General features: G+C 41.5%; 48 protein-coding genes (1 of these 48 running past the window's edge). 24 read left to right on the forward strand and 24 right to left on the reverse strand.

What is annotated here, in order from left to right:
• Positions 1-131 precede the first annotated feature (131 nt).
• Positions 132-578 carry a molybdopterin-binding protein gene (locus tag RMZ41_RS26120; protein ID WP_322639661.1) on the reverse strand — a complete coding sequence of 149 codons (447 nt, stop codon included), beginning with the start codon at positions 576-578 and terminating at the stop codon, positions 132-134.
• 367 nt (positions 579-945) lie between these two features.
• Between RMZ41_RS26120 and RMZ41_RS26125 the strand changes: the two genes are divergently transcribed.
• Positions 946-1,743 carry a hypothetical protein gene (locus tag RMZ41_RS26125; protein ID WP_322639660.1) on the forward strand — a complete coding sequence of 266 codons (798 nt, stop codon included), beginning with the start codon at positions 946-948 and terminating at the stop codon, positions 1,741-1,743.
• 5 nt (positions 1,744-1,748) lie between these two features.
• Here RMZ41_RS26125 and RMZ41_RS26130 read toward each other — a convergent pair whose 3' ends face one another.
• Together RMZ41_RS26130 and RMZ41_RS26135 are read right to left on the reverse strand one after the other, a co-directional pair.
• Positions 1,749-2,588, reverse strand: coding sequence for a DUF4351 domain-containing protein (locus tag RMZ41_RS26130; RefSeq protein ID WP_322639659.1), 840 nt, complete (start codon positions 2,586-2,588; stop codon positions 1,749-1,751).
• 79 nt (positions 2,589-2,667) lie between these two features.
• Positions 2,668-3,222 (reverse strand): acireductone dioxygenase, encoded by a 555-nt coding sequence (locus RMZ41_RS26135; RefSeq protein ID WP_322639658.1) that lies wholly within the window; start codon positions 3,220-3,222, stop codon positions 2,668-2,670.
• 293 nt (positions 3,223-3,515) lie between these two features.
• On the opposite strand from RMZ41_RS26135, the gene RMZ41_RS26140 reads away from it, so the two are divergent.
• From RMZ41_RS26140 to RMZ41_RS26150, 3 genes are all read left to right on the forward strand, one after another.
• On the forward strand, positions 3,516-4,961 hold the full coding sequence (locus RMZ41_RS26140) for a deoxyribodipyrimidine photo-lyase, 8-HDF type (RefSeq protein WP_322639657.1): 1,446 nt from the start codon (positions 3,516-3,518) through the stop codon (positions 4,959-4,961).
• 377 nt (positions 4,962-5,338) lie between these two features.
• A complete protein-coding gene (locus RMZ41_RS26145; RefSeq protein ID WP_322639656.1) occupies positions 5,339-5,584 on the forward strand; it encodes a hypothetical protein in 246 nt (81 codons plus the stop codon).
• Complete coding sequence (locus RMZ41_RS26150) at positions 5,565-5,855, forward strand: hypothetical protein (protein ID WP_322639655.1); 291 nt, start codon at positions 5,565-5,567, stop codon at positions 5,853-5,855. The genes RMZ41_RS26145 and RMZ41_RS26150 overlap by 20 nt, the downstream gene beginning before the upstream one ends.
• Before the next feature lie 331 nt (positions 5,856-6,186).
• Here the strand turns inward: RMZ41_RS26150 and RMZ41_RS26155 are convergent, their stop codons facing one another.
• From RMZ41_RS26155 to RMZ41_RS26165, 3 genes are all read right to left on the reverse strand, one after another.
• A complete protein-coding gene (locus RMZ41_RS26155; RefSeq protein WP_322639654.1) occupies positions 6,187-7,404 on the reverse strand; it encodes a glycosyltransferase family 4 protein in 1,218 nt (405 codons plus the stop codon).
• A 109-nt stretch (positions 7,405-7,513) separates the two neighbouring features.
• Positions 7,514-8,146 (reverse strand): response regulator transcription factor, encoded by a 633-nt coding sequence (locus RMZ41_RS26160; RefSeq protein ID WP_322639653.1) that lies wholly within the window; start codon positions 8,144-8,146, stop codon positions 7,514-7,516.
• Entirely contained in the window at positions 8,143-8,979 is an 837-nt protein-coding gene (locus RMZ41_RS26165; protein ID WP_322639652.1) for a S1C family serine protease, read from the reverse strand. Before RMZ41_RS26165 ends, RMZ41_RS26160 begins: the two co-directional genes overlap by 4 nt.
• 85 nt (positions 8,980-9,064) lie before the next feature.
• On the opposite strand from RMZ41_RS26165, the gene RMZ41_RS26170 reads away from it, so the two are divergent.
• Positions 9,065-9,394: a hypothetical protein gene (locus RMZ41_RS26170; protein ID WP_322734434.1), complete on the forward strand. Its 330-nt coding sequence runs from the start codon at positions 9,065-9,067 to the stop codon at positions 9,392-9,394.
• Between the two features lie 118 nt (positions 9,395-9,512).
• On the opposite strand, the gene RMZ41_RS26175 is transcribed toward RMZ41_RS26170, so the two are convergent.
• Positions 9,513-10,424, reverse strand: coding sequence for a S1C family serine protease (locus RMZ41_RS26175; protein ID WP_322639651.1), 912 nt, complete (start codon positions 10,422-10,424; stop codon positions 9,513-9,515).
• Positions 10,425-10,480: 56 nt separating this feature from the next.
• Between RMZ41_RS26175 and RMZ41_RS26180 the strand changes: the two genes are divergently transcribed.
• From RMZ41_RS26180 to RMZ41_RS26190, 3 genes are all read left to right on the forward strand, one after another.
• Positions 10,481-10,645 (forward strand): hypothetical protein, encoded by a 165-nt coding sequence (locus RMZ41_RS26180; protein WP_322639650.1) that lies wholly within the window; start codon positions 10,481-10,483, stop codon positions 10,643-10,645.
• Positions 10,646-10,672: 27 nt separating this feature from the next.
• Positions 10,673-11,527, forward strand: coding sequence for a uroporphyrinogen-III synthase (locus RMZ41_RS26185; RefSeq protein ID WP_322639649.1), 855 nt, complete (start codon positions 10,673-10,675; stop codon positions 11,525-11,527).
• Positions 11,528-11,630: 103 nt separating this feature from the next.
• Positions 11,631-11,927, forward strand: a complete 297-nt coding sequence (locus RMZ41_RS26190) for a ferredoxin (RefSeq protein WP_322639648.1) — start codon at positions 11,631-11,633, stop codon at positions 11,925-11,927.
• A gap of 387 nt (positions 11,928-12,314) precedes the next feature.
• Here RMZ41_RS26190 and RMZ41_RS26195 read toward each other — a convergent pair whose 3' ends face one another.
• Positions 12,315-12,761 (reverse strand): Hsp20/alpha crystallin family protein, encoded by a 447-nt coding sequence (locus RMZ41_RS26195; RefSeq protein ID WP_322639647.1) that lies wholly within the window; start codon positions 12,759-12,761, stop codon positions 12,315-12,317.
• A 418-nt stretch (positions 12,762-13,179) separates the two neighbouring features.
• Between RMZ41_RS26195 and RMZ41_RS26200 the strand changes: the two genes are divergently transcribed.
• The gene (locus tag RMZ41_RS26200; RefSeq protein WP_322639646.1) at positions 13,180-13,500 is read left to right on the forward strand and encodes a multidrug efflux SMR transporter; all 321 of its coding nucleotides are present in this window, start codon (positions 13,180-13,182) and stop codon (positions 13,498-13,500) included.
• Between the two features lie 91 nt (positions 13,501-13,591).
• Here RMZ41_RS26200 and RMZ41_RS26205 read toward each other — a convergent pair whose 3' ends face one another.
• Positions 13,592-14,629, reverse strand: a complete 1,038-nt coding sequence (locus tag RMZ41_RS26205; RefSeq protein WP_322639645.1) for an iron ABC transporter permease — start codon at positions 14,627-14,629, stop codon at positions 13,592-13,594.
• Positions 14,630-14,790: 161 nt separating this feature from the next.
• Complete coding sequence (locus RMZ41_RS26210; protein ID WP_322639644.1) at positions 14,791-15,414, reverse strand: 4Fe-4S single cluster domain-containing protein; 624 nt, start codon at positions 15,412-15,414, stop codon at positions 14,791-14,793.
• Positions 15,415-15,723: 309 nt separating this feature from the next.
• Here RMZ41_RS26210 and RMZ41_RS26215 point away from each other — a divergent pair, with 309 nt between their 5' ends.
• The 3 genes from RMZ41_RS26215 to RMZ41_RS26225 all read left to right on the forward strand — a co-directional run bounded on the left by RMZ41_RS26215 (position 15,724) and on the right by RMZ41_RS26225 (position 18,634).
• Entirely contained in the window at positions 15,724-16,917 is a 1,194-nt protein-coding gene (locus tag RMZ41_RS26215; protein ID WP_322639643.1) for an NAD(P)/FAD-dependent oxidoreductase, read from the forward strand.
• A 169-nt stretch (positions 16,918-17,086) separates the two neighbouring features.
• Complete coding sequence (locus RMZ41_RS26220) at positions 17,087-17,731, forward strand: HAD family hydrolase (RefSeq protein WP_322639642.1); 645 nt, start codon at positions 17,087-17,089, stop codon at positions 17,729-17,731.
• Positions 17,732-17,896: 165 nt separating this feature from the next.
• A complete protein-coding gene (locus tag RMZ41_RS26225; RefSeq protein WP_322639641.1) occupies positions 17,897-18,634 on the forward strand; it encodes an SDR family oxidoreductase in 738 nt (245 codons plus the stop codon).
• Positions 18,635-18,868: 234 nt separating this feature from the next.
• On the opposite strand, the gene RMZ41_RS26230 is transcribed toward RMZ41_RS26225, so the two are convergent.
• The gene (locus tag RMZ41_RS26230) at positions 18,869-19,300 is read right to left on the reverse strand and encodes a hypothetical protein (RefSeq protein ID WP_322639640.1); all 432 of its coding nucleotides are present in this window, start codon (positions 19,298-19,300) and stop codon (positions 18,869-18,871) included.
• A gap of 808 nt (positions 19,301-20,108) precedes the next feature.
• Here RMZ41_RS26230 and RMZ41_RS26235 point away from each other — a divergent pair.
• The 3 genes from RMZ41_RS26235 (at position 20,109) to RMZ41_RS26245 (ending at position 21,086) form a co-directional block, all read left to right on the forward strand.
• On the forward strand, positions 20,109-20,522 hold the full coding sequence (locus tag RMZ41_RS26235; RefSeq protein ID WP_322639639.1) for a XisH family protein: 414 nt from the start codon (positions 20,109-20,111) through the stop codon (positions 20,520-20,522).
• Positions 20,510-20,851 carry a XisI protein gene (locus tag RMZ41_RS26240; protein ID WP_322639638.1) on the forward strand — a complete coding sequence of 114 codons (342 nt, stop codon included), beginning with the start codon at positions 20,510-20,512 and terminating at the stop codon, positions 20,849-20,851. The genes RMZ41_RS26235 and RMZ41_RS26240 overlap by 13 nt, the downstream gene beginning before the upstream one ends.
• An 88-nt stretch (positions 20,852-20,939) precedes the next feature.
• The gene (locus tag RMZ41_RS26245) at positions 20,940-21,086 is read left to right on the forward strand and encodes a hypothetical protein (protein WP_322716977.1); all 147 of its coding nucleotides are present in this window, start codon (positions 20,940-20,942) and stop codon (positions 21,084-21,086) included.
• A gap of 104 nt (positions 21,087-21,190) precedes the next feature.
• Here the strand turns inward: RMZ41_RS26245 and RMZ41_RS26250 are convergent, their stop codons facing one another.
• Complete coding sequence (locus tag RMZ41_RS26250) at positions 21,191-24,676, reverse strand: leucine-rich repeat domain-containing protein (protein ID WP_409875997.1); 3,486 nt, start codon at positions 24,674-24,676, stop codon at positions 21,191-21,193.
• Between the two features lie 179 nt (positions 24,677-24,855).
• Between RMZ41_RS26250 and RMZ41_RS26255 the strand changes: the two genes are divergently transcribed.
• The 3 genes from RMZ41_RS26255 (at position 24,856) to RMZ41_RS26265 (ending at position 30,070) form a co-directional block, all read left to right on the forward strand.
• Positions 24,856-25,716: a Tab2/Atab2 family RNA-binding protein gene (locus tag RMZ41_RS26255; RefSeq protein WP_322644836.1), complete on the forward strand. Its 861-nt coding sequence runs from the start codon at positions 24,856-24,858 to the stop codon at positions 25,714-25,716.
• Between the two features lie 290 nt (positions 25,717-26,006).
• On the forward strand, positions 26,007-27,320 hold the full coding sequence (locus tag RMZ41_RS26260) for a TldD/PmbA family protein (RefSeq protein WP_322644845.1): 1,314 nt from the start codon (positions 26,007-26,009) through the stop codon (positions 27,318-27,320).
• Between the two features lie 122 nt (positions 27,321-27,442).
• Complete coding sequence (locus RMZ41_RS26265; RefSeq protein ID WP_322644835.1) at positions 27,443-30,070, forward strand: chloride channel protein; 2,628 nt, start codon at positions 27,443-27,445, stop codon at positions 30,068-30,070.
• 13 nt (positions 30,071-30,083) lie between these two features.
• Here the strand turns inward: RMZ41_RS26265 and RMZ41_RS26270 are convergent, their stop codons facing one another.
• From RMZ41_RS26270 to RMZ41_RS26290, 5 genes are all read right to left on the reverse strand, one after another.
• Positions 30,084-30,278: a hypothetical protein gene (locus RMZ41_RS26270; protein ID WP_322644834.1), complete on the reverse strand. Its 195-nt coding sequence runs from the start codon at positions 30,276-30,278 to the stop codon at positions 30,084-30,086.
• Positions 30,279-30,294: 16 nt separating this feature from the next.
• Entirely contained in the window at positions 30,295-31,455 is a 1,161-nt protein-coding gene (locus tag RMZ41_RS26275) for a glycosyltransferase family 4 protein (RefSeq protein ID WP_322644833.1), read from the reverse strand.
• 19 nt (positions 31,456-31,474) lie between these two features.
• Positions 31,475-32,686, reverse strand: coding sequence for an O-antigen ligase family protein (locus RMZ41_RS26280; RefSeq protein ID WP_322644832.1), 1,212 nt, complete (start codon positions 32,684-32,686; stop codon positions 31,475-31,477).
• A gap of 553 nt (positions 32,687-33,239) precedes the next feature.
• On the reverse strand, positions 33,240-33,536 hold the full coding sequence (locus RMZ41_RS26285) for a WGxxGxxG family protein (protein WP_322644831.1): 297 nt from the start codon (positions 33,534-33,536) through the stop codon (positions 33,240-33,242).
• A gap of 325 nt (positions 33,537-33,861) precedes the next feature.
• On the reverse strand, positions 33,862-35,922 hold the full coding sequence (locus RMZ41_RS26290; protein WP_322644844.1) for a serine/threonine-protein kinase: 2,061 nt from the start codon (positions 35,920-35,922) through the stop codon (positions 33,862-33,864).
• A gap of 674 nt (positions 35,923-36,596) precedes the next feature.
• Here RMZ41_RS26290 and RMZ41_RS26295 point away from each other — a divergent pair.
• A complete protein-coding gene (locus RMZ41_RS26295; RefSeq protein WP_322644830.1) occupies positions 36,597-37,832 on the forward strand; it encodes a pre-peptidase C-terminal domain-containing protein in 1,236 nt (411 codons plus the stop codon).
• A 103-nt stretch (positions 37,833-37,935) separates the two neighbouring features.
• Here the strand turns inward: RMZ41_RS26295 and RMZ41_RS26300 are convergent, their stop codons facing one another.
• From RMZ41_RS26300 to RMZ41_RS26325, 6 genes are all read right to left on the reverse strand, one after another.
• A complete protein-coding gene (locus RMZ41_RS26300; RefSeq protein WP_322644829.1) occupies positions 37,936-39,993 on the reverse strand; it encodes a serine/threonine-protein kinase in 2,058 nt (685 codons plus the stop codon).
• A 442-nt stretch (positions 39,994-40,435) separates the two neighbouring features.
• Complete coding sequence (locus tag RMZ41_RS26305) at positions 40,436-41,479, reverse strand: serine/threonine-protein kinase (RefSeq protein WP_322644828.1); 1,044 nt, start codon at positions 41,477-41,479, stop codon at positions 40,436-40,438.
• Between the two features lie 399 nt (positions 41,480-41,878).
• A complete protein-coding gene (locus RMZ41_RS26310; RefSeq protein WP_322644827.1) occupies positions 41,879-44,113 on the reverse strand; it encodes a glycoside hydrolase in 2,235 nt (744 codons plus the stop codon).
• Positions 44,114-44,191: 78 nt separating this feature from the next.
• Positions 44,192-44,422: a NifU family protein gene (locus RMZ41_RS26315; RefSeq protein WP_069069965.1), complete on the reverse strand. Its 231-nt coding sequence runs from the start codon at positions 44,420-44,422 to the stop codon at positions 44,192-44,194.
• Between the two features lie 447 nt (positions 44,423-44,869).
• Positions 44,870-46,639 (reverse strand): sensor histidine kinase, encoded by a 1,770-nt coding sequence (locus RMZ41_RS26320; protein ID WP_322644826.1) that lies wholly within the window; start codon positions 46,637-46,639, stop codon positions 44,870-44,872.
• Between the two features lie 170 nt (positions 46,640-46,809).
• Positions 46,810-47,046, reverse strand: a complete 237-nt coding sequence (locus tag RMZ41_RS26325; protein ID WP_322644825.1) for a hypothetical protein — start codon at positions 47,044-47,046, stop codon at positions 46,810-46,812.
• 578 nt (positions 47,047-47,624) lie between these two features.
• Between RMZ41_RS26325 and lepA the strand changes: the two genes are divergently transcribed.
• On the forward strand, positions 47,625-49,436 hold the full coding sequence (lepA, locus tag RMZ41_RS26330) for a translation elongation factor 4 (protein WP_322644824.1): 1,812 nt from the start codon (positions 47,625-47,627) through the stop codon (positions 49,434-49,436).
• A 200-nt stretch (positions 49,437-49,636) separates the two neighbouring features.
• Here lepA and RMZ41_RS26335 read toward each other — a convergent pair whose 3' ends face one another.
• Positions 49,637-50,728, reverse strand: a complete 1,092-nt coding sequence (locus RMZ41_RS26335) for a 2-aminoethylphosphonate aminotransferase (RefSeq protein ID WP_322644823.1) — start codon at positions 50,726-50,728, stop codon at positions 49,637-49,639.
• Positions 50,729-50,820: 92 nt separating this feature from the next.
• On the opposite strand from RMZ41_RS26335, the gene RMZ41_RS26340 reads away from it, so the two are divergent.
• From RMZ41_RS26340 to RMZ41_RS26355, 4 genes are all read left to right on the forward strand, one after another.
• Entirely contained in the window at positions 50,821-52,170 is a 1,350-nt protein-coding gene (locus RMZ41_RS26340) for an AAA family ATPase (RefSeq protein ID WP_322644822.1), read from the forward strand.
• Positions 52,171-52,295: 125 nt separating this feature from the next.
• Positions 52,296-52,496 (forward strand): hypothetical protein, encoded by a 201-nt coding sequence (locus RMZ41_RS26345; protein WP_229485385.1) that lies wholly within the window; start codon positions 52,296-52,298, stop codon positions 52,494-52,496.
• The gene (locus RMZ41_RS26350) at positions 52,493-52,681 is read left to right on the forward strand and encodes a hypothetical protein (RefSeq protein ID WP_322644821.1); all 189 of its coding nucleotides are present in this window, start codon (positions 52,493-52,495) and stop codon (positions 52,679-52,681) included. Before RMZ41_RS26345 ends, RMZ41_RS26350 begins: the two co-directional genes overlap by 4 nt.
• A gap of 31 nt (positions 52,682-52,712) precedes the next feature.
• On the forward strand, positions 52,713-57,671 hold the 5' portion of the coding sequence (locus RMZ41_RS26355; RefSeq protein WP_409876005.1) for a ribosome assembly protein 4. It continues 102 nt past the right edge of the window; only the first 4,959 of its 5,061 coding nucleotides appear in the window; it begins with the start codon at positions 52,713-52,715; the stop codon falls past the right edge of the window.

Below are 57,671 nucleotides of genomic sequence, written 5' to 3' on the forward strand. Positions count from 1 at the left end.
ACATCTTTATCCAGTTTTTGAGGAGGAGGAATCTGTTAGTTCTAATGCAACATTTTAGCTGTGTCAGTCCACTACAATACCTAATTTCGTTCAAAAATCAAATAGTAATCCTATAGCTAAATTAAGTATTTCTATTCTCTAGCAATGACAATATCGTTAGACTTAATGACTGCATAAGCTTCTTTTCCTTCAGATAACTCTAATTCTTCTGCGGAAGCTCTGGTAATAATCGAGGTTAATTCTACTTTATGAATAATTTCCAAAGTTACCTCACTATTAACTGCTCCATATACAACTCGTTTAACAACACCTTTAAGAATATTACGAGAGCTAACTTTTAGTGGTTTCTTTGGAATAGTACTTTCTATGTCAGGCTTTTGAGTGTAGTAGATATCTTCCTGTTTTTCCTGCTGAGGTGTTGCTGATACTGTTGCTGGTGAGTGCTGATTGAGACTACGCACGAGTTCTCGCAAAATCTCAGTCTTAGTGCGTTGAGACTGTTCGCAGAACTCTTCTAGAATCTTCCGCTCGTCCTCTGAAGTCTGAAATGTAACCCATCCTTGTTCTTTTCTTGGCATAATAATATTATTTATCAATTTTGGTTATCTTGGTAAAATTCTATCAAGTATCAATTTGATATGCCGTTTTAGTAATAACATGTTTTTACGATATTTTTCTGCATTTTTAGTAAAATTAATCAACTAATCTGACACAAATAACTACATAAATATTTATTTTTTTAGTAGCAAAATATTTTGTTGCTTGAAAATGTCTAACCATCACTGTCTTTATAGCAAGTAAGAAGTATGATATTAGTCTATGGTATTTGTCGAGATAGCGATGCCTACGGCGGGCTACGCCTACGCAAGGTTAATGTGGCAGAAAATTCGACTAGCGATCGCATGAGTGCCGTAGGATGATTTAACGAGAGTTCACAGCCAGGGGATGAAACATCTAAAATCGCGTTCTCAAGACCTGCGGAGTTTATTTGAGAACAATATCACTATTGAATACGTGGCAGAACCCCTCAAAGCTATGCCAGCCGATGCAGAGGTGACAGAAGTTCTAGATTGGATGCAAGCACAAAATTTTGATGTTATCGGTGTTGAGACGGGAGATATTATCAGTGGTTATGTAGAACGCTCTAGTTTGATTCAAGATAAAGAAGGCAAATGTGGCGACTATCAACGAGTCTTCCATCCCAAAGAACTAATAGCCATATCCACCCCATTGATGAAGTTGCTACCCATTTTGCAACAAACTCCGCGATTGTTTGTCTTGGATTGCAATCAAGTAAGTGGTATTGTTACCTGTGGCGACTTGCAGAAAGCACCCGCACGAATGCTGCTGTTTGGCTTGGTAACGCTGCTAGAAATGAATTTGCTGCGGCTGGTGCGAATTCACTATCCCCAAGATTCTTGGAAAAAAGTCCTCAAACCTGAACGCTTAGAAGTTGCTCAACGCCTATGGCGAGAGAGTCAAGAAAGAAACGAAGCTACAGATTTATTAGATTATTTGCAATTCTGTGATAAACGCGAGTTGATTTTAAATCAGCCAGAACTTCTCCAGCAACTGGGATTAAAATCCAAACGGTTTGGCGAACGCTTCCTTAAGTCTGCTGAACAGTTGCGAAACCGATTAGCTCACGCCCAAAATTTAGTTAGTGGCTCCTCTTGGACAGAGTTGATTTCTCTAGCAAAAGAGATGGAAACGCTGTTAATTCTCTGTGAAGAAGTTGAGTGAAGTTGTTAGCTTGCTATGACATTATTTAACCAGTTTGTCAAATCGACTGCTGTTGAGAAATCTAATAACGCCTCGCTTAAATCCTCTAATTGAGTTAGGGATAATGCTTCAATTTGCGATCGCAATTCTGGAGTAACTATACCAATTCGTCGATAAAGTTGTCGCATGACTACTGACAACGCTTCTTCTCGTCTCCCTTGCTCAATTCCTTGTCTAATAATTCTTTGATAGACCACAGATTCTTGCATAAGCTCCTCTCGCAAAAGACTGGTAATGAGATTGTTGTCATATTTTAACCCGGCAAGCAACTGAGTACAGGCTGAGATATTTCGCTGCTGGCTGGGTTCTTCAATCATATCTACCTGAGCAGCAACTTGAGAGAGTAAAGATTCAGGGGAATCTGTTCGCGCTAAAACCGCCAAAGGTAAAAGACCAACAGACGCTAACAAAGAAGTGGGGTCTTGTTCCCAAATCCGAATCGCTCGGAAGCGATGAACTGTATTCGTATCGGTAAATTGTTCGATAAAAACTGTATTTGAACTGGTTTCTTTGAGGTAGATGACCACCTGTTCGATAGGATAAAAACTGTATTGCCGCCGCAGCCTTGCGTAGTAGTCTAGCATCCGAATCGGCATTGGCGGGACTGAGACAGGTGTAACTTGGAACTCTAGGTGGAGAATCTCTTCTTGGGGATTTAGCAGAATAATGCAGTCTGCTCTAACTGGCTCAACGCTCAACTCAGTTTTGAGGTCTTTAACGTCTGCTGGGGTTTTGCCTAACAACCAGGTGGCAAAGTTTTCGGGATACTGTTCTGAAAGATAGCGGCAAACATTATCGATGGACATTGAGTTTACGGTTAAAGCATTAACGAAGAAATATCATATTCAATACCTACGGTAGGCTACGCCAATATAAAATTAAGCTTTAACGGGGCTTATTGAGCGAATCACTAACTTGAGTACCTGTATAATTTGGAACCCAACCTTCTGCGATCGCAAAATAGCGTATTCCTTTAAAATTCAACGACGCAGTTGGACTGCACCAATGCTCAACATCGGCGGGAATGTAAAGATAGTCTTGTGCCTGAACTAAAAGCTGTACCTGAGTGCCATCAGGTCGCACGAAGCCATAAATCATTTCTCCTGCTAACACGTAGAGGGGTTCAGCCGCAGGATGAGTATGATAACGTCCGTAGGTTGCGATCAGGTGGTGAAGATTGAAAGAACCTGGATGCACATTCAGCAAATCACACCAAATAGCGCCATTTTCGTGCTGAATAAATTCAAAGACGCTGTTATGGAGTTCTACATAGTAACGTTTCTCAGCCTCAGTTAAAACGTCCTGGTCTGACAAATTAGGGAAGAGTAGCGATGTTCCCGGATCGTAGTGTCTGAGTTGAATGCCAAGAGGCGCAAGTTCACGAGCTATTTCGCCTAAATCGCTCTCAATCGTACCGTCGTCAAGTAGTAGGTTAGCCATGACAAAAAGACTAATTAACTGTTAAGAAGAGTATACTCTATCCTTGAAGCAAAAAGCCACTATTCCGACTGACAAACCGGAGAATTGGGAATTGGGAATGGAAAGTTAAAACTTGAAAGTTGAGCCTCAGAAGCTCAATGTTCGTCCTCAGAAGCTCAACTTCTAAGTTTTAACTCGCTCTCCTTCCTTTCCAATTCCCAATTCCCATTAACAGAATAAATTTATCGTCAGAATGATGTTCATTAGTACCACTAGCATTTAAGCTAGTACGGGTGAACTATATGCAGTATAGAATGTCTGACTTAATTTTGTTTTGGCATCGGCGCGATTTACGCATTTCTGATAATACGGGACTGGCTGCGGCAAAACGGCAGAGTCCGAAGGTGGTAGGTGTATTTTGCCTCGATCCGAATATTTTGGAACGGGATGATGTTGCTCCTGTGAAAATAACTTATATGATTGGATGTTTGCAGAAACTCCAAGAGCGATATGCTGAAGCTGGTAGCCAGTTATTAATACTCCACGCCAATCCTGTACAAGCGATACCAGCTTTGGCAGAGGCAATAAATGCCAAAGCTGTTTTTTGGAATTGGGATGTAGAACCTTATTCGCAAGAACGCGATCGCACCGTTATAGATACACTCAAAGAAAAAGGTATTGAGTTTCTTAATCAAAACTGGGATCAAATCCTCAACTCCCCAGATGAGATCCGCACGGGTAGTAATAGTCCCTATACAGTTTACACCCCCTTCTGGAAAAATTGGATTATCAAACCCAAAGCGAAGCCAGTAGAAACACTGCAAAATGTTGAAGGGTTAACAGAAACAGAACAAGAAAATGCAAAACTTATAGGAGCGATAGCATTACCTTCAGCAAAAGATTTAGGGTTTATTTGGGATGGAGAATTGATTATTGCACCGGGAGAGGCGGCGGCGCAAGAACGATTAGAAGAATTTACTTATAAAGCTATTACTGAATACCAAGAACAGAGAAATTATCCAGCAATTAATGGTACATCACAATTGAGTGCAGCTTTGAAATTTGGCGTAATTGGTATTCGTACTGTTTGGCAAGCCACTATAGAAGCACTAGAAAATAGTCGTAGTGAAGAAACAGCAGTTAATATTCGCACGTGGCAACAAGAATTAGCTTGGCGGGAGTTTTATCAACATGCAATGTATAACTTCCCCGAATTAGCTGATGGTGCTTTCCGCGATACCTTTAAGAACTTCCCCTGGGAAACAAACGAAGAACATTTCCAAGCTTGGTGTGAAGGAAGAACTGGCTACCCCATTGTAGATGCAGCCATGCGCCAGATGAATGAAAGCGGCTGGATGCACAACCGTTGTCGAATGATTGTTGCAAGTTTCCTCACTAAAGACTTGCTAATTAATCCCCAATTGGGAGAAAAATACTTTATGCAGCACCTTATTGATGGTGATTTATCTGCTAATAATGGCGGTTGGCAATGGAGTGCTTCTAGTGGAATGGACCCTAAACCTGTACGGATTTTTAATCCAGCTAGTCAAACACAAAAATTCGATCCAGATGGGGAATATATTCGGCAATGGGTATCAGAATTGCGGTCTGTAGATACAGAATATTTAGTTACTGGTAAAATTCCATCTTTAGAACGCCATGCTGTTGGCTATCCCGATCCAATTGTGGATCATAAAATCCAACAAAACCAGTTCAAACAGCGTTATCAACAGCAAAAAAGCATTAGTAGTGATGAGTAAAAATATGAGTTTTTTAATGTTTTTTTAACAGGCTCACTGCCTGTTCATCTTACAGGTACAATGGTAAATTCTTCATAGGATCGGCAATTCATTGCGTATAGCTTGTGATTTTTTAAGTATTTGTACTTGGTTTTGGCAGGCGATCGCTTGTCTCTAACACTTGCTTTACCCCAAGGGTACGCTAACATCCTCTAGTACAGCGATCGCACCTGGGTCGAAATTGCCAAATTTTCAGCCTTCTTTGCAGAATTTCGGATACATTACCGCAAATGCGCTGATACTTTATCTTTCTCTCTTCATAAATTCCGCAAAAACACCGTTACGCTATTTGTACTTGTGATCAAAACTTAGAGCATCCAGTTTATTAGGGCGTATTTATGACCAACCCTGTAACGACGGTTATCCAAGTCAATCTGGAGATGGCTCTAGAGGTAGCTCAAGAATTGGAGCAAGCTCCATACACTCAACTCAGTGCTTATTGTTTAGAGATTTTACGGGAAATAGGATGTCCTGGCACTGAACTCCCTATTAACTTACAAACTCGCGATCAGCAACTCAACTTCATCACAGGCTTTGCATCTTATGCATTTGGGGAGGTACAAAGTGTACAGAGCATTAATTGAAGATATCTTCTCCGATCCAGAAGAGACAGAAGAGACAGAAGAAATTACTTTTCCTGCAACAGATAAAGATTTGTTGATTTTAACAGAAAAATTTTTAGCGTTTGAAATTCCTTCAAAGATTTTCTTACAAGCTATAGCCATTGCAGATTACGACGGTGCAGCCGCTTTCCGCTACGTTGATAATTATTTGACTACTCTCAAAAATAAGAATAAACGTAAGCATAAGAAACTACTTGTATTAGGTGCTTCGACTAGGTTTGATCATAATTGATGTGTTTTTTTTACAAGCTAATTAACAACCAATCTGATTTAGATAACATAATTTGCACTACCAATGTAGAGATGTTGCATTGCAACCTCTCTACACACATTTGTCCCATACCGACAAAAAATAACAATTATTAATTGAGCTATAAGCTAGCGTTGCGAGTTTTATTAAAGGTACTTATTGATCTTCTATAACTATCCTTAAAATAGGTAAACAAGAATCAAAGCCCCCTTTTTAAGGGGAGCCACTGCGGTCTTTTATTGGAGACGATGACGAATTACGAATTACGTTAGCGTAGCGTTAGCGAGGAACGAGCGTCATTACGAATTACGAATTACGAATTACTAAGACAAACTTGTTCATAGCTTTTACCAGCGATATCCCAAGTAAATTGCGTTTCTACTAGTTGCCTGCCGTTGTGAGACAATTCTGAACGCAGATTTGGGCGATCAAATAGTTGACTAATAGCGGTGATGTACTCTGTCGGTTTATTTGCTCGTAATGCCCGTAATGGATGACTAGCAACATCTACGGATAATCCTTCTAAACCGCGATCGCTAGCTACTATCGGTACACCAGCTGCCATTGCTTCTAAAGTCTTATTTTTAATCCCAAACCCAGTCCGCATAGGGACAACGCAGATGGTAGATTTATGTAAATATTCAACCATCGAAGGCACACGCCCAATTACATTAACTCCTGGTTTGTTATCAAGTGCTAAAACTTCTGGAACCGGATGAGAACCAACAATATCGAAAGTTGTATCAGGATAAAGTTTTTGGATTTCTGGCAAAACTTCGTTGCTGAAAAAGCAGACAGCATCAATGTTTGCCAAATTATCCATTGCACCGATAAAAATTAAACGGTGTCCACCTGGATCGGTGGTACGGTTGGGGAAAGAAACTAAATCTACGCCATTAGGAATAACAGTAATTTCACTATTGGGGTTAAATTCTTGTAGTTGAATTTGATCTTCTTCTGTTGTCGCTACAATTGCCGAAAATTTAGCACAGTAGTTTTGCTCATAACGACGCAAAAGTGGCAGATTAATTTTGTCTCTAAGAGAATTTTCCGAAATGCCTGTGGCTAATTGGTTTCGACAAGTAGCGTAAACAGAACTGTGAACATTAACTATAGTTTTTAGCTGTTTCTGAAAATGCGATCGCACATAAATCTCATTGACACTATGTTCGCAGGTGATTACATCGCATTTCCCCGCTTCCACCCAGTTATCAATCCATGTTTGCATCTCAACTGAATAACGATTAAGTACGCTTGGTGGTGTCCCCCGTTGCAAAAATCTACCAAATCGCTGTATTTTCTTCAATACTCCGGTGTTTCCCGAATCTGGCGGGCGTTCAAAAATAGCGAGATGATCTACACAATCGCGTAAGCCTGCTACTTCTGCGTCTATCACATCGCCTTCGCGTTGAGTCACAAGGGTAACACTATGGCGTTGACTCAAGTATTTAAGTAAATTAAATGTCCTGACTTGGGTTCCTCCGCGTGTTGGTGGGTAAGGAAAGGTGGAAGAGAGCATTAAAATGTTCATATAAGTAATGAATCAAATGTGATACATACACCATGACCTCATTGAAGGCTGTATGTCATCATTATTTAATTTATACAAAAGGTCTATTGCCCCCTGCTCCCTGCCATCCTTAAAGCATAATCAAACCCAGCCTGACACCCACAGCAACAGCCTCGGTGCGGCTGGAGACACTGAGCTTTTGAAAAATGGATGAGAGATGAAATTTGACGGTATGCTCAGAAATGTGCAGGTTTTTAGCGATCGCTTTATTCCCCAACCCCGATCCCAGCATTCCTAAAACCTCTATCTCTCGTGGTGTCAAGGTTTGTACGGGATTCGTTACTACTTTTTCTCGGATAGACAGTAATTCTACAGCATCCGGGTGCAGTACTAGTAAACCAAAAGCGATCGCTTCTACAGCAGCGACAATTTCTGACTCTGTGCTATTACTGGGCAATATTCCCCGAATCCCAGAACGTAACGCCGTCTCTAAATCGATGCTGTCGAGTTCCTCAACAATGACAATTATTCCTAATGGGTATTGCTTTTCTTGAATAATCAGCAACTTTTCCCACACCGATTGTTGAAGATTGCTACTCAAATCTACCAGGACTACATCTGGTTGTAATTGCTCAATTTCCCTTACCAATACATCCAAATCGGATGCACTTCCCACAACCGTCAGCCGAGGATTGGTTGTCACCACAGCTGATAACCCTGCCCGCACTACAGGAGAAGTGGCAACTACCATTACCCGAATCATGTCGCCTCCACAGCAGTTTCCTCAGACTGCACCTCAACGTAAATCACGAATTGCTGCCTACCGCGTAGGAGTTGTAGCGGCACAGATCCTTTAGTGTTATTGAGATATTTGCTTAAATCATTCACACTAGTGAATAATCGCCCCGATACTCCAATTAAAATATCGCCAATTTGCACACCAGCAGTTTCCGCCGCACTGTCAGGTAAAATTGACAATACTAATAAACCCAAGCTACGCCTACTTAAAAGCACGGGTTGTAGCGTGACTCCCAATTGCGGACGATTATTTCTCTGTAAAAAACGCTCAACGGTGTTACTGGGAACTGCCACAGCTAAACCATTAACAATCATAGTGTTAATTCCGACGACTCGACCTTGACAGTCGGCAAGCGGCCCCCCAGAATTTCCAGGATACAATTGCAAATCAGCCATGACAGCCTGCGAATTATTTCCATAAATAATTCCAGTTGTGACAGCACCACTCTCAGCAAAGGGATTACCCACCGCTAAAACTAATTCACCCACTCTTAGCGCTTCCGAATTGCCGATAGTTGCAGCAGTTAAATCAGTGGCGACAATTTTCAGGGCTGCTAAATCCTGCTGCGGATCGAATTGTGTACGCACCGCATCAAACACCCTTCCGTCTGCCAATTCCACAGTTGCGCGGTTGCTAGTTGCGACATGGGCATTAGTGATAATTAGTCCGTCAGGTTGCCAAATTACACCGGAACCGACTCCCAGAGAGCCACTTTTTATTTTGACAGTGCGATCGCGTAGTTTAGCAGCTACCTCTGTTAATTCAGCAGCGATGTTAGTTAATGTTGTGTTTGCCATGTTATACAATTTTTCCCCATGTCAAAATAGAATCTACTGATGTCATTTGTCCTTTGTCCTTTGTCGTTACAAACACAAATGACTAATGACTAATGACAATTCGAGCAAAAAGGTCGGAGTTTCGAGTTCAGAAGCTCAATGTTTGAGTAAAAAGGTGGAAGTTCCGAGTTCAGAAGCTCAACATTCGAGCAAAAAGGTGCAACTTCCGAGTTCAATAGCTCAACGTTCGAGTAAAAAGGTCGGACTTCCGGGTTCAGAAGCTCAACGTTCGAGTAAAAAGGTGGAAATTCCGAGTTCAGAAGCTCAACGTTCGAGTAAAAAGGTCGGGGTTCCGAGTTCAAAAGCTCAACATTCGAGTAAAAAGGTCGAAGTTCTGAGTTCAGAGGCTCAACGTCCGAGTAATAAGGTGGAATGAATCAAAACATTTAGATAAATCTTGACAAAGCTAGTAGGCTGTCAATAAATAATTAATGGATAAACTACTTGTAGAGACGGCGATTTATCGCGTCTCTCTAACCCATCCCAAATTGACATTATTCTTCCTTAGTAGGTCGTTCGCCAACTGCGATCGCTAACTCAATTAACACTCCACCCCGCACAACTTGCACGTTGACAGCTTTACCAATGCGATCGCTATTATTAAGCAGCGCCAGCACATCACCTGTATCACCTACAGTTACGCCATCGAACGTTACTAAAACATCGCCAAGTAGCACACCTGCATTGTCAGCAGGCCCAGTTGGCTCAACATTGACAACAATTACCCCAGTTGCAGAAGTTAAATTCAGAGCAGTTTTTAGATTCTTTGGTAAACGTACTGGTTGCATTCCCACACCCAAGTATCCTTTTGAAATGCGTCCTTTTGCTACTAATTGATCGACTACGCGATCGACTGTAGCAGTGGGGATAGTTAAAGCAGTACCACGCCGCCCCGATGTATTCATGCCTACTACAAAACCAGCAGCATCTACAAGTGGCCCGCCTGCAAAACCAGAGTAAAGGGTGATGTCTGGGCGGATGAATTGGTCAATATTCCCGCCACTCATACTCCGCCAAGCACCACTTATCACACTGACTGCACCCATCGCCGCCCTTAAATCACCTTCGCTACCTCTTGCCAACCCTAGTACCAAATGACCGACTTTAAGCGTTTTGGCATCGCCAACTTTTGCCACAGGTACTTCTACATTTTCTAGTTTAAAAACAGCGATATCAGTGCTAGAGTCATGACCGATGAGTGTTACTGGTGCAGTGCTACCATTTGATAGGGTAACAGTAATATCGTCGTAACGCTGGATCGATTCATCAGAGGTAACAATAATACCATTACGCCAGTGAATGCCACTTGAAGAAACACGAGTACCCGCATTAACTGCAACCACAGCACTCCCAGCTTGTTCTACGGTGTCAGCTAAACTATTAGATAAAGCCAGTAATGAAGACATAAAATTTTTCTGCCAAGGTTCTTAGATATTCATATCGTGCCGTTTGATCAACACAGATGGCATCGGAAAAATGGGGAGAATTCATCCTAGAAAAATGGCTAGGTCTACATAGCAATAAAGACGCGATAAATCGCCGTCTCTACAAAGGACTGATTCTTGTAGAGACGGCGATTTATCGCGTCTCTTACCTTAACCAAACAGTATTGACTTCACATCCTTGAAATAGCAAAGAAATGGAAGATAAACAAATGCACACTCACTCAAGAGAAATCAACTTACTCACTCCATCTAAAGAATTACCTTTATATGGCAAGAGAATTTTAGTAACAGCACCCAGAAATTATGCTTATAGGTTATCTGAACAACTCATCAAAAAAGGTGGTTTACCTGTTTTCATGCCTACCATCGAAACTTGCTATTTATCAAACTACTCTAAGTTAGATATTGCTCTAAACCAGATAGAAGAATTTGATTGGATTGTCTTCACAAGTAGAAATGGCATCACTGCATTCTTTCATCGAATGAATAATTTAGAGATTCCTGTATCTGTAGTACAAAAATGCCAGTTATGTGCTTTAGGAAAAGATGCAGAAAGTTTATTGTCCTTTTGTAACAAAGTCGATTTAATTCCAACAGACTCTAGCCCAGCTGGAATTGTGGCGGAATTGGCGAAACTTCCGCAGATTAAAGAAAAAAAAGTGCTGCTCCCTGCCCCCGAAGTTATTGGTTTACCTGAGCCTGATGTCGTACCCAATTTGATTACGGATTTGCAGAAATTGGGCATAGAAGTAACTCGTGTACCCACATATATCACACAGGGTTCAGACACAAGTATCTACAGTATTGAATTAAACTTGATGCGTCAAGGATTAATCGATGTCATTGCCTTTAGTAGCACAGCAGAAGTAGAAAGTTTTTTGACAATGGTCAACTCGCAAAGCGATTATGAGCGTTGTATTATTGCATGTTTTGGCCCTTATACAACTGCCAATGCGCGAAAGTTGGGTGTGAATGTCTCCATTGTGTCTAGTGATTATAGTTCATTTGAGGGATTTGCTGAAGCGATCGCAGAATTTTTTACTCCCACTTCCAATTTCCACTAAGCACTTCAGGATATAGAGTAATCAACCACATTTAACTCTAGACTAGCAGCACATAAACCCGTAGGATCAACAATGTAGTTCACATTTAACTAGGGATTGTTACATGGCAACTTATAAAGTCACATTAAAGACTCCAGATGAAGAAAAAACAATTGAAGTTTCTGAAGATGATTACATTCTAGAGATTGCTAACGAAGAAAATGAGATGGACTTGCCTTACTCCTGTAATGCTGGTTCTTGCTCAACCTGCGCTGGTAAACTGGTTTCAGGTACAGTTGACCAATCAGATCAGAATTTCTTAGACGACGATCAAATAGACGCAGGATGGGTTCTCACCTGCGTTGCCAAGCCCACTTCTGATTGTGTAATCCTAACCAATCAAGAAGATAACCTTAATTAACGGTTAACTAAGAAATATAGATTTAATCAAGAGCAAATATTGTCAGGTGCGTTAGGACATTTGTCCTAGCGCACCTAAAATCTGATGAGATGCCGTACTTACGGTGGTAACACACTCTAGATTTAAAATTTTGCCCTTTCCTAATAAGTCTATATAGCTTGAGTCATTTACATTAAAAAGCGCTCTCTAAAAAGGGAGCGCTTTTTATTTAGCTTAATGGATAGCTAGCAGATATGAAGCAGAAATGTAAGGATTCAGCACCCAGGAGTCAGGAGCCAGAATTTATCAGAAATCTAGAATGATTGGTATATTTAGTCATCAAATGTTCTCCTGATTCTTTAACTATTCTGAATTCTGAATTCTGACTCCTGAATTCTTACGCAGAAATTAGCCAGATGATGCTAGATTAACTTTGACGACTTTGTTTTTTTCTTCTTCTGCTTTAGGTAGCGTCAGGTTCAAGATGCCATCTTTATAATCTGCCTTGACATTCGTATTTTGAATTCGAGCAGGTAAAGGAATTACACGTTGGAATTTACCGTAGTGGAATTCGCTCTTAATTACACCTTTGCCTTCAGATTTAGCTTCAGACTTACGCTCACCACTGAGGTATACAGCATTTTCTGTAACTTGTAAATCCAAGTCTTTAGCTTCAATTCCCGGAAGTTCTAGTTTTAGATGAATAGCATCTTCAGTTTCTTTTAACTCAGCAGCAGGAACTCTAGATAAGCCTCTCTCTAAAAATGCAGATGGCATATCTTCATCAAATAAACGATTGATTTGGCGTTGTATTGTGTTCAATTCTTGCCAGGGGTTCAAACGTACTAATGTCATATATTTTTACCTCGAATAATCAGTATCTTTGCTGTTCAGGCAATTGAGAATTTGTTTTCTTGCTTTTTATAGTATTTAAAAATAAAAGTGATGTAAATTCGGTTTTTTTCACCTGATTGATGATGATTACCGAACCAAAAACATTGCTACTATTAATGTATGGTAATCTTGACTAGCAAGGTTCGGTAAATTCGACAAAAAAAGACTTGTCATCTACAAGAGTGTTATCATATACAAACAAACTTTATATTTTATAGAAATAACATCATTGAGAAAAACTCATAATTGTTAATGAACCTTGGGAGAAAAATTATCTACATAGAGTATTTTCTTAATCAAAAATATTAAGTAAGCTAGTTGTATTTTCTGGCTTTCATAGAGATAATAAAAGACGACTAAGAAAAACCTCACAAAAGATATGTCAAGCAGTTGGATTTACCTTATAGCCGCAATCCTTTTTGAGGTTTCAGGCACAACTTGTATGAAGTTATCAGAAGGATTTACTAAATTAGTGCCTTCAGTTTTAATATTTGTTTTCTACGGACTTTGTTTTAGTTGTTTAACCCTTGCTCTCAAGAAAATTGAAGTAAGTGTGGCTTATTCCGTCTGGGCTGGATTGGGAACTGTTTTAATTGCACTCATTGGTATTATTTGGTTTCGTGAATCGGCTACATTTACCAAGCTTGTGTCAATCACCTTAATAGTTGCGGGGGTAATTGGCATAAATGCAAGTAAATAATTGAATCATTTATGAAAAGTTAGATCCCCGACTTCTTAAAGAAATCGGGGATCTGGACATAGTAAATTTTCGTTATATAACCTTTGGCTAATCAAAATTTATTAAACCCAGCAGAACGACGATAAAGTAACCAAATAAATAGCGGTGAACCCAGCAACGCGGTGACAGAACCTACGGGTAATTCTACTGCTCCTAATCTAGAGAGTAAATCTGCAAAAGTCAGTAACCATGCACCTGCAAGGGCGGAAAGTGGTAAAACAAAGCGATGATCTGTACCAACTATGAGGCGGACACCGTGAGGAACAACAAGACCGACAAATCCAATTAAGCCACTAATGCTGACTGCACCTGCGGCTAAGAGAGTGGCAACACCACCAATTAACAGACGCGATCGCGTCAACGAAACCCCCAAACCTACAGCCAAATCATCGCCCAAAGCCAGCACATTTACCGATCGCGCCAGCAAGCATCCCCCGATTAATGCAACGATGATATACGGGCCAGCCGTCGAAATTTCTTGCCAACCCCGTCCATTAAGGCTACCAACCAGCCAACTAAGCGCAATTTGAATTTGGCCGTCTTCAGCTAAAAGCAGCAATGTACTTTGTACAGCACCAAATAAAGAACTCACCGCCACCCCGCCTAAAATCAACCGCTCCACCGAAATTCCCGACCCAGCGCGACCGAGTAAAATAACGATCGCAGAAGTCAGAATTGCTCCTATCCACGCGGCTAAAGGAATTGCGATCGGGAATATTTGCCACACAATCATCACAATCACAACTAATCCAGCACCCGCAGAAATGCCCAAAATAAAAGGATCGGCAAGACTATTGCGTAACATCCCTTGCAGTAATGCTCCTGACATCCCCAAAGCAGCGCCGACAATGAGAGCAGCCGTAATGCGCGGGAGACGTAAATCCCAAAGAATTGTCTGTTTAATCGGATCGCCTTTGTGGAGTATGGCTTGCCAAAATTCTGACATACTTAAGGGTACTGCTCCTTGAGAAAGCGATAGCGCTAGCGTTACCACCAGTGCTGCACTCAGGAGTAAAACAGCCCAAAGTACGCGGTGTTCAGTAAAAATTGTCTTAAATGGTTTAGCCAAATTCCGGTCTAGTATTTTCATTAACTGTAATCTGTCCCAAATCAAGCTGCATTTACATATAATTTCTTTTTGATGAGGAAACAGCAGAGTAAAAATTTGAGCCTCAGAAGGTCAACTTCCACCTTCTGAGGCTGAATCTTTAAATTTTAACTTTTCATGCCCAATTCCCAATGCCCAATTCCCTAAGTTAGTTCCAACCCACCTTGATAACCAGTAACGATGCGTCCACCATTCTTAAGGATGTGGACTTCTATCTGATCGCTAGCCCAAGTAATCTGGTCTAGGAAAGCCGGATTTAACACACGAACCCGTTGATTGCTAGAAGAAACTGGAGAGTTAGGAGAATTAATTGCCAGAGATTCGACAAAAGGCCCGTCAATTAGGATATCAAGTTGTTCTAACAATTCTTGGGAACCTGGCGGCGCAGATTGAGACTGTAGTTGCTTGAGAGTGAACCCAGAAAAAGACATTACATTTAACCCAGCAGCTTTTACCTTACGCGCTAAAGATGCCAATGCAGTTGCTTGCCAAAAAGGTTCTCCGCCAGAAAATGTTACACCAGTGTTGTGGGGATTGCTGAGAATATTTTCGGCAAGAGTATCAACAGCAATCAATTGGTTAGCCTCAAATGACCAGGAGTTAGTATTAAAGCAGCCAGGACACTCACGAAGACAACCTTGTACCCAGACAACTGCACGACAACCAGGGCCATTAACTTCTGAGCGATCGACGTAACCCATAATGTTGAGATAGCCAGGGGGAATATCCATGAGTGCTAGCGATGGGTCAGTTGGCTTAATTTCCATCTCTTCAACTCCTTTTAGCCATTGCCTGTTAACCGTTAACTATAGCGAATCGACCGTTAGATAACTGTGACAAATGACAAAAGACTAATGATTAATCTCTGAAAAACTTGATGGGATTTTGAAAAGTCTGCTTTAACTGACTAGACTAAAGTTAGTTGCCTAGCTAGTAGTCTGCCAACCCAAAAATGCTGGGTGAGGGCTGGGGGAAGGGGTAAGGGGTAAGGGATTTAAAACCTTTCCCCCTTACCCTTTACCCCGCCAAGTGAACTTGGCGAACTGCTAGTATTAATCCTTTTATAGATAAAATCGATGACTCAACAAACTTCTAGAATTTGTATCCTTGGCGGAGGCTTTGGTGGTCTTTATACAGCCTTGCGCTTAAGCCAGTTACCTTGGGAGTCTACACAAAAACCCGAAATTGTTTTAGTAGATCAAAGCGATCGCTTCCTATTCTCCCCTTTACTGTACGAATTACTCACTGGCGAACTGCAAACCTGGGAAATTGCCCCACCTTTTGAAGAACTTTTACAAGGTACTGGGGTACGTTTTTATCAAGGTGTCGTCTCTGGAATTGACATCGACCAGCAACGGGTAAATATACAAGAAGGGCCAGAAATCCCTTACGATCGCTTAGTACTGGCACTAGGAGGTGAGACACCACTAGATTTAGTCCCAGGTGCGACAGCCTACGGCTACCCATTCCGCACCATCTCTGATGCCTATCGTTTAGAAGAACGCCTGCGATTTTTAGAAGAATCCGATGCTGATAAAATTCGGATAGCAATTATTGGTGCTGGCTACAGTGGTGTCGAGTTAGCCTGTAAGTTAGCCGACAGACTCGGTGAAAGAGGACGCTTTCGGATCGTTGAAATTGCCGATCAAATTTTGCGAACCTCCCCAGAGTTTAACCGAGAAGCAGCAAAAAAAGCTTTAGAAGCGCGTGGTGTGTTTCTAGATTTAGAAACCAAAGTCGAATTAATAGAGCAAAATAGCATTTCTCTAGAGTACAAAAACCAGTTAGATACCATACCCGTAGATTTGGTAATTTGGACTGTGGGAAATAAAGTTCCGCCTGTCGTGAAATCTCTTCCCCTCAAGCAAAATCAGCGCGGTCAAATTAGCACTACATCTAATTTGCAAGCGATCGATCATCCAGAAATTTTTGCTTTGGGAGATTTAGCAGACTGTCATGATATTGAAGGGCAGCAAGTCCCCGCCACAGCACAAGCGGCTTTTCAACAAGCTGATTATACTGCTTGGAATATCTGGGCAAGTATCACTAATCGCCCCCTCCTTCCCTTCCGCTACCAACAGTTAGGAGAAATGATGGCACTGGGTAAAGACAACGCCACCCTTACTGGTTTAGGAATTAAACTAGACGGGCCATTAGCATCCATCGCCCGTCGGATGGCTTATTTATATAGGTTGCCAACTTTAGACCATCAACTCAAAGTTGGTTTTAATTGGCTAGTGCGTCCAATCATAGAAACACTTTCTAGGTAAGTTTGGGAATTGGGAATGACAAATGACAAATGACAAATGACCAATGACAAATGACAAATGACGATTTGGTTTATTTCCGCCAACTTACTTAGGAGATGCTAGACTCTACCCACAGAAGCTTTTAACAAGCCAAAATCTAGAATTCCACATTCAAAATCTTCAAACTTTGATGGAACAACCGAAAGTTATTTTTTTAGATGCTGTGGGCACACTCTTCGGTGTTAAAGACAGTGTGGGTAAAGTTTATAGTCAGATAGCTGAAGAATTTGGTGTTACGGTTCCAGCCGAAACATTGAATACAGCCTTCATCAAAAGCTTTAAAGCAGCACCGCCACCAATATTTCCAGATGCAGAACTGCAAGATATTCCTCAGCGCGAGTTTGATTGGTGGCGGATAATTGCGCTGAACACTTTTGAAAGTGCAGGTGTTCTTAAAGAATTTTCTGACTTTTCGGCTTTTTTTAGCGAACTTTACATCCACTTTGGTACTGGCGAACCGTGGTTTGTCTATCCTGATGTTTTACCAGCTTTAATTAACTGGCGGCGGTTGGGAGTTACTTTAGGTGTGCTGTCTAATTTTGATTCGCGGATTTATTCAGTATTGCAAAGTTTGGGATTGAGAGAGTTTTTTACCTCCGTCACCATTGCTACCCAAGTACGTGCAGCTAAACCCGATCCGCAAATTTTTGCTATTGCCTTAGATAAACATAAATGTTCCCCAGAGGCAGCATGGCATATTGGCGATAGCATTGTAGAAGACTACTACGCAGCTAAAGCAGCCGGACTCAGAGGTGTTTGGATCAATCGTGGTTAATAAGGAGATACTTTAGCGATTTTTAGCGGGACAGAACTCAAACGGTGTGATGATAGCAGTTTGGATTAGTGACGCTGCCGGGACAAAAACGTTGATCTAGCTACAAGCTAGTTGATATGGTTGCATAAAATAGTACCCAATATTTCATAACCCAGATTAATCAATATGTCTCTTATTCAAAACAAAGTGATAATCATCACCGGAGCCAGCAGTGGTTTAGGTGAGGCGACTGCGAAGCGACTTGCTGCTAGTGGAGCCAAACTGATGCTGGCCGCCCGCCGCGATGATCGGCTCAAAGATTTGGTTGCAGAGATCGCTAAATCAGGAGGGACTGCAACCTATCGAGTAACAGATGTAACAAATCGCTCAGAAGTGGAAGCCTTGGCGAAGGAAACTTTGAGTACATACAGCCGGATCGACGTGCTAATTAATAATGCCGGCTTGATGCCTCTCTCTCGCCTTGAGCAAGTAAAGGTGGAGGAGTGGGAGCGGATGATTGATGTTAACATCAAGGGCGTTCTGTATGGCATTGCTGCCGTGTTGCCAATTATGCGTCAGCAAAAGTCTGGTCACGTTATTAACCTATCGTCTGTGGCTGGGCATAAGGTGTTTCCGGGATCAGCAGTCTACTGTGCTACCAAGTACGCAGTGCGAGCAATCTCTGAAGGGTTACGACTAGAGTCAAACGGCGAAATCCGTTCGACTAATATCTCACCAGGAGCCGTTGCCACTGAACTGACTACCACGATTACCGATAAAGACACAGCAGCAGGAATTGATCAACTCTATGCGATCGCCATTGATGCAGATGCGATCGCCCGGGCAATTGCATACGCCATTGAGCAACCCGATGATGTTGATGTGAACGAAATGATCATCCGTCCAACACGTCAAGAACTTTAGATTTAGGTTTACAAAAGACGTAAGACACGATTAAACCCAATACTTCTCGTTTTGTGCATTTTTAATCCGGAATCGGGTTTTGGGAAAAGGTTAAAGGGGAAGGGTTAAAGGTTTTTTGTTTCCCTTTTTCCCTTTCCCCCTTTCCCTTTTCCCGACTTATGCAAGAAGTCTATTGTTTGTGGCGATCGCTCGGCTCTTTTCTAGCGGGACGATCGCACCGATCGACTAATTTCCCTACTTTACCAACACCTTCGTGCCATCACCATTTGTCGTTGCTTTCTCTGTATTTGGTGTCATCACTGCTGCGATCGTCGTTTTTGGTGCAGTCTTCCCCACGGATCGCTTACTACTCTTGCGTGGTTTACCCCCTGCCTGCATATACTGTAAACTGTTCTTACCGTAGTGCGTCGCCACACTCATTAACATTTTTTCCGAGTAGCTTCTCAAATCCTGCTCTAGCAATTCAATCTGCCCTACCGCTTCATCAAGTGTGGAAAGCATTGTGTTGTAGCTCGATAGCTTCGTTTGCAAGGTTTGAATCCGCTTTTCATACTCCGCTAAATTTAAGCTATCGCTAAACTCAAGCGTTTCGCTAATCGATCTCATCCCTGATACCCGTAGCGTTGCTTTATCTAATACCAGAGAACTGCGTTTCAGTCGCGCCATGAATCCCTCTCTTGCAAAAACTTATGTGAAAATTAGTACAGACTTGTGATTCCACTTTAGCTATTTGCCATTGTTCTCCCCCTGAGTAAAAACCACCAAAACTAAAGTGAAGTTTACGGTAAAATCTGATATTTATTCCCTAATTTCACTTGAAATCTTTAAAATTATTTGTATAAAAAATTTTATAAGAAGAATATCAAATATACTTAGAGACTTAGCAGTGCTACGTCTCTACAAGGTTTTGGGTTTTATATATGTACTTCATTTACTTGAAATGTGCTGTAACTAAACCGTATTGGTGTTGAAGTACCCAAATATCGTGTTGAAGTACCCAAATATCGTGTTGAAGTACCCAAATATCGTGTTGAAGTACTCAAATATCGTGTTGAAGTACTTAAATATCGTGTTGAAGTACTTAAATATCGTTTTGAAGTACTCAAATATCGTTTTGAAGTACTCAAATATGGTGTTGAAGTACTTAAATATCGTTTTGAAGTACTCAAATATCGTTTTGAAGTACTTGCATTGCTTTTATGAAAAGTGAAATCAAATTGACACTGATTAAAATCACACGTTGATATGGGTATTCTTCAACTCTGTGATTTTTTATATTCATTATGCTGCGTAGGCGTAGCCCGTCGTAGACATCGCAATCTTGTAATTGGGACAATAGCGAATGCTATACAGCATAGGCTTTTTGTGGATGGTGAGCGCGCTGAAGGTTTTGAGTCTGTTAAATTTTAGCTAAAATGTTCTAGTGCCGTGATTTATTAGCGATCGCTCGAGTTCCTCAACACAACCTAATAATATGGCAAAAGATTTGTATCATGAGCAAGTTAAACGCGCTCTTGAAAAAGACGGATGGCAAATAACTCACGATCCATACGAATTGCGTATAGGCGGAGTTGAAATGTATATAGACATTGGGGCGGAACAGATTATTGGTGCCGAAAGGGGAAATGATAAAATTGCGGTTGAGGTGAAAAGTTTTATTAGTCCCTCAAGGATTTCTGATTTTCACTTGGCGCATGGACAGTTTTTAGATTATCGCTATGCTTTAGAAGATAAAGATCCAGAGCGAATTTTATATTTAGCAGTACCTCGTTTTGTTTATCAAACCTTTTTTAACTTAGCCTTTATTAATAGTGTGGTACAACGCAGTCAAATTAAACTTTTAGTTTATGACTTAGAAAAGGAGACGATTGAGCAATGGATAAAGTAGCTCTTTACAGGCAATATATTCAACAACTAATCCAAGCAAAAGCCGATCGCTCAATGAAATCGTCAAAAGATGTTGAGGCTCAACCTATTTTTGATACAGAGCGCGATCACTATCAATTAGTATATGTGGGTTGGACGCAGAATGATATTAGGGATTATGGATGTTTGCTACATTTAGATATTAAAAATGGTAAGATTTGGATTCAATATGATGGTACGGCAGATGGAATTGCATCTGAGTTATTAAAATTAGGTGTACCATATCAAGATATAGTTTTGGGTTTTCAACCTGCTAGAGTGCGCTCTGATACTGAGTTTGCTGTAGGTTAGGTTTAAATATTGATTGATGAATAGCGATCGCTAGTTCAATTTTCATTAAGTCAAAGGCGGGTCAATACGGTTCGGATAAGATTTTTTGATGAAAATCATAGATCACAAAGACGCGATAAATCGCCGTCTTTACAATAATAAGCCCTTTGTAGAGACGGCGATTTATCGCGTCTCCTGCCCTAACCGAACCCTATTGAAAGGCGGGTATCATTTCAACCTATGCGATCGCCCCTAGAGTTAAAAAAGTCTATTTAACAGGGGGAAGCTTTAGTTCTATGCCTAATTTGCTTCCTATTTCTATAATATTTAAGTTAAATTTGGTCAATGTTGAAATAGGTTTTATTTCATTGCCTTTTCGACTTCTTCGCAAATTCTCACCCAAGCTTGATTACGTTCTGCCTTACTTAGAGTGTCGAGGGGTTTATTTGGAGAGTAAGCAGCTTGGTATTCTTGGATGTCAGTTTTTCTGTATGAGCTTGCACTAATTGGAATCCAGAAAATGGTTAGTCCCTCTTGTTCGGCTGCGTTGAGTAAGGGGGGTAGCTCATGTTCGTCGATGAAATCAGAGGCTATAAAGTTAGGGCTGACTAGCAGGATAGCAACCTTAGCTGTGGCTAATGCTTTTTCAATCTCGGCTTTCCATTTTGCGCCAGGTTTGATTTTGGTGTCATCCCAAACGATAAAACTTTCTGCACGAATATAGGGTTTTAGTTGTTTTTGCAGTTCTATTAACCATTCTGCATCTTCATGACTGTAGCTAACAAATATTTGGTTTCTGATGCTTTCTGACATAATTGGTTCCTTAATGGAGAATGGTTCAATAATTTCTTTGTCTATTTGTTGTCTTTGTCGAGTTTTTATATCTTCATACCCATCAAGTAGTTGACGCAAATCGAGTTTTAATTTTAGTTTGCCGATGGTGATTGTGCTTTCACCCATCGCTTCGAGTCCGAGGAGTTCTTGGTAATCGAGGGGTGGATGTTTGGGATAGTTGGGGACGGGAACCCATTCGGTGATTTCGAGATTGGGGAGACTTTTGTGGATTTTTTGGAAGACATCGCGGAGGATGCCGAGAAATAAGCGGCGGGTTTCTTGGCGGCCGCTAATGGTGATGAAGATTTTTTTGTCTTCAGGATCGGCTTTGATGCGAGCGATGTTGTAGATTTCGTTGTTTTCTTGATATTGCAGCATTACGCCACTGCGCCAATAGATTTGGTTATGAATTTTTTCATGTGTTTTGACGATGAAGCGAGAAATGATGCTTTCGGGGAGAACTTTGTAATGGTATTGAAATTCGAGGGTTTTGCCTTGGAGTTTTGTTTTGTTTGGTTGGTCTTTAGGCAGAAGTCCCGCAATCAGAAATTGTGGTGGGTAACATTCTAGTGCAAAGCCAAGCTCGAATTCCTTCATTAGTTCGATCAGATAACCATGACGCTCGATGGGGTAGCGCTCTGGATTGAGGATGCGGGTGAGATCGGCGGGGGTGAAAATGCCTTTGGTTTTAGTTTTGAGGTTTTCATCGCTCAGGAGCGCATAAATGCCTTCTGTCACCCAGTTGGGTTTGAGGACGTTGGTATTTTTGAGGATGGGATGATCGCGGAAATTGAGAACTAAGCCGAGTCGATGGAGGAGATCAATGAGTTGATCTTGGTTTTGTTCTTCAGGAATCTTTTTTTCGTGGCAGATGCCGATGTAGCGGTTGTAGCTGATGAAGTCTTGGGACATAGATTCGAGTTGTTGTTTAACCTCAAACCATGTCAGGGGGAGAAGGTCGTAGACTTCTTTGAGGTTGGCGATTTGCTGCAAAATAGCAGTGCGAAGTTCATCAATGCCGATATTGTCTTGACAGGAGGTTTCGATAATGTCTTGGATGTTAGGATATTTTTCGCGTAATGCCTTGCGGTTGATGTCGAGGGGTTGTTCGTCTTTTTTGTTGCCAACGATAATCACGGGGGACTGTCCGCCGAAGCTTTCAATTAGTTTCAGCCAATATTCGATGCGGTTTTCTTCTTCGCTAGTGCGACAATTACAGACTAGGAGATAGAGGCTGCGCTTAGTCAGAAAAAATTGATGGGTGGCATGATAAATTTCCTGTCCGCCAAAGTCCCAAACATTCAGGCGGATGTCTTTACTATTGACCTGCACGTTCCAAGTTTCTACATTGAGTCCGTCAGTTTGAGATTGATTTTTATCATATTTATCGCGGATTAGTCGCTCGATGAGGGATGTTTTACCGACGCTGCCTTGTCCGATGAGCAATAGTTTGGCTTCGTTGAGTGGACGCACTTCACCGCTACGGAGTAATTGCAAATAATTGAAAATCTTTTTAACTGAACCAACACGATCAAAAGATCCTAAAATCTCTGGTGAAATAGGAAGCGGATTTCCCCGTAAATCTAGTTTTTTCAATTTCGGCAAACTTTCGATCGCCTCTGGAATCTGGGTTATTTTGTTGTAACTGAGGTAAAGCTGCGTCAGATTGGTTAATTTAGCGATCGCCTCTGGAATCTGGGTTATTTTGTTGCCACGGAGGTCAAGCTGGGTCAGATTAGTTAAATTAGCGATCGCCTCTGGAATCTGGGTTATTTTGTTGTATTTGAGGTAAAGCTGCGTCAGATTGGTTAATTTAGCAATCGCCTCTGGAATCTCGGTTATTTGGTTGTAACTGAGGTCAAACTGCGTCAGATTGGTTAATTTAGCGATCGCCTCTGGTATCTCGGTTATTTGGTTGCTATAGAGGTAAAGCTGGGTCAGATTGGTTAATTTAGCGATCGCCTCTGGTATCTCGGTTATTTGGTTTTTACTGAGGTCAAGCTGCGTCAGATTGGTTAATTTAGCGATCGCCTCTGGAATCTCGGTTATTTGGTTGTAACTGAGGTCAAGCTGCGTCAGATTAGTTAATTTAGCAATCGCCTCTGGAATCTGGGTTATTTTGTTGTATTTGAGGTCAAGCTGCGTCAGATTAGTTAAATTAGCGATCGCCTCTGGAATCTGGGTTATTTTGTTGTATTTGAGGTCAAGCTGCGTCAGATTGGTTAATTTAGCAATCGCCTCTGGTATCTCGGTTATTTGGTTGCTATAGAGGTAAAGCTGGGTCAGATTGGTTAATTTAGCAATCGCCTCTGGTATCTCGGTTATTTGGTTTTTACTGAGGTCAAGCTGCGTCAGATTGGTTAATTTAGCGATCGCCTCTGGTATCTCGGTTATTTGGTTGTCACTGAGGTAAAGCTGCGTCAGATTGGTTAATTTAGCGATCGCCTCTGGAATCTGGGTTATTTTGTTGTCGCTGAGGTCAAGCTGCGTCAGATTGGTTAATTTAGCGATCGCCTCTGGTATCTCGGTTATTTGGTTGTCACTGAGGTAAAGCTGCGTCAGATTGGTTAATTTAGCGATCGCCTCTGGAATCTGGGTTATTTTGTTGTCGCTGAGGTGAAGCTGCGTCAGATTGGTTAATTTAGCGATCGCATTAGGTATTTTAGTTAGCTCTACTCGAATTAAGATAAGTTCCTCCAAATGTAGTATTTGCGTTACCACATCGGGAATGCTCTCTAAAGGATTGTCACTAATATCCAACTTACGCAAATTAGGCAAATCCAATAGTTCGAGTGGAAGCGTTTTTAAATTGTTGCCTGAAACCTTTTGGAGAAAGCGGTTTCCTACATATTCATAACCTTCAACCTTCTTTCCCAAAATCAAAGACTCAAGCTGCTGCAACTTACCAATTTCTACAGGTAACTCAGTCAACTCCTGTCCTGACAAGTCTAACTCTCGCCAACCCTCAGCCACGGCACGATCTATCAGTTGCAATAACTCTTCCTGCGTCATAATTCCAAGGAGAAGGGTAAAAGGAAAGAAGATTGATGAAGATTATCTTAACTGATTAGGGAAAATGCTATGCCCCATGCCCAATTCCCCATTCCCCATTCCCAATGCCCAATCCTGCCCCAACACTCGTATGATCAACATATCAGGAAAACATAACAGCCAGATTTTTACCGCAAAACATGGGCAGTATTTGGGAAATTGATTTTTACTCCCGTCCGATTTTGGACGATAATCAGAAAAAAATTTGGGAAGTCTTAGTCTGTGAAAGCGCCTCGGATATAGGCACAAAACCAGATTCTTTGTTTCGTTATGCTCAATATTGTCCCAGTACCCAGGTAAACTCGGGCTGGTTGCGGACAGCATTGCAAGAGGCTATTGACCAAGCTGGAAAAGCACCTATTAAAATCCGCTTTTTCCGCCGCCAAATGAACAACATGATTACTAAAGCCTGTCAAGATATAGGTATTCCCGCCCAGCCTAGCCGCCGCACTTTGGTTCTTAATCAATGGTTAGAACAGCGTATGGAGGAAGTGTATCCTCAAGAGGCAGGATATCAAGGGGGGACTAATCCCTCAGTGCGCTTGGAGAAACCTTTGCCGCAACGTTTACCTGATGCTTTGGAAGGACAGCAGTGGGTATTTGTTACCTTAGATGCTGCGGATTTGGCTGAAATGCCAGAGTGGGAAATTGGCTTTGGTGAAGCTTTCCCTTTAGAGTTGGCGAGAGTTTCACCTGAAGCTCGTATTCCTGGTATTTTGATTTTCTCGTCAAGAGCGTTGCCCTTAGCAGGTTGGATGTCTGGTTTGGAGTTGGCTTTTTTGAGATTTGACTCCAGTGAAGAGGCAAGATTGCTTTTAGAAACCGGTGTAACTGAAAGCTGGATTGTGGCAAATATCAAAAAACCTCAACTCTTAGCAGAGGCTAAAGGTTTTGAAGAAGCCAAGCAAAAAGCTAACGGAGTGCATTTTATTGGTATCCAGTCTGACCCCAAAGCACAATCTTTTGCTGGTTTTTGGCTGTTACAAGAGGTTAATCTTTGAAAATTGGGAATTGGGAATGGGGAATGGGTATGACAAATGACAAATGACCAATGACAAATGACCAATGACAAATGACGAGATCCGTTGAGACATGACAATGATTTGGGATAATTAACTGCGTCCATCAGTGTTGATTTGCGGTTTCAAATCGTAACTGTAAAGAAACGCTGATGATTTTTGGATAGTTGTCTGCGTCCATCAGCAGAAAGCCCGATCACCGACTTTTAGCGATCGCACTTTCTGGAATGTGCGCTGATATGCGGTTCAAAATCCACCATTCACTAAGGGTCATGGGTTCTGAAATTTTGTCACAAGATACACTAGCCGAACAGTTGCTGGAACTAGCTATAAAATCTGGAGCAGAAGCAGCTGAGGTGTATCAGTCGCGATCGCTTTCTCGTCCAGTGTTTTTTGAGGCAAACCGGCTCAAACAGCTAGAAACCAATCAATCTGAAGGTACAGCACTAAGGCTTTGGCGAAATGGTCGTCCGGGACTTACGGTAGCTTACGGTTTTGTCTTAGCCGAAGTGATGGTGGAAAAAGCTCTGGCATTAAGTCAACTGAATGAACCGGAAACTGTAGAATTAGGCTCTAACTTTCAGCCCTCTTACCCAGATTTAGGGGAAAGTGTACCGATAGAGATTTTGGTAGACTGGGGCAAAGAAGCGATCGCCCTCATCCGTGATAGCTATCCTGATGTTGTGTGCAATGGTGACTGGGAATGTGATATTGAAACTACCAGAATAGTCAATACTAAAGGTTTAGATTGTCATTATACTGATACTACCCTCAACTGCTATATATCAGCAGAATGGGTACGTGGCGATGATTTTTTAAGTGTTGCTGATGGTCAAACTAAGCGGGGGGAACTCCACCCTGAGAGATTAGCTAACCAAATTTTACAACGGTTAATTTGGGCCAGAGAAAATGTCTCACCCCCTACTGGTCGTGTGCCGATTTTGTTCACTTCTAAAGCCGCCGATATGCTTTGGGGTACTGTGCAAGCCGCTTTGAATGGCAAGCAAGTCTTAGAAGTAGCTTCACCTTGGACAGAACGTTTAGGTAAGCCAGTAGTTGCACCCAGTCTTACTCTCTACCAAGATCCAGAAGCTGGCCCTTACAGTTGTCCGTTTGATGATGAAGGGACTCCGACTCAATCTTTAGTATTTATCCAAAACGGGACTTTACAGAATTTTTATGGCGATCGCACTACCGGTCGTCAACTAGGCACTGACACTACTGGAAATGGTTTTCGCCCTGGTTTAGGTAGCTATCCCACCCCTGGTTTATTTAATTTTCTAATTCAGCCAGGTTCGGCATCGCTACCAGATTTAATTCAACAACTCGATGATGGCTTAATTGTGGATCAAATGCTGGGTGATGGCGGCAGTATTTCTGGAGATTTTTCGATCAATGTCGATTTGGGCTACCGCGTCCAAAATGGTCAAGTAATTGGGCGTGTTAAAGATACTATGGTTGCAGGTAATGTTTACACAGCCCTAAAGCAATTAGTTGCACTGGGTAATGATGGTGATTGGAATGGTTCTTGTTATACTCCATCTTTAATAGTAGAAGGACTATCTACTACGGGGAGAAGTAATTGAATTGGGCATTGGGCATTGGGCATTGAGGTAGAAAAATGAAGTTCAGAGGTTCATTAATGGAGTTCAAAGCCTTATACGCTATTCCCCCTGCCCCCTGCCCCCTGCCCTAATTCCCAAAAATCATGTCTCTTCCTATTCTGAATCAGCGTTTTCGTACCTGGTGGCAGCCTAGAAGAGGTTTAGCGATCGCCGAAGCTTGTGTTATCGGTTTGGTTGCTGCTCTATCAGCTGTGTTCCTGAAAGTAGGATCGGGATGGCTAGGAACATGGCGAGTCCATACTACTCATCTTTTCCCGGCATGGCTGACACTACCTGTAATTGGTCTTGTCCTGGGATTTCTGGCTGGATGGATGGTGGATAGATTAGCACCAGAGGCTGCTGGTAGCGGTATTCCGCAAGTCAAAGCAACTCTTGCAAATGTTCCGATGACGTTATCCTGGCGGGTAGCAGGTGTGAAGTTACTCAGTGCCATCATCGCCATCGGTTCCGGTATGACTCTAGGACGGCAAGGGCCTACTGTCCAAGTGGGGGCAGGTTTGGCAGCAGGGATGAGTCGTTGGGTTCCTACTTCTCCAGATCATCGACGGCAAATGATTGCAGCTGGTGCAGGTGCGGGTTTAGCTGCTGCTTTCAATGCGCCGATCGCAGGTGTGTTGTTTATCGTTGAAGAATTACTCCAAGATTTATCAGGATTGACTCTGGGAACTGCCATTATCGCCTCCTTTATCGGTGGGGTAATATCCCGACTCTTAGGTGGTGGCTCTTTTGACCTTAACCTGCAATTAACCCAATCTTCCAGCCAATTCTCTATCCCAGAAATTCCCTTTTTCGTACTGTTAGGTATCTTGGCAGGGTTGCTGGGTGCATTGTTTAATCACGGCATAATATTTAGTATTAAATTTTATCGAAAATTACACATTAGTTTACCGCTACGGGTAGCTTTAGCTGGATTTATTTCTGGTGTTGTCGTGGCTATGCTCCCTCCTTCATTCCGTGATAATACGGGATTACGGGAATCTTTAATTACTGGAGGTTCTCAGCCTACAGTTGCAGCGATCGCTTTTGCCGCCCAGTTCATCCTCACACTCATCGCATTTGGTTCGGGAGCGCCGGGAGGATTATTCGCTCCCAGCCTAATTTTAGGTTCTTGTTTAGGACACATCATCGGTGTAACTGAGTTATATATCACGGGAGTTGGTTCTCCGACTACTTACGCCCTAGCGGGGATGGGGGGATTTTTTAGTGCCGTTTCCAAAGTGCCAATCACTGCGATTGTGATTGTGTTTGAAATGACTACAGATTTCAATCTAGTGCTACCTCTGATGATTGTTTCTGTAGCAGCTTACCTGGTTGCAGATAAGGTAGTGCCTGGTTCACTTTATGAAAAACTTTTGGAGTTAAAAGGTATTACTCTCGCTAAACAAGTTGCTATGGAAGGGACATTAACTAAATTAACTGCAAAAGATGTAATGCAAGAACGGGTAGAAACTCTAGATGCAGAGATGAGCTTGGAAGAAGCAATGCAAGCTTTTGCTCGTTCCCATCATCGCGGTTTCCCTGTGGTAGAAGATAGCAAGTTAGTGGGGATTGTGACGCAATCAGATTTGTTGAAAATACGCGATCGCAATTTAGCCAATGATATTTTCTTAAAAGAAATTATGACACCTGTCCCGATGACAGTGACACCAATTCACACTCTGGGCAATGTATTGTATTTACTCGATCGCTATCAAATCAGTCGCTTACCAGTGGTAGATGGCCGAAAATTAATTGGGATTATTACCCGTGCAGATATTATTCGGGCGGAAGCAGATCATCTCAATTGTGAAAATGGAACACCTAAACTGCAACCACAACCTTCATACATAGTTTACCAAACGCGATCGCCTAGCACCGGTAGCGGTAGATTACTAGTCCCAATTGCTAATCCCGAAACCGCAGGTATTTTATTACTTATGGCAGCAGCTATTGCCCGCGATCGCCATTATGAAATAGATTGCGTACAAGTGATGCTCATACCCCGTCACAGTTCCCCATCAGAAACACAGGTAAGAACGGCAAAAAGTCGCCGCTTGCTAAGACAGGCGGAAGTTTTAGCCAAAAAGTGGAAAATTCCCTTACACACGCAGATTCGAGTTACCCACGATGTCGCCCAGGCAATTTTAGAGACAATCAACGAAAAACACATTGACTTAATTTTAATGGGATGGAAAGGTAACACATCTACTCCGGGTCGGATTTTTGGCAGCGTTGTAGACAACATAATTCGCCAAGCCACCTGCGAAGTCGTATTAGTAAAATTAGGCAAAACCCCCCAGTCCCCAATCCCCATCGCCCCCAGCCCCCAGTTCAATCGCTGGCTAGTTCCAATGGCTGGTGGCCCCAATTCCCCGCTAGCGATTAAGTTGTTACCTGCTTTAATTACATTGGGAAACGATCCGCAAATTCGTTTGACACAGGTGTTTAAGCCATCTGAACTCAAGCCCGATATGTCAATTTCAGAACAAGCTATTCGTCATTTGATGCGGCGGCGAAAATTATCCAGTACTATAGTTGCGCTCCCAGTACAAGCTGATTCAGTGGCTGAAGGCGTGATTAACCTAGTGAAAACCGAAGGTTACGATGTTGTAGTTTTAGGAGCTTCCCGCGAGGGATTATTGCAGCAGGCGATTCAAGGTAATATTCCAGAAGCGATCGCATCTGGTGTAGAAAGTACAGTAATTTTAGTTAGGGGTGCAATTCATAAGTAAAATACTCACTTGCTTATTGATGATAGAATATGCCAATAAGCAAAGTAAAAATTATTGGTATTAAGATTGGAATAGCAACAATCAATCCCCACTTACCAAACTTAATTTCCTCACCTTCAGATTTTAGAAACGCAATCCAACCTACAACTCCCATCAAAACCCAAATAAACCCAAAGCAAAGAAATATAACAAATACTGAATCTTCCATTTTCTTTTAAATTAAACTAATGCCCAGCAACTAGATCCGCTAAACTTGCACGAAACTGATTAAAATCAAAAGCATCAATAGTTTTTTGTTGCAAGTATTTTGGTTGGTAAATTACTGGATTAGAGCAATCGCCTTGTAGGATTTTTATTAGATTATCGGCTATTTCTTCAACGTTATCAGGATCGACCAAACATCCCAACTTACCTTCAGCCAAGGGATCTATAGAACCATCTTGATTACCTGCTAATACAGGTTTACCACAAGCTAAAGCTTCTAGATAAACAATTCCAAATCCCTCTCCCTTACTAGGCAAAGCAAAAACATCGCAGAGATTGTAATGAGCGCACAATTCTTCATCTGGTACAAATCCCGCAATAGTCACACAATCTTGTAGATTTAACTTAGTAACTAAAGCTTTTATTCTAGGTATATCATCTCCCTTACCTGCGAGAATAAAATGAACATCAGGGACACACAACCGTACTTTAACTAAAGCATGAAGGATTTGGTCATAACCCTTGTATTTTGCCATACGTCCCATGCGCGTTACTGTTAAAATTACAGGCTGTTCATCTGTTAAGTTATATCGCTTGAGTAAGTAATTGGGTTTAGGATTTATTTTAAATTGATTGGCATCAAATGTATTAGGTAAAACAAATATTTTCTCTGGATCGATATTTTTGTCTTCAAGTAAACGCTGGCGAGTATAGTTACTAACACTAATAATTTTATCTGCTTTTTGTAATGCTAGTTTTACAAAATTGCTTTCTATTTCCCAAACTTCTAAGCCATGAGCAACTACCCAGTAAGGAATCCCAGTCAGAAGTTTTAGAATATAACAAGCAGTAGCGTAGTTAACATGAGTTGATATGACTACAGTAGGGCGCTGGAAAATAGCCAAGATAATTATTGTGGTAGCAAATAAAATTGTTTGCAATAATTTTGGTAAATTTCCAAAGTAATGAAATTTTGTTGAACTTAAAAATTGCAAGTTTTGCTGTTTTTTTAAATTCTGCTTATCATACTTGAGAAATACATCATAATCAGCTTCAGGATATACATCTTGTAATGCTTTGAGCAAAAACGCTGAGTAAACTTGAATACCTCCCTTAAAATCAAATATATTCGGAAATATTAAGTGAAAATGACCTTTATTTATTGCAGGTATTTTGAACATAGTAAATAATCTCAGTTTATCATTGCATGACAACATTTTTTGGAGAATTGATAGCTACTGCCAAAAAATAAAACTCAATAGTTGTGAAAGTATAGTCTTCAACAAAAACATCTGGCAATTGAGATGCTAAAAACATAATAATCGGAATGATAATTACAGGATTAGCATATTTAACTTTAGATGCTATTTGTACTAAAAAGTTTATAAATAGGAATAATCCAATAACGCCTTGTTCTACTAATACATTTAAAAATATATTATGGGCGTGATAACCTTTCACTCCAAAAACTTTCACTCCTATATGTTCTGCAAAAACTCCTACACCTATACCAGTTATCGGTCTTTTAATAGTTTCAATAATAGCTGCGTGCCAAAGCGCAAACCTTGATAAGGCTGTACCTACAGGGCTAGGAAGCACTATTTCGCTGGGATTGCTTAAAAATAAATTAATTAGGGGAAATATTTTACTATTTCCTAAACCAATTCTATATGTAGATACAGGTATGGATATAATACATAAAAGCCAAAGACTTAAGATCACAATCATTTTTCTAATACTAATAATTTTATATATTAGTAAAAGAAACATTCCGAGAATAAAAACTAGCCAAGAATTTCTACTAGCAGACAAAGCTAGGGAAATAAGAAAAATAAATTCGCTTATATATAATTCCAGCTTAGATATATTTTTCTGCTTTTCTAAAATCAAGCTTAAACATAATCCAACAGAAATTATTACCCCAAACTGATTAGGGTTTTGCATGATTGAACCAATTTGAGGATAATAACTTGGGAATTTTAATAATTTAAAAATCCAATTATCGGGAGATAAAGCTTCTAAAAAACCAAAGACTCCAATTATTTGTAATAAATACAATATACAACGATAATAAAATATTAAAAATGATTTTTGTGATTTTTTAAAAGTTAAAACTAAAAAAGCAAAAAATACTATGAAGTAAGTAGTATATTTTATACTGTAAGTAATAGCTGTACTTGGAAATGGGCTAATCAATGAGGATACCCACATTCCAGAATAAATTAGAGCCATAGATATCAAAATGATTCTATGCTTTTTTAAAAGTTCTGGGATTGATTTTACAGATAAACTAATTACACCAAGGCTAAATGCAGGAAGTAATAAATAATGAATACCAATATTGAGTCCAGGAAATTTAATTCGCCCTAGAAGGGAAGAAAATAGTATGAGCAGGAAAAAAATATTAATCATAACTTTGTAGTTAGGGACACATGTTTGACAACAAAAAACCTAGCCTATATTAAACCCACTGTTTGAGGTTTGAGCATAGATTTTGATATTTTTCCAGCTAAAATTATGAACACATAAAGAATATTATCATAATTACTGTTGTTGACGATATTATGTCTTAAAGCTATGAGTAAGCTTAGATTTCAGCCGAGCGAAATATGCTATTTATATAATACAGAAGTCAGAATTCAGAATTCAGAACGGGCTAAACGCCTCGCTACCGCTAACAGAATTTACAATACTCTAACCATAAAGGGATAGAGTTTTAAGGCGAGAATATTTTTATTTTTTCGCTTGACTTCGGGCGAAAGCACGTAGCGAAACGTTCGCGGTAGCGTCTTGTAGAATTGCCCGGTTAAAACCTCTATTCGTTACCCACCCCTACAGAATTGATACTGGATTCTGGCTCCTGAGTTCTGAATTCTTCTCATAAACATACAAACAAAGCCTGCCAATGCAGGCTTTACCCATAATCATCTTTAGTATTTACACTAAATTAGAACGCAACTCGTTATTAATAGTTAGAACGGGAGCCAGAGGAGCCTACCGCATTAGGATCGCGATAACCTACATTATCATCGGCTTTGCGACTCTTGCGACCAAATAAGCCAAATAAACCGAGCAAGCCCAGCAAGCCCCAATCACCATCTCGGTAATTTCTGTCAGTAGAAGTGTTATCTGTAGTAGTAGTAGTGGTACCATCAGAAGTGCTTGTTGTCTGAGCAGAAGCGGGCAAAACTGTGGGCAAAGTAGCCAAACTTAAAGCTAAAACAGTACTTCCTAGAATTTTGGAAACATTAAAGCGTTTCACGATCGCATTCCTCAATTGAATTGCTGCAAGTAATAATTAAAGCTTATTAAGTTTTAACAGCGCTAGCATCAATCTTTAGCTGCAAATATAAATCTGCTTAAAGTTGCATTTGGGATAAAGCAAATAAGCATTTTGGTATACATTATAATAATGTGCATGGCAACTTATGGAACACTAAGGTTAGCGATCGCATCAAAAAATATCGATACCAGAAGGTTTGCTGAGTAAATAAATATGGGATGATTTGATAAATTTTCCGTTGCACTTTTATATGAGAGTTTCATGGCTAAATTTGTATTGTGTTATTTAGCAATTGCTGCACTTTTCATTGAGTCGTCTGCCAAATCTTGAGGATGTTCTCACCACTTCCACCACCAGCAATAGTTTTTCCATCAGGGCTGATGGCGATCGCATAAATATATCCAGAACCCGTCTCTAAAGTGCGAATTTCCTTTCCTGTTGACGGATTCCATAGTTTAATAGTCTTGTCACTACTACCACTGACAAGAGTAAGGTTATTTTGAGTTCCAGCGCGCAAAAAGGCAACAGAATTAACCTTATCATTATGTCCCTTTAAGGTGCGGATTTCCTTTCCGGTTTTCAGATTCCACAATTTAACTGTTTTGTCTTTACTACCACTGGCAAGGGTGACACCATCGGGAGCAAAAGCAACTGAAAGAATCGACTCTGCATTTCCCTGTAAAGTGCGTATTTCCTTTCCTGTATCTAGATTCCACAATTTAATTGTCTTATCCCAGCTACCACTAGCCAGAGTTTTGCCATCAGGACTAAAAGCTACAGATGAAACACCACTAGTATGTCCCTGTAAGGTGCGGATTAACTTTCCTGTCTCCAGACTCCATAGTTTGATTTTCATATCCTTACTAGCAGTACCACTAGCAAGAGTTTTGCCATCAGGACTAAAAGTTAAAGAAGTAACTCCATCAGTATTTCCCTCTAAGGTGCGGATTAACTTTCCTGTCTCCAGATTCCACAATTTGATTGTTTTGTCTGCACTACCACTGGCAAGGATCTTGCTATCAGGACTAAAGGCTATAGTCCAAATCCAATTGGAATGTCCTTCTAAAGTGTGAATTTCTTTTCCACTGGCTAGATTCCATAACTTGATTGTCTTATCATCACTGGCACTACCAAGGGTTGTGCCATCAGGACTGAAAGCTACAGAATTCACATCGCTGGAATGCCCCTTAAGAGGTTTGGGCTGAAAATAATTTTCTGAGACGTTTTTTGCGGGCTGAATTGGCTGGGAAATTGGCTGAGGAATCGGCTGAGAAGATTCCTTCTTTGGAGTCTGGAAATACCAAACTCCCCCCAATCCCAATACTAAAATGCTAGAAATTAATAGCAGTTGACTTTTTAACGTATTATTTAGTTTTGATGAAACTGACCCTTTATTGACTGGGGCAGATGAGAATGTTGGTGTAAGTACAGTTACGGGCAATGGTGACAATGGTGATAACCCTGTCAAGTCAGCGATGACTTCATCAGCCGATTGGTAACGCTTTTGGATATCTAGTTGCAACAGCTTATCAAAAACTTCACCCAACTCTATAGACACAGAAATCTCATCCCTACCTGGACTGATTAAATATTGTCGCCAAGATGAAACCCAACCATAGCCTTGCTGTATCCACAGTTGAGATGGGCGAACCCCAGTCAGGAGATGAAAACAAGTCGCCCCTAAACTGAATAAATCACTGTTTGGGTAAGCTTTGCCATCCTGCATCTGTTCCAATGCAGTGTAACCATGTGAGCCAATAACAGTGCCCATTTTAGTCTGCACTGTTGCCGTCAGCTGCTTGGAAGCTCCAAAATCAATTAGCACCAATCGCCCGTCATTTTTACGGCGAATAATATTTTGTGGTTTGATATCCCGATGAATCACTCCCCGCACGTGGATAAACTTCAGTACGGGCAGTAAATCTAGCAAAAGTTCCCGAATCTCTATTTCACTATAGTTTCCCCGCTTGTCCCATTCTTTAAGCAAGTTATGCCCATTGATAAATTGCTGCACCAAAAACAGATAACCATTTTGCTCAAAATAAGCCAATAAGGTTGGAATTTGCGGATGTTCAGCGAGTTCTTGCAGGCGGCTCGCTTCTTGTTTAAATAGTTCAGTAGCCTTTGTTAGTGGCCCAGTTCCCTGGAGTTTTGGTGCGAATTGCTTAACAACACAGCATTCATTCAGCTTATGTACATCTTCTGCCAAATAGGTTCTACCAAATCCGCCCTCATCTGACAACACTTGAGTGGGACGATAACGACCTCCTAGCAGAGGTATTAGTTCTGCTCTACAACTGTGGCAATAGTTGTTTTTATCAGGATTTAGGGGTTTTTGGCAATCGGGATTCACACAACAGAGCATACTGGGAATCCATTTCAAGGAGTATATATTCATCTTAAGTCATGCAGTATAATCTCTGTTGTTAGTCAATATCACTGAGATACTATACAAATCCCCACTTCCCTTACCTCGTCAGGTATTCAACAATTTAAATAATTTGAAAAAAGAATTGGAAAAAAGTTGTACTTGAGCGATACCTTTTACCTTTTAAATAATTGATTGGCTTCAAGAGGTATGAGGCAGGAATAAAGCACGCTTAAAAGTGGTCAATTCCGGCAACAAGGCTTTATATCTTGTAACACTTTCTGCTCGATATAATTCCTAATATGAAACTGGGCGACGATCCAGAATGAAAGTTTTGATTAATACTTTTTCCTCTAGCAATCCTCTCGATTTAGTAGTCTGGCAGCATTTAGCTCAATTTGGCAAAACAAAAATATATTGGCAAAAATCCGAAAAGTGGTAATTTCAGTTTGTAGCTAGGTATATACTTACAAGATTGATATTTACTCTAGTAGAGCTTGGCAAAATCCAGCTAAAATCTCAAATAAGACTCCGGGCAAAGTCACCTTGTTGAAATTATGTAAATTTTCACCCTAGTGTATTAGTAGCTTGAATTAAAATATAAATTTATTGAATCACACTTTTTCTATCTATATAAATATCAAATCATCAGCAAAACTAGGAGCATAATTATGCTATTAGAAATCAAAAACTATCGTCGCAAATTAAGCCATATTCTAATTTGCTCTTTGAGTAGTACTTTGTTAATTACAAGCAACCTGCTACCCATAAGTGCTTTGGGAAAACCTCAAAATTCTCAAGGCTTTATAATTGCTAAATCACCAGATGAGAGACAACCAGAAGCTGTAAAAAAAGCAATTGAACAAATCCCTGCTGCTACTCAAGCCTCAATAGCTCCAAGACGCAAGACATCTATTGAGTCGCCAATACAGAATCGTCGTATATCTTCTAATACAGAAACTTCCCGGCGAACCTCCAACGCTTCAAATGATGATGATACTTCTAGACCATCAAGACGCAGGACTTCTAACTCAAATTCTAATCGTTCTAGTAATACTAGCTCCGCATCTAGATCGTCTAGAAGTAGAATTTCTAATTCAAATCGCTCTAATGGTGGCTCCGGCAGAGGTCGCAAGCCAAGTTCTAATGTAGCTAGAAGTGAAAACCGAAATATCGCCTATGCACCAGTTTCTTCACCTGCGACACCAACTTATAAAGAGATCAACTTTGTCGATGTTGCATTGGGTATTTTGAGTAGGAATGACTTTCAATCTCAAGGTAGATATTTTCATTTCTATGAGTTTGAAGGTAGAGAAAATCAACTCGTTCAAATTAGGCTGATTGGCAGTAATGATACACGCAGATCAAATAACTTGAGCTTAAAACCTTTGTTGTTTCTACACGATCCAGATAATAATATCATAGTCAAAAAAGGCGCTTTGGATAAAAGCAGTGGGGGCGATGATGCTTTCATTTTTGCGCGGCTACCTAAGAACGGTACTTACAAAATTGCAGTTACTAGCCGCGATCCTGGAGAGATTGGTCGCTATAGTTTAGCTTTGAGGAATGATAGAGCTAGCTATACTTTAGATGAAGCTGGCCAACTAAGTGCCAATAGCTCAACCTTGAAACAAAATGGAGGCGCTTACAATGTTTCTAATTTCCAAGGAAGAAAAAATCAGCTGATAAGTATTCGTGTAGATAGTGTTGATGAAGAATTTTCTCCTTACGTAGCTTTGCTAAATTCCAAAGGACAGACGATCGCTATCGATAGAGACAAAGATAAGGATGGTGTGTACAGTACTTTAATTGACCGAGCTAGGTTGCCTGAAGATGACACTTACTATATAGTTGTTACTTCCAAGAATCCACAGGAACGCGGTAAATATAGATTGACTATTTTTTAGTGTCATTTGTCATTTGTCATTTGTCATTTGTCGTTTGGAGTTAAATAACTTTTAACTCCTTACTCTTCACTCAGCACTCAGCACTATCTTGCTCAATTCCCAATTACTGAGACAACTGCCAAATCTTAATGGTGTTGTCCTCACTACCACTGACAAGGGTTTTGTTATCAGGACTGAAGGCTACGGATGTCACGGTGTTGGTGTGCCCCGTTAATGTGAGAATTTCCTCTCCCGTGGCTGAATTCCAAAGTTTGATGGTGCGATCGCGGCTACCACTAGCAATAATTTTACCATCGGCACTGAAAGCTAGAGTTGTAACTGTGTTGGCGTGTCCTAGCAGTGTGCGAATTTGTTTCCCAGTTGCAAGATCCCAAAGTTTGATGGTGCCGCCCCTACGCCCGTCGTAGACATCGCGGCTAGCACTGGCTAAAATTTTCCCATCTGGGCTAATAGCCACAGCTGTTACTGTTTGATAATTTCCCTCTAGTGTGCGGATTGAGTACCCTTTGGTGAGATTCCAGATTTTGATCGTCTTGTCAAAACTGCCACTAGCAAGAATCACGCTATCAGGACTAATTGCTAGCGATCGCACCCAGAATGTATGTCCTAAAAGTGTCCGAATTTGCTCTCCTGTTGCTAAATCCCAGATTTTGATGGTGCTGTCATCACTACCACTAATCAGAGTCTCGCTATCGGCGGTGATTGCTAGAGCATGAACTGAGTCAGAATGTCCTGTAAGAGTGCGAATTTGTTTTCCTGTTGCCAAATTCCAAACTTTGATGGTGCTGTCATCACCAGCACTTACCAGAGTTTTACCATTTGGGCTAATTACTACCGTATTAACCTGCTGAGAATAGGTGTTGAGTGAAGAGATTTGTTTCCCCGTGGCGAGATTCCAAAGTTTGATGTTGCGATCGCCCCCACCACTGGCAATGGTTTTACCATCAGGGCTGATGGCGATGGATAAAACTGAGTTTTCATGCCCTTGGAGAGTCTTAGCTAAGGAAACCTTACCCAAAGTAATCTTTGACAGTTGACCTAAAAGCGCGTCATCTTTGCCAGAATTATTGTGCTGACTCAACCTAGAAACTAAACTGGTTTGAATTCGGCGAAAATGTTTATACCAAGATTCTTGGAATCCAAATAACAGAATCAAAGCACTTACCAAAATTAAAACTCTCAGTAACGGATAACTTTTTGGTAAAGATGGGGCTTGAGTTGCAGGTATTTTTCCAGATGACTTACCAGCTGGTGGTAGCGCGAGGAGTTGTTTGGGAATTAAGTCTTTGAGAACTTCATCGGCTGACTGGTAACGTTCATGAATATCTTTTTTCAAAAGCTTGTCGATGACAAAATCCAATTCAGCAGTTAATGGACTCCGCAAATATTCCCGCCAATTACTCACCCAGGCGTACCCCGATTCCATCCACAACTGAAAGGGTGAATTTCCCGTTAGCAGATGAAAGCAGGTAGCCCCCAAACCGAACAAGTCGCTGGCGGGAAAAGCTTTCCCATCTCTAATTTGTTCGAGTGGGGAATAACCATGTGAACCAATGGATGTGCCAGATTTCTGCTGAACTTTGGCGGTGAATTGCTTTGAGGAACCAAAATCAATCAGACTTAATCGCCCATCACTTTTATGGCGGATAATATTTTCTGGTTTGATATCCCGATGAATGATTTTGCGATCGTGGATAAATTTTAGGATGGGCAGTAAATCTAACAAAATAGATTGAATATCCCTCGCGTTATACCCCTTACGCTGTTGCAACTCCTTTAACAAATTATCGCCATTGATAAACTGCTGCACTAAATATAGGCAGCCATCTTGCTCAAAATAAGCTATTAAAGTTGGAATTTGGGGATGTTCCCCAAGGTCTTGTAATCGCTGTGCTTCTTCGGCAAACAACTCCATTGCCTTTTTTTGTGACCAAGTTCCTTGGAACTTAGGAGCTAATTGCTTGATAACACAGCGTTCATTAAGTTTATCGACATCTTCTGATAGATAGGTTCTGCCAAATCCCCCCTCATCTGAAAGGACTCGGATGACACGGAAGCGATTTCTTAAAAGTGACACCAACGGGGTGCTACAACTTTGGCAGAACTTCTTTCCATTGGGATTCAGGGGATTTAGGCAATCGGGATTTAAGCAGCAGATCATGATCTGACAGGCGCGACTGCATGACAACTTAGGCTAAGTTTGCCCCTAACTTTCCCTTAAGAAAATCGACTCTCGCTTACTTGTGGTAGAAAACCCTGGTCTGGGGATTGGGGAATTACTTAATATAGTTAGCGTAAATAATAGTCAGTCTTCCTCATCTGTGGAAAACTACGAGAGCCATAAAATTAATTATTCTTCCGATTATATAATAATCTGAATAGAAATATTTCTTTGAACTGCTAGCCCTAGTAATTTTGCTTGTATATTCACAAGCGACAATTGACTAAGTATTAAGCCAAACCCTGATTGATTAAGCATTACTGACTATAAAATGTAGTCACAATGCTTACTATATTTGTTTTTGATATTTTAAATAGTTCATAATTAATTGTTAATTTGATACTTGAATCAATCAGGCTTCAACTTTATTTTGCCACCTTATTTACTTAAGTCTCGCTCTCCATTTCCGAATAGCACTAGCAGTTCTGGCAACTGGCGGCATATATACATCAGGAATTTCGTTATAGTTTTCGTATTGTGTAATACTTCTATTATTTAATTTTTGGGTAGTTAGACAGTTAGCTAAAGTAGGCAAATAGCTGTCATAACTTAGAGCTTTGATAACTTCTTCGGCAGTCTTAAACCGATCTTCTAATGTAACTTTCACCATTCTCCGTAAAATCTTGGCGAAGCTATCGGTAATATTTAATTCTTTTTGCCAGCATATTTCCCCAGTATTTGGGTGATAGTCAAACTCTAAAGGACTTTTAGCAGTCAACATATAAATACAAGTTACACCTAGTGCATAAATATCACTGGCATAAACTGGACGAAGAGAAAACTGTTCTGGTGGCGCAAATCCCCTAGTTCCGATAAAGTTGGTGTTTGCATTTATTGAGTCACAAGCATCAATTAATTGCTCTTTCACCGCACCAAAATCAATCAGCACTATCCGCCTGTCGTACTCACACCGCAATAAATTTTGGGGCTTAATATCCCGATGAATTACATGATGTTTATGAAGATATTGTAATACTGGTAATAATTCTTGTAAAAACTGTTTCACCGAGGCTTCGCTTTTGGGCCCATTTCGCCGCACTTCTTGGGCCAAAGTTAAACCTGGTACGTATTCTTGAATTAAAAAAAACTCCCCATTTGCCTGAAAATAGTCCAATAGCATGGGAATTTGCGAATGACTTCCGAGTTGCCCTAAAGTTCTTGCTTCTTTTTCAAAACGCGCACATGCCTTTTCCCAGCTTTGGGAACTAGTCACTTTCGGACAAAGCTGTTTAATGACACACAGAGGATTCCCAGGTAATACAGCATTTTTGGCTAAAAACGTGATGCCAAAACCACCTTTACCTAGAACTTGCAATATTTCATAGCGATCGCGGAATAGCTTCTTTGAACCACACATCTGACCAAGTTGAGTTTGCTGTGAAATGCTCTCTTGAGAATTCGTTATTTTCTGAGAAAAGCGATTCATTAGTATAGGATATCCGATCTTAAATGTCTCTAATCTTACGATTAATATTCGTTGATAACAGTAAGATTACTGGAACTTTGCTAAATCATCACTACTTTTCTATTAAAAATTCAAAAAGCAAAAATAAATCTCTGTAGAACTAGCGCTTTTAAGGTGACTCCAAAAATCTCTTTTGTCTCTGTGTTCTCTGCGCCTCTGTGGTTTAAAAATGATTTATTTGATTATAAATACACAGAGGGCACAGAGGTAACAAATTAAAAACGATAAGTTGGCGCAATTCAAGCTAACTTGGTAAAGGCTGTCATTTGTCCTTTGTCATTGGTCATTAGTAAGGACTTTAAGCCTATTTACATTTCATAATATACTTGGGTTTTTCCGCGCCAACTCACTTATTGAGTTTTAAGGCACTTCAATAGGAATCAAAGTATTTTCTGGCAGGTAATTACAAAAACGCCCTTCATCTGCAAGCACCAAAATCAGGCGTAAGGGATAATCTGGCGGAACTTGCAAATCTGCCCACGGCACAGCCAACTCTAAACAACTATTTAAGGCTACTTGAGCGCGGCTGAAACGAGGCTGCCATTGATAATTGTCTCCAGCTTCCCGAAACTGAATCGATTGCGTCAACAAGTTAATTTCTAGAAGATGGTGGAAATGGTAATTAAGTGGGGCTGCATCTGGTAAATCTGCCAAGGGAACTGGGCTATTAACCATTGTTTTTTCTGGATAGAACCAGAGCAAATTCAACTCTGTTGGTAAATCCTGCCCTGGCGTAGCGCCACTTTTAAAGTCCAGCCGCACATAGAAATTGAGATGATCTACGCCATACCAAAGTCGCTGGATGACACTGCTATTGTGCATCGTTCCCCGCGCCCCGCCGATTTCTATGCGTCCAGCTTTATCCCAATCTTGCTCATCACCCTTACCATCGATGACGGGATGGATAAATCCTTGTGGGGTCTGGTTTGTCTGTGCTTGGTGGATTTCTACTGGTTGCTTGAGATAGGGCGGTACAGGTTCATTTAATGCTTTATAAATCCCAAACAGGTGTTCTCGAAATAACTGGTCAAAAATGGCATCTTGATTTGAGGAGTGTCCTGCACCAAACCACCAAAACCAGTCTGAACCCTCTGCGGCATACAATGCTTCCCATGCTTCTGGGTTGTTTTCTTCCGTCGCTTCGGGATGACTTGCGAGCATAGCCCTCGCTTCCGTCAAGTAATCCCAAGCGCGATTTTTGGCGCGATCGCCGATCCAGGTGGTGAAGCTGCCATCCACCCAAGAACCACTATGTAGTTGCCCTCCGGGAATAGTGGCTGTGGCGGGAAATTCTTCCAGAAATTCGGAAACAGTGACAAGTTTAAGGTGGGGTTCATCGCTCAAACTTTGATACAAAGCTTCTAAGAAAGGTTTGCCGTCTTCGGGATAAAATTCCCAGCAATTCTCGCCATCTAAGGCGATGGTAACTAGCCAAGGTCGATCGCTTTGACTATCTCTTTGCTTTTTAGCGATCGCTTGCAAATGTCCTACTAAGTCTGCTGCTGCCTGTTTTGCTGGCATCGCACCGTAGGTAAAGCCAATCAAATCTGATAATCTGTGGTCACGAAAGACAATTGACAAATCACCCTCTGCGGTTTGCAGTCGATAGGGTTGATACAACAGTTCTGGTTGCTCCACATTCCCCGCCCCATCCCGATGAAAAAAGTGTTTCAGCGTCCACCCTAAGACGGCTTCATCTGAGCATATCCACTTAAATCCTTGGTTAATAATGTGTGGAAGTATTGCCGGACTGACTGATTGTTCCGAAGGCCACAAACCCCGAGGGATTTGTCCAAAGCGTTCTTGATAAAAGTTCCAAGCTTTCCGCAAGTGACGGGGAATATCTTCTTCCCACTGAAATCGCTGCTTAGGTAGCGTCATATTTGGCACAGCTACCCGCCCAGAGTTAGTATCAGCTAACAAAGGCAAAATCGGGTGAGTATAAGGTGTAGTGGTAACTTCTAGCTGCCCCGCCTCCTGCATTTTGCGATGTTGGGGGATAATGCGGCTGAGAATTTCTCGCTGTTTGGAATAAATACGCTGGCGATCGCTTAAAGTAAAATTTCGACCCTGTTTTAACCAAGTCGCAATTTCTGGGTCATCCCAAAACAGAGGATCGATCCAAGCCAAATTGTGCCAAGCTAGCAAATCACCATAATCTGGCAATTCCCAATTTGCTAAACACCAAGCTTGCCCTTTTTGCTGCCTTTGCTCATACAACTCGGCATAACGGGGATGAGGATCAATCAGCGTATGGTGATTAGCATCAAAAAAGTGTTGAATAATGAATTCGCGCTGTTGCTGGGTGAGTTGTTCATCCGGTGTCAAACAGGCTGTAAGGTAAGGGTCAAAAGCAGTCCCAGCAATATAATCTTCGAGTTGTAATATCAGCGATGGAACTAAATTCACCGTTTGGTGTAACTTAGGATACCGTTCTAAAAGCAATACCAAATCTAAATAATCTTTAGTCCCATGTAAACGTACCCAAGGTAGACGGTACTGCTGGCTCGCAGATAGTGAAACGCCACTACCAGGAGATTTGTACAGAGGCTGATGTTGATGCCAGATAAAAGCGATGTAGAGAGGATGGGGCATAGGAATAGTTAGGAGTTAAGAATGAGGAGTTAGGAGTTGATTCAAAACTCATAACTCCTAACTCCTAACTCCTAACTTTTACACCACTTGTTCAATTTCCGCAATTTCAGGAATCATTTCTTTTAGGCGGCGTTCAATACCCATTCTCAGGGTCATTGCAGAACTGGGACAAGAACCACAAGCACCTTGCAGGCGCAGTTTTACAATAGGCCCATCGAGTTCTACGAGTTCCACATTGCCGCCATCAGACATGAGATAAGGGCGCATTTCATCTAAGACTGTTTCAACGTTGTCAATTGTGAGTTCCATAGTTTTAGACCTGCTTTAATGATGGGCATTGGGAATTGGGAATTGGGAATGGGGCATTGGGCATTGGGCATTGGGCATTGAATAATAATGAATGATTCTTGTGCCCTGTGCGTTGTTGCTCGTTAACCATTATCCAAAATTTTATTTTCCATATTGTCTCAACAGAGTTTTCGTGTGAGCCTCCTACTTTACTTTAGCTTTTAGGTTGCGCTTTGCAGTCTGACGGAAGACAGGATTTAAGTCCCGCTAAGTACACGTCATCGTAAAAAGAGGTCAAAAATCTATTTTTTGTGAATTTGAGTAGAGCAAAGCAAAACCCAACATTTAGGCGTTTGTTATATTTTGTTGATTGACCCGACTCATAATTATACAATTTTGCGGACTAGGAACAGGATTCTTCCCAATGCCCCATGCCCAATGCCCAATGCCCAATTCCCAATTCCCAATTCATAACTCAGCACTATTTATTGAGTCGCCATCATTAGACGAAACCATTACTGGCTGTTGATATAGTGGTACTGTAAATGTCACTGTTGAACCAAGTCCTTCACCCAGACTATAAAAATGTACTTCGCCGCCCATTGCCTCTACTAGCTTCTGAGATATTGCCAGTCCTAAACCAGTGCCACCATACTGGCGAGTGCGGGAGCCATCTACCTGAGAGAATAATTGAAACAGTTTATCTTGTTTGTCTAAAGAAACACCGATGCCAGTGTCTGCCACACGGACTCTCACCATGCCAGGAAATTCCTGACCTTGAAAGTTCGGTTTTGATTTTTTGAGTACTAAATCGGCGCTGACGGTAACACCACCTTCATGAGTAAATTTGATGGCATTACCTAGCAAATTGAGCATAACTTGTAGCAATCGTTGGTAGTTGCTTTGGACAATGATTTCATCGGAAGTAGGAGGCATTTGCATCAGAAAGCTGAGGTTTTTCATTTCTGCTTGGGGACGCATGAAATTTTCTACATCGCTGAATAGCTCATCCAGCTTGACTGGAGCATAAGCTAACTCCATTTTGCCTGCTTCGATTTTGGCAATGTCCAAAATGTCGTTGATGATATTTAGAAGATGTATCGATAAACTATGAGCTTCTTCTAAAAATTGGTTTTGTTCTTCTGGGTCGTCTGCCATTCCTTCCAAAATCAGCTTCAAAAAGCCAATCATGCCGTTGAGGGGGGTACGGATTTCATGGGAGACATTAGCCAGAAACTCGCTTTTGAGACGAGAAGCTTCTTCAGCTTTTTGACGTGCAACTTCTAATTCTTCATATAAAGTAGCATGTGCGATCGCAGTTCCCAATTGATCTGCTGCTTCTTTTGCTAGTTCTAATTCCGATTCTGTTAATGTGTAACATTCATCCTGCCAATTCAAGGCAACCAATCCATTGGCTTGGTCTTGATAGCAAGTCGCAACCACCAAAGTTTTCTGCCGCCCAGACTCCTTGTATCCAGGTACTTCCATCACAACTGGTTCTAGAGTTGTCAAAGCCTGAGCAAAGGCAGGATCAGAAGTTATATCTATTTCCAAGCCAAGCATAGATTTGAGTTCTAGCTGGCGATATTCAGCTTTTACCTCTACTTTTGAGCTAGAAGGCTGATAAGTACAAATAATACAGCGTTCTAGCCGCAGTGCTTTGCCTAAACTGTCAACTGTTTGCTGCCAAATAATATTTAAATCCAATGTCCGGCGGATATTTCTGGTAATGCGAGTTACCAATTTTTGGTGTTGCTGTGAACGTAAAGCCACCTCTATTTGGGTAGGCGTTTTGGATGCCATACGCGCTTGTTTTTTGTTGAGTGTCGCTTGCACTAAGCGTCCCATCACTAAAACTGTAGTGGCAGTTGTTCCCAAACTCGGCATTACCGGACTAATCACTAAGTCCAACTCAAATAATTCCTGGTGGTTGCTAAACCAACACTGAAACCTTTCTGGCACCAAACTTGTCAAAATTCGGTGCAATCGTTCCAAATAGTTAACCTTATCCACTGGCGCAAAGGTTTGCGTCTGGTTAAGCTCGTCAACTATTTTTTCGGTATTTAACCCCAGAAGTTCGCTGTGCTGCCAATAAAAGGTCAGATAGCGCCCTGCCCCATCTTGTGTATAAACCAACTCGGCTCCTAGAGTTGGTAATGAGCCATCAGTCTTACTGGTAATAGATTCCAGATTTTGAGACAATACATTCGGCAATTGGGAATTGGCAGTAATAGTCATTAATTGAGTTGGATAGACAAAGGGTATCCGACCGTAATTGTACTAAAGCTGCTCAAATTTTTGGATAAATTTTTACAGCTTTTTGGTTTTTTTAGGTATTTTTTGGTGTTCTGAAATTCAGCTTGGCAACTTCACCTTTTTTAACTTGCATTGACAGATGACCGATCGCATCAATCGTTCCATTCACCGCGAGGAGGAACAGAGGTACGTACAGGGGTGCGTGTCAGTTCGTCATCTCTGAGGATTTCACCACGCAACCACTGGCGAATTGCTACCTCAATCACTTTACTTGGATCGTTGGTGAGATGCTGAATTTGCTCTAGTAACTCGGAGTCTAGGCGGACGGCAATTTCTACCTTATCGGCTCGTTTGTTTTCCGCATCGGTAGTTTTCTCTTGCATATTCATAGGTTTGATATACTCTGAATTGGTTTTGTCTAAAGCTTTGTAAAGTAGTTATATTAATCATTTGGGCTAATTCACTGAAAAATCTTCAAGGGGACAATTACATAGTTCCCCGAAATAGCACCAAAGTAACAGCTTTAAGTTTTAAATCGCATTTTTCATATAACTGACTAGACAATGGCTCTAGAATTTTTGACGATAAATCAGCGATCTTAGATAATTACGGGTCGCAATTGTCCAAGATACTTACATGATCCCTACATGTACTTATTTACATTTATTGTACGCTCCCAGCTGTTGAATACTAGCAGCGACAAATAGACTTTCATAATATTCTTAAAAGTCCACCTATTTAGATCGAAAGTTAAAGATGGGGTGAAGAGGGCAGGGGGCAGGGAGCAGCGAGCAGGGAGCAGCGAGCAGGGGAGGTAGGGGAAGAAGACTGTTGATATTGACAAATGACCAATGACAAATGACCAACTCAGCACTAAAAGCAAGGAGCGTCTTGGCTAAGAAAGCATTAAAATACATTAAGTAAATTGCTCTTTTAACTTTGGTTGCTGCTAAGGCAAAGATAGTATATGACTGACGTTCCCGCAGTTCGCATTCGCAATTTTTGTATTATTGCTCACATCGACCACGGGAAATCAACCCTCGCCGATCGCTTGCTACAAGCTACTGGCACTGTTGAAGACCGACAGATGAAGGAACAGTTTCTCGACAACATGGATCTGGAACGGGAGCGCGGCATTACCATTAAGCTGCAAGCTGCCCGGATGAATTACACAGCGAAAGATGGTCAGCAATATGTGCTGAATTTAATTGATACTCCGGGACACGTAGATTTCTCCTATGAAGTCTCTCGCTCTCTTGTTGCTTGTGAAGGAGCGCTATTAGTCGTAGATGCGTCCCAAGGGGTAGAGGCGCAAACTTTGGCAAATGTCTATTTAGCCTTAGAGAATAACCTAGAAATTATCCCAGTTTTGAATAAAATCGATTTGCCAGGGGCTGAACCAGAACGGGTAATTGGCGAAATTGAAGAAATTATTGGTTTAGATTGCAGTGGTGCGATTCTGGCTTCTGCTAAAGAAGGAATTGGTATTGATGAGATTTTAGAAGCCGTTGTCGAGCGAATACCGCCACCGCCCAATACCATAAATGAACGCTTACGAGCGTTAATATTTGATAGCTATTACGACAGTTACCGGGGAGTAATTGTGTATTTCCGGGTGATGGATGGCACTGTCAAAAAAGGCGATCGCATTCACTTAATGGCATCTGGTAAAGAATTTGAAATTGATGAGTTAGGCGTTCTTTCTCCCACTCAAAAGCAAGTTGAAGAACTGCACGCTGGGGAAGTAGGCTATTTGGGAGCGGCAATTAAAGCTGTAGCTGATGCACGGGTAGGAGACACAATTACTCTCAGTAAAGCGAAAGCGGAGTCACCCTTACCAGGTTACGCAGAAGCGAACCCAATGGTTTTTTGCGGGATGTTCCCCATTGATGCTGACCAATTTGAAGATTTGCGCGAAGCCCTAGAAAAGCTGGAACTCAACGATGCCGCGCTGCACTACGAACCAGAAACTTCGAGCGCAATGGGGTTTGGTTTCCGTTGCGGGTTTTTGGGTTTGCTGCACATGGAAATTGTGCAGGAACGTCTAGAGCGAGAGTATAACCTCGATTTGATCATTACAGCCCCCTCAGTGGTTTATAAGGTGATCACCAACAAAGGAGAGGAACTGTACATCGATAATCCTAGCCGTTTGCCTTCTCCCAACGATCGCGAAAGGATTGAAGAACCTTATGTGCAAGTAGAGATGATTACGCCGGAAACTTATGTCGGCAGCTTGATGGAATTGTCACAGAATCGTCGTGGTATCTTCAAAGATATGAAATATCTTACCCAAGGACGAACCACACTTACGTATGAGTTACCCTTGGCGGAAGTTGTGACCGACTTTTTCGATCAAATGAAGTCGCGATCGCGTGGCTATGCCAGTATGGAATATCACCTCATTGGCTACCGTGAAAATCCTCTCGTGAAATTGGATATCATGATTAACGGCGATCCTGTGGATTCTTTAGCGATGATTGTTCATCGGGATAAAGCTTATAACGTTGGGCGGGCAATGGCAGAAAAACTCAAAGAACTAATTCCCCGCCATCAATTCAAAGTCCCAATTCAGGCATCCATTGGCAGTAAAGTTATCGCCAGCGAACATATCCCTGCTTTGCGGAAAGATGTGTTAGCCAAATGTTACGGTGGTGACATCAGTCGGAAGAAGAAACTTTTGCAGAAGCAAGCAAAAGGTAAAAAGCGGATGAAATCTGTAGGTACTGTGGATGTACCCCAGGAAGCTTTTATGGCAGTACTGCGCTTGGATCAAAACTAATAGAAAGAAGAATTCAGGAGTCAGGAGTCAGGAGTCAGGAGTCAGAATGGGCTAAACGCCCCGCTAGCGCTAACAGAATGAATTGAAGTCCGAGTGGCGGATAGCGACGCGAAAAGCGAGTCTGCGTCAAGTTATGCATAAGCAAATATTCTGAATTCTGAATTCTGAATTCTTCTTCAACGTTCTCCCTTCTGTGAATATTACGAATTACGAATAATTTCTTTAACAACAACAATAAAACGTTCCATGTCAGCTTGGGTAATAGCTCCCATTGTTGATACTCGGAAGATAGATTGGGCTAAATTTCCCTGTCCAGAATAAATGATATAGTTTTGGGCTTTGAGTTGATCGTGAAATTTCTCATAGCTGAAACCATCGGGTAAATAGTAGGCATTTAAGACAACGGATGAACTGCCAAGAGGAAGTAGGGGTTTAATTCCTATTGAGGCTAATCCGTCTCTGACTAAGCTGGCAAGTTGGTTGTAATGGCTGTGTCTGACATGCCAACCGCCTGCTTCGGTCATTTCTTGCAAAGCTTCTGTTAAGGCATAAAATGTCTGTACTGATTGCGTAAAAGGTGTACCGCCTCGGTCTTGCTGCTGGCAATAGGTTCCTAAATCTAAATATAAAGTGCGGGGGATTGTGTCTACTGGTAGTGCATCCCGTTGCAGGATGACAAAGGACACTCCGGGAACTCCATGCAAACATTTATTGGCTGTTGCAGCACAAGCAGTAATTCCCCAATCTGCAAAATTTAGTTCCTCTGCACCAAAGCTACTGACGGCATCTACTAATATTTTGATCTGGCGTTCTTGACAAATTGGCGCAAGTTCTAACAAATTATTGAGGCGACCGGTGGTAGTTTCGTGATGAACGACAGCAAGGTGGGTGATATCGGTGTTTTCGTCTAAAAGTTTGACTAAAGCGTTGATATCTATTTCAGCATCCCAAGGATGGGAAAGTGTTATGTAATTAATTTCGTGGATTTTGGCGATTTTAGATAGTCGTTCGCCATATACACCGTTTTCAATTACTAGTAATTTCCCGTTTCTGGGTACTAAACTGCTGATCATTGCTTCCATCGCGGCAGTACCAGAACCAGTGAGGAGAACTGCTGCCCAGGAATCGCTTCCAAGACCATAAACTTGAAGTAATTGTTCGCGGATTTTGCTCTGAAGTTGAGAAAATTCTATTTCACGGTGACACAAATCGGGACGCAACAGGGCATTTCTGACGCGATCGCTTAAATTTACTGGGCCGGGATTTAGTAAAATCATTTTGTTATTGGGCATTGGGCATTAAGCATTGGGCATTAATAAATTAAAAGTTTGTATTTTCAACAAGAATATCTAGGACAATACGAGATAATTGCACTACCAGCGTTATGTCTATAGATTTACGGGAATTTTATCAGGCTACCGACCCCAGCAGAACTCTGTTTGTTAACAATAGCTCTGATGGCAAGTATTATATAGATTTTTCTTCTGTTCGAGGCGGTGATATTCTTGGCAAACTCAAGCAGAAAATTACTTTTTTTAAACCCAATGAACCCACTTGCACTTTATTTACTGGGCATATTGGTTGTGGAAAATCGACGGAACTATTACGGTTACACGCAGAACTGGAAAAATTAGGCTTCCAAGTGGTCTATTTTGAGTCTAGTGACGACTTGGAAATGACTGATGTTGATATTGCTGATGTGCTGCTAGCGATCGCTCGGCGGGTGAGTCAAAATCTCGATAAAATTACACTAGAATCACCTAACAAGTTTAATGAGTTGCTGCAAGGTGCTTGGAAAGTCTTAAACTCTGAGGTGACGGGGGTAAAAGTTAAGGTTCCGAATGTTGGCGATTTTGGTGTCACCTCCGAAAAAGAAAAACTTTCTTTGTCTGTGGGTATTGGTGAAATCACAGCCAAGATGAAAAATGACCCCACTCTGCGAGAAAAACTCAATCAGTATTTAGCACCGCAAAAAACTAAACTGCTAGAAGCGATTAATCAAGAATTATTGGAACCTGCGATCGCTAAACTCAAACAGCAGGGTAAAAATGGTCTGGTGGTAATTGTCGATAATCTTGACCGTATAGATAATCGTGTCAAACCTTGGGGTCGTCCGCAGCAGGAATATCTATTTGTCGATCAAGGTGAGTTTTTGACTAAGCTAAATTGTCATCTCATCTATACCATGCCCTTATCCTTGAAGTTCTCCAACGATTACGGAATGCTAACTCAGCGTTTCCCAGAAGACCCCAAGGTGTTACCAATGGTTCCTGTACAAAAGACTGATGGCAGTGTTCATACGCAGGGAATGGCACTCATGCAGCAGATGATATTAGCTAGGGCTTTTCCTGACATCACACCAGAGGAGCGTTTAAATAAAATTACCGAGATTTTTGATAGTGCGGCTAGCCTAGAACGGTTATGTAAAATGAGCGGTGGTCATGTGCGAGACGTGCTGAGGCTGCTGAATACCTGGATTATGGAAGAAATGAGTCTTCCCTTAACTCGTGACACCTTAGAGGAAGTGATTCGTTCTCGCCGGAATGAAATAATGTTGCCGATTTCTGAGGATGAGTGGCAATTGTTACGTCATGTCAAGGAAAGGAAAAAGGTAAGTGATGACCAAGGATATCAAAAACTAATTCGCAGTCGGTTTGTATTTGAATATCGGGATGGTGGCGAGTCGTGGTTTGATGTTAATCCCGTCTTGGCTGAAGCCAGAGAGTTGCAATAGGATCTGAGTGAAAATGAATGTAGAGACGTAACACTCCTACCTCTCTACAAGAGTTCTGGATAACGCATATTTAATTTTTGCTAGATGTCTAATGAGGAATCAGGGAACCGATGAATAATTAGATTATGAAACCAGAAACCAAAAATGTTTTGTTAAAAGCTTACGCACAATTGCACCAAATCACAGAAGAATTGTACTCAGCCTCGGATAAAGCTGTAGAAAACAACGATTTTGAGGACGCTAGCTTACTCGCTAGTAGAGCAGATAGACTTTATGAAGAAATAGAAAATTTAGAGATTGTAATTTCAGAACAGGAGGAAATATGAAAACAATCCAAGAGTTAAAGAGTCGTATTCAAGAACTCAGTAAACAAGCTGTTGAATTTAGTAGAAAAGCATCTGAAGTGTGTTTAAGTGACCGTCAGCAAGCCAAGTATTTTAGACAGCAAGCAAGAGAAGCTAGCAAACGCGCTCAAGTATTAATACAGGAGTTAAAACGCCAGGAAGTTTAATTAATTTTGCACTCTAGATTTACGTTAGCTTATGACAGACTCGCAACCACTAGAAGATGACCATGTAAACAGCGATGTCTACGACGGGCTACACCTACGCTCTCTGAAACAATTAGCTTGGGCTATAGAATCCTCTGTGGGTCAGTTTAAGCTGATTTTGGCACGGTGTAATTATACGAGTTTGCGCGATCGCCTCATCCAGAAATTGCGAGAAATTTGTCAAGTCGAAATTCGGGTTTTGGCGGTACTGCAATCTAACAGGACTCTTTATACTGCGATTCAGGAAGAATTCGGCGAAGAGATACCAGCCTGTGTAATGGTTGTGGGTTTGGAATCAGTGCAGAATTTATCTGTGATGTTAACTTCTGCGAATCAGGTGCGGGAAGAGTTTCGCAAGAATTTTGCTTTTCCCTTAGTGTTGTGGATTGACGATGAAATCTATAAACAACTAATACAGCTTGCACCAGATTTGGAAAGTTGGGCAACTACGAGAAATTTTGATATATCAACACAAGAATTAGTAGATTTTGTCATTGAAACGGCTAATTCTTGGTTTAGTAATAACTTGAAATTTAGCGTAGATGGATATATTAAACTAGAAAACGAGTTAGAAACGGCGCAAAGATATTTACTTAACAAGCCAGATGTTTATAGTTTAGAAATTCAAGCTAATTTAGAATCTTTATTAGGTTTTATCAAACAGATAAATAATCAAAAAGATTCGGCGCTACAGCATTATCACACAGCTTACAAGCTGTGGCAGCAAACTAATAATTTAGAATCTCAGATAAGAATCCTTCGTGAAATTGGCTTTTGCTATTATCTCAAAGCTTTTAAACATCAAGATGTCAATCATCCAGATTGGGCTACGGCTTGGCATTATATTCAAGAGTATATAAATCTTATTAGCCGATTTCATGATTCAGATTTAATTGCTAGTTCAGTAGTAAAGTTCGGTGATATCTTGCGAGACTTGCAAAAGTGGGAAACGTTGCAGAGTCTTGCAGAAAAAGCTTTAGGAGTACATCAAACTAACAACCAGGTAAGAGAATTAGCCAAAGATTATGGTTTTTTAGCTGAGGTAGCTTTGGCTAAAAAAAACTGGGTTGAAGCAAATCAGCTTGTTCAGCAAGCCTTGAAAGTTTTTGCTACGATTCCCAATGTGGAATCAGCGAGTAGATCGGGTGTTGTATCTGAGATTTCCGAAAGAGATTTGAAATCAAAAGATTTGAGTTTATATCAGTTTATTTTAGCTCGTTCTCAATACCATTTAGATCAAATTCAACAGGCAACTCTCAGCTTAGAAACTGCGAGAGATGTAGGTAATCCCCTAGAAGATGTCAGGCTTTACTTGGATATTCTGAGATTTTTGCAGCAGCTTTATTTTGAGCAGAAAGAATATCTCAAAGCATACAAAATCAAACAGCAACAGCGTTCCATTGAACAGCAATTTGGCTTGCGGGCTTTTATTGGTGCGGGTAGGTTAGAAGCTACAAAGCAGGCATTTGTAGAGACATTGCGCTCAAACTCTCCCCAAGGAAACATTGCCCCAGAAATTGCTGCATCTGGTCGCCTATTGGATGTAGAACGTTTAATTGAACGCATGGGTCGCCCTGATTATAAGTTGATAGTAATTCATGGGCAATCGGGTGTCGGCAAAAGTTCCCTGGTGAATGCGGGATTAATACCAGCTTTAAAGAATAAAGCGATCGGTACTCAAGATTATTTGCCGGTGGTAATGCGCGTTTATACCAACTGGGTGGAAGAGTTGGGGAGGCTTTTGGCAAAAAATGGGGAATTGGGAATTGGGAATGGGGAATGGGGAGAGTTAGAACCGAAACGTTCGACCTCAGAACTCGGAACTTCGACCTCAGAAGGTCAACTTTCACCCTCAGAAGGTCAACTTCCAGCCTCAGAAGGTCAAAGTCGAGCCTCAGAAGGTCAAAGTTCAGCCTCAGAAGGTCAAGGTCGAGCCTCAAAAGGTCAACGTTCAGGCTCGGAACTTGGAACTCCGCAATATTTAATATCCAAACTTAAAGAAAACGAACAATGCAATCTGCGAACGGTGTTAATCTTCGATCAATTTGAGGAATTTTTCTTTGTTTACACTGAACCTGCACAAAGAAAGCAATTCTTTGAGTTTCTGGGAGAGTGTCTGAATGTTCTATCGGTGAAAGTTATCTTATCGCTGCGGGTAGATTACATCCATTACTTGTTAGAGTGCAATGATTTGTCCAGTCTCAAGATTATTGGCAATGACATTCTCAGTAATAATGTGCTTTACAAGTTGGGGAACTTCTCACCTACTGATGCGAAGTCAATTATTCAGCGTTTAACAGAGAATGCTGATTTCCATTTAGAACCTGCTTTAGTTGATAAACTCGTGCAAGATTTAGCCGGAGAATTGGGTGAAGTTCGTCCCATTGAGTTGCAGGTTGTGGGGGCGCAACTGCAAACAGAGAACATTACAACTCTGGCAGAATATCGGCAGCGTGGCACTAAAGGCGAATTGGTTAAGCGTTATTTGGATGAAGTTGTTAATGATTGCGGCGTAGAAAATCACCAAGCAGCAGAAGTATTACTGTATTTGCTGACGGATGAAAAAGGAACTCGCCCACTCAAGACTCGTGCTGAGTTAGAACGCGATTTGATGCCGTATTTCTCGGAGATCCCCCCAACCCCCCTTAAAAAGAGGGGCTTAGTTTCTTTCACCCTCTTCTTAAGGGGGTCGCCGCAGGCGGGGGGATCGGAAGCTAGGGCAAAACAAGCTTCTGAAATCAGTAAATTAGATTTAGTGTTAGAGATTTTTGTCCAATCCGGTTTAGTGGTTTTGTTACCAGAAAACCCCGCCGACCGTTATCAACTGGTACATGACTACATCGCCGCCTTTATCCGCCAGCAACAGGAACCGAAGTTAAAACAGGTAATGGCGGAACTGGAAAAAGAACGAAAAGAAAGAAAAATTAGTGAAGCAAAACTCAATGGCTTTTTGAAACTTGCCCTTTTTGGTTCAGTTGCAGCCGGATTAGTCTTAGCTGGACTAACATTTACAGCCTGGGATGCAGCACAAAGGGCAGAGCAGGAAAGAAAACAAACTGAAGTTAGTAAAATTAACGCCCTTGTTAACTCTTCAGCCACCTTTTCTGCCTTTGGGCAAACCTGGGATGCACTGACAGAAGGCTTAAAAGCACGTGGAAAACTGAAAAATGCCGGGAAGGTGGCGGTAGATACCCAGATGCGGGTTGTGGGAACATTGTGGAAAGCTGTGTTCTTACAGCCAGAGAACAAATTTCAAGAACTGAATACATTAGAAGGGCATAGCAGTGGAGTCATTAGCGTGGTGTTCAGCCCCGATGGGCAAAGGCTGGCTTCTGCAAGTGCTGACAACACTATCAAACTCTGGGATGTCGCCACAGGCAAAGTTGTGCAAACCCTTACTGGGGATAGTGGTTGGGTTTATAGCGTGGTGTTCAGCCCCGATGGGCAAAGGCTGGCTTCTGCAAGTACTGACAATACCATCAAACTCTGGGATGTCACCAAAGGCAAAGCTTTGCAAACCCTGACTGGGCATAGCAGTAGGGTCTATAGCGTAGTATTCAGCCCCGATGGGCAAAGGCTGGCTTCTGCAAGTGATGATAAGACGATAAAGCTCTGGAATGTCGCCACAGGCAAACCTCTGCAAACCCTGACTGGGCATAGCAGCGGGGTCTATAGCGTAGTATTCAGCCCCGATGGGCAAAAGCTGGCTTCTGCAAGTGATGATAAGACGATAAAACTCTGGGATGTCACAACAGGCAAAGCTGTGCAAACCCTGACTGGGCATAGTAGTGAAGTTAATAGCGTCGTGTTCAGCCCCGATGGGCAAAGACTGGCTTCTGCAAGTAGTGACAACACTATCAAACTCTGGGATGTCGCCACAGGCAAAGCTGTGCAAACCTTAACTGGGCATAGCAGTGGGGTCTATAGTGTAGTATTCAGCCCCGATGGGCAAAGGCTGGCTTCTGCAAGTCTTGACAACACGATAAAACTTTGGGATGCCGCCACAGGCAAAGCTGTACAAACCTTAACTGGGCATAGTTATAGGGTCTATAGTGTGGTGTTCAGCCCTGATGGGCAAAGGCTGGCTTCTGCAAGTGCTGACAAGACGATAAAACTCTGGGATGCCACCACAGGCAAAGCTGTGCAAACCCTGACTGGGCATAGCAGTGAGGTCAATAGCGTGGTGTTCAGCAGCGATGGGCAAAGACTGGCTTCTGCCAGTGATGACAAGACGATAGAACTCTGGGATGTTGCCACAGGCAAAGCTGTGCAAACCCTGACTGGGCATAGCAGTTTGGTCAATAGCGTGGTGTTCAGCCCCGATGGGCAAAGGCTAGCTTCTGCAAGTGATGACAAGACGATAATTATATGGAATTTAGATTTAAATAAGTTAGTCAAAGATGGTTGTGGCTTGCTCAACAATTATTTGGTTGTCCATCCTGAAGTGCTGCAAGACCTGACAGAATGCCAAACTCAGCCTCGGCTGGTGCAAGCCGCTACAGTATTAGTCATGCAAGGTGAGAAGTTAGCGCAAAATGAAGATGTTGATAATGCTGTTGTCAAATTCCGCCAAGCACAGCAGTGGGATGCTAATTTAAAATTTGAACCCCTGGTAAAAGCACAAGAGCTTGTCAACAAAGGCAAGGCTGAACGCTTAGTTAATGAAGGAAAGAGTCGCTTACAGGAAAAAGAGTTTAAGAAAGCACTAGCAGCTTATACCGAAGCTCTCAAGTTTGATCCAAAAGTTGAAATTCCTACAAGTTCTTGGAATACAATATGCTGGCGAGGTAGTCTGCAAAAACAAGCCGCCGATGTTTTACCAGCGTGTGATGAAGCCGTTGCTTTTGCACCTGAAAATGGCAACTTTCGTGATAGTCGTGGCTTGGCTAGGGCGCTGACAGGTAACTATCAAGGGGCGATTGAGGACTTTGAGGCTTACATCGCCAAGCCT

The sequence above is a fragment of the Nostoc sp. DedVER02 genome, from assembly GCF_034530675.2.
In the GTDB taxonomy this organism is placed as follows: Bacteria; Cyanobacteriota; Cyanobacteriia; order Cyanobacteriales; family Nostocaceae; genus Nostoc.

Excerpts from the sequence above, each read along its gene's own strand:
- RMZ41_RS26305 (WP_322644828.1), bottom strand. The coding sequence starts at position 41,479 with ATGAATCGCTTTTCTCAGAAAATAACGAATTCTCAAGAGAGCATTTCA.
- RMZ41_RS26160 (WP_322639653.1), bottom strand. The coding sequence starts at position 8,146 with ATGATTCGGGTAATGGTAGTTGCCACTTCTCCTGTAGTGCGGGCAGGG.
- RMZ41_RS26300 (WP_322644829.1), bottom strand. The coding sequence starts at position 39,993 with ATGATCTGCTGCTTAAATCCCGATTGCCTAAATCCCCTGAATCCCAAT.
- RMZ41_RS26155 (WP_322639654.1), bottom strand. The coding sequence starts at position 7,404 with ATGAACATTTTAATGCTCTCTTCCACCTTTCCTTACCCACCAACACGC.
- RMZ41_RS26180 (WP_322639650.1), top strand. The coding sequence starts at position 10,481 with ATGGCATCGGAAAAATGGGGAGAATTCATCCTAGAAAAATGGCTAGGT.
- RMZ41_RS26240 (WP_322639638.1), top strand. The coding sequence starts at position 20,510 with ATGGATAAAGTAGCTCTTTACAGGCAATATATTCAACAACTAATCCAA.
- RMZ41_RS26220 (WP_322639642.1), top strand. The coding sequence starts at position 17,087 with ATGGAACAACCGAAAGTTATTTTTTTAGATGCTGTGGGCACACTCTTC.
- RMZ41_RS26195 (WP_322639647.1), bottom strand. The coding sequence starts at position 12,761 with ATGACATTAGTACGTTTGAACCCCTGGCAAGAATTGAACACAATACAA.
- RMZ41_RS26205 (WP_322639645.1), bottom strand. The coding sequence starts at position 14,629 with ATGAAAATACTAGACCGGAATTTGGCTAAACCATTTAAGACAATTTTT.
- RMZ41_RS26235 (WP_322639639.1), top strand. The coding sequence starts at position 20,109 with ATGGCAAAAGATTTGTATCATGAGCAAGTTAAACGCGCTCTTGAAAAA.
- RMZ41_RS26145 (WP_322639656.1), top strand. The coding sequence starts at position 5,339 with ATGACCAACCCTGTAACGACGGTTATCCAAGTCAATCTGGAGATGGCT.
- RMZ41_RS26275 (WP_322644833.1), bottom strand. The coding sequence starts at position 31,455 with ATGTTCAAAATACCTGCAATAAATAAAGGTCATTTTCACTTAATATTT.
- RMZ41_RS26315 (WP_069069965.1), bottom strand. The coding sequence starts at position 44,422 with ATGGAACTCACAATTGACAACGTTGAAACAGTCTTAGATGAAATGCGC.
- RMZ41_RS26325 (WP_322644825.1), bottom strand. The coding sequence starts at position 47,046 with ATGAATATGCAAGAGAAAACTACCGATGCGGAAAACAAACGAGCCGAT.
- lepA (WP_322644824.1), top strand. The coding sequence starts at position 47,625 with ATGACTGACGTTCCCGCAGTTCGCATTCGCAATTTTTGTATTATTGCT.
- RMZ41_RS26350 (WP_322644821.1), top strand. The coding sequence starts at position 52,493 with ATGAAAACAATCCAAGAGTTAAAGAGTCGTATTCAAGAACTCAGTAAA.
- RMZ41_RS26200 (WP_322639646.1), top strand. The coding sequence starts at position 13,180 with ATGTCAAGCAGTTGGATTTACCTTATAGCCGCAATCCTTTTTGAGGTT.
- RMZ41_RS26135 (WP_322639658.1), bottom strand. The coding sequence starts at position 3,222 with ATGGCTAACCTACTACTTGACGACGGTACGATTGAGAGCGATTTAGGC.
- RMZ41_RS26280 (WP_322644832.1), bottom strand. The coding sequence starts at position 32,686 with ATGATTAATATTTTTTTCCTGCTCATACTATTTTCTTCCCTTCTAGGG.
- RMZ41_RS26225 (WP_322639641.1), top strand. The coding sequence starts at position 17,897 with ATGTCTCTTATTCAAAACAAAGTGATAATCATCACCGGAGCCAGCAGT.
- RMZ41_RS26140 (WP_322639657.1), top strand. The coding sequence starts at position 3,516 with ATGTCTGACTTAATTTTGTTTTGGCATCGGCGCGATTTACGCATTTCT.
- RMZ41_RS26345 (WP_229485385.1), top strand. The coding sequence starts at position 52,296 with ATGAAACCAGAAACCAAAAATGTTTTGTTAAAAGCTTACGCACAATTG.
- RMZ41_RS26190 (WP_322639648.1), top strand. The coding sequence starts at position 11,631 with ATGGCAACTTATAAAGTCACATTAAAGACTCCAGATGAAGAAAAAACA.
- RMZ41_RS26170 (WP_322734434.1), top strand. The coding sequence starts at position 9,065 with ATGACTAATGACAATTCGAGCAAAAAGGTCGGAGTTTCGAGTTCAGAA.
- RMZ41_RS26335 (WP_322644823.1), bottom strand. The coding sequence starts at position 50,728 with ATGCCCAATAACAAAATGATTTTACTAAATCCCGGCCCAGTAAATTTA.
- RMZ41_RS26120 (WP_322639661.1), bottom strand. The coding sequence starts at position 578 with ATGCCAAGAAAAGAACAAGGATGGGTTACATTTCAGACTTCAGAGGAC.
- RMZ41_RS26245 (WP_322716977.1), top strand. The coding sequence starts at position 20,940 with ATGAAAATCATAGATCACAAAGACGCGATAAATCGCCGTCTTTACAAT.
- RMZ41_RS26130 (WP_322639659.1), bottom strand. The coding sequence starts at position 2,588 with ATGTCCATCGATAATGTTTGCCGCTATCTTTCAGAACAGTATCCCGAA.
- RMZ41_RS26270 (WP_322644834.1), bottom strand. The coding sequence starts at position 30,278 with ATGGAAGATTCAGTATTTGTTATATTTCTTTGCTTTGGGTTTATTTGG.
- RMZ41_RS26185 (WP_322639649.1), top strand. The coding sequence starts at position 10,673 with ATGCACACTCACTCAAGAGAAATCAACTTACTCACTCCATCTAAAGAA.
- RMZ41_RS26215 (WP_322639643.1), top strand. The coding sequence starts at position 15,724 with ATGACTCAACAAACTTCTAGAATTTGTATCCTTGGCGGAGGCTTTGGT.
- RMZ41_RS26295 (WP_322644830.1), top strand. The coding sequence starts at position 36,597 with ATGCTATTAGAAATCAAAAACTATCGTCGCAAATTAAGCCATATTCTA.
- RMZ41_RS26255 (WP_322644836.1), top strand. The coding sequence starts at position 24,856 with ATGGGCAGTATTTGGGAAATTGATTTTTACTCCCGTCCGATTTTGGAC.
- RMZ41_RS26165 (WP_322639652.1), bottom strand. The coding sequence starts at position 8,979 with ATGGCAAACACAACATTAACTAACATCGCTGCTGAATTAACAGAGGTA.
- RMZ41_RS26210 (WP_322639644.1), bottom strand. The coding sequence starts at position 15,414 with ATGGAAATTAAGCCAACTGACCCATCGCTAGCACTCATGGATATTCCC.
- RMZ41_RS26125 (WP_322639660.1), top strand. The coding sequence starts at position 946 with ATGAAACATCTAAAATCGCGTTCTCAAGACCTGCGGAGTTTATTTGAG.
- RMZ41_RS26320 (WP_322644826.1), bottom strand. The coding sequence starts at position 46,639 with ATGACTATTACTGCCAATTCCCAATTGCCGAATGTATTGTCTCAAAAT.
- RMZ41_RS26290 (WP_322644844.1), bottom strand. The coding sequence starts at position 35,922 with ATGCTCTGTTGTGTGAATCCCGATTGCCAAAAACCCCTAAATCCTGAT.
- RMZ41_RS26340 (WP_322644822.1), top strand. The coding sequence starts at position 50,821 with ATGTCTATAGATTTACGGGAATTTTATCAGGCTACCGACCCCAGCAGA.
- RMZ41_RS26175 (WP_322639651.1), bottom strand. The coding sequence starts at position 10,424 with ATGTCTTCATTACTGGCTTTATCTAATAGTTTAGCTGACACCGTAGAA.
- RMZ41_RS26230 (WP_322639640.1), bottom strand. The coding sequence starts at position 19,300 with ATGGCGCGACTGAAACGCAGTTCTCTGGTATTAGATAAAGCAACGCTA.
- RMZ41_RS26250 (WP_409875997.1), bottom strand. The coding sequence starts at position 24,676 with ATGACGCAGGAAGAGTTATTGCAACTGATAGATCGTGCCGTGGCTGAG.
- RMZ41_RS26265 (WP_322644835.1), top strand. The coding sequence starts at position 27,443 with ATGTCTCTTCCTATTCTGAATCAGCGTTTTCGTACCTGGTGGCAGCCT.
- RMZ41_RS26260 (WP_322644845.1), top strand. The coding sequence starts at position 26,007 with ATGGGTTCTGAAATTTTGTCACAAGATACACTAGCCGAACAGTTGCTG.
- RMZ41_RS26310 (WP_322644827.1), bottom strand. The coding sequence starts at position 44,113 with ATGCCCCATCCTCTCTACATCGCTTTTATCTGGCATCAACATCAGCCT.